This window comes from Mycetocola sp. CAN_C7, from assembly GCF_015752285.1.
GTDB lineage: Bacteria > Actinomycetota > Actinomycetes > Actinomycetales > Microbacteriaceae > Mycetocola_A.
The window spans coordinates 55,386-113,056 of record NZ_JADOUY010000005.1 but is presented as its reverse complement, the minus strand read 5'-3'; the positions used below and the strand labels follow the sequence as shown (position 1 = coordinate 113,056).

The window sequence follows — 57,671 nt, the reverse complement described above, 5'->3', positions numbered from 1 at the left end:
AGCGCAGATGACCCCGCCGACGTCGCGCAGGATGTCGAACATCTCCTCGTTCGTCAGGTCGGCCTTCCAACCGGGGATCGACTCGAGCTTGTCGAGCGTGCCGCCGGTGTGACCGAGCCCGCGACCCGAGAGTTGCGGAACGGCGACACCGAAAGATGCCACGAGAGGCATGAGCGGGAGGGTGATCTTGTCACCGACGCCACCGGTCGAGTGCTTGTCCACCGTGGTCTTGCCGAGCGTGGAGAAGTCCATGGTCTCGCCCGATGCGATCATGGCGAGCGTCATGTCGCGGATCTCGCGCCGGCTCATGCCGTTGAGCAGAATGGCCATGGCCAGCGCCGCCATTTGCTCGTTGCCCACATACTCGCGCGTGTATGCGTCGATGAGCCAGTTGATCTCGTCGGTGCCGAGTTCGCCCCTGTCGCGCTTGGTGCGGATCAGGTCGACCGCGTCGAATGGTTCGAGAGCGGCGTCAGTTGCGATCATCGGTTGGAACTCCTGCGTAGTCGTTGAGGGTGCGAGGGCCGAAGGCGTCCGGGAGAACCTCGTCGATCGTCCGGATGCCGGACACGGTCTCGAGGAGCATCCCCGGCACCGCGTGCTCGAAGAGCAGCTGGCGGCAGCGACCACACGGCATGAGCGTGTTGCCGTCGCCGTCGACGCAGGTGAACGCCACGAGTTGCCCTCCACCGGTCATGTGCAGCGTCGACACCAGCGCGCACTCAGCGCACAACGTGAGGCCGTAGCTGGCGTTCTCGACATTGCACCCGGCGATGATGCGACCGTCGGTGACGATGGCGGCCACACCGACGGGGAACTTCGAGTAGGGAACGTACGCCTTCGCCATGGCATCCGTCGCCGCTTCGCGAAGCGCACCCCAGTCGATCGAATCACTCATGGTCACTGCCCCTAAGACTTGATGTACGGTTTGCCGGATGCCGCAGGCCCGCGCGCGTAGCCGACCAGCCCTGCAACGGCGAAGATGGTCACCACATACGGAAGCATCAGCAGGAACTCGCTCGGCACCCCCGACCCGATCGCCCCGAGGACGTTCTGCAGGTTCGTGGCGAACCCGAAGAGCAACGCGGCGAGAGTGGCACGGATCGGATCCCACCGGCCGAAGATGACAGCGGCCAATGCGATGAAGCCGGCTCCTGCCGTCATTTCCTTGGTGAAGCCACCGACGGAACCGAGCGTGAAGTACGCGCCACCGAATCCGGCGATCGCACCGGCGATGGCCACGTTCCAGAACCGCGTGGCGTTGACCCGGATGCCGACGGTGTCTGCCGCCTGCGGGTGCTCACCGACGGCGCGGAGACGAAGCCCCCACTTGGTGTGGAACAGCGCCCACCACACCACGAAGACCGCCACGTACATGAAGTAGATGATGATCGTCTGCCGGAAGAGCACCGGCCCGAGGATCGGGATCTCGCTGAGGAACGGGATGCTGATCCGCGGGAAGCGGGGCGGCGCGTTGAACAACGGTGTGTTGGTGGTCAGCACGGTGGTGTAGAGGAAGCTCGTCAGCCCGGCGACGAGCACGTTGAGCACGACACCGACGATCACCTGGTCGACGATGTACTTGATCGAGAAGACCGCGAGCAGGAAGCTCACCAGCACACCGGCGACCATGGCAGCGAGGAGACCGACCCAGGGATTGCCCGTCAGCGAAGCGACGAAGGCGGAGAGGAACGCTCCGGCGAGGAGCTGGCCCTCGATCGCGACGTTCACCACACCGACCCGCTCCGAGATCACTCCGCCGAGTGACCCGAAGATCAACGGGGCGCTGAGCGCAACGGTGCCGAGCAGCAGACCTGTGATCGGGATCGTCTCGCCTGCGGCCGCCCAGGTGAGGAATCCCCACATGAAAGCGATGGCGAAGAGGATCGTCAGCCAGAGAGGGATGCGCTTCGCCCTGCTCGCCAGCCAGGTGGCGTATGCGGTGATGGCAAGGAGCAGCGCGACGACGACGACGCAGGTGAGACGGGTGGGGTTGTCGATCGGCGGGAGCTGGACGACGTCCGCGTCGTTGGAGAGTCGGAACCGGCTGATGCCGTCCCGGCCGTTGACGACGAAGAGGATGATGGCGATGGCCGAGAAGATCGCATACGCGATCGGAGCCTTCCAGCTCTTGATCGTCGCCGATTCGAGGCTGGCCGAAATGGACTCGGCTGCGGGAGCGGTGGTGGTCATTTCGCCGCCACCTCCTTCGAAACCGTGGGCAGCAGTCTGCGGGTTCTGCCCTGCTTCGGCAGGAAGAATACGGCGCGGATGAGCGGCGGCGCTGCGATGAAGAGGACGATGAGGGACTGCACGACGGTGACGATGTCGATCGGGATGCCTTCAGCAGCCTGCATGGCGAAGCCACCGGCCTTGAAAGCCCCGAACAGCACGCCTGCGGCGAAGATGCCCCACGGCTTGCTGCGACCGAGCAGCGCAACGGTGATGGCGTCGAACCCGATTCCGGCGTCGATTCCGGCGGAGAAGCCGGTCGTCACTGTTCCGAGAACCTGCATCACTCCGGCGAGTCCGACCAGCCCACCGGAGATGAGCATCGCGTAGACGTAGGTGTTCTTCACGTTGATTCCGGCCACCCGGGCCGCATTGGGGTTCGCCCCGACAGCACGGAACTGGAAGCCGAGACTCGACCGGTTGAGCAGCCACCAGGCGAAGAAGGTGGCGGCGATGACGAGGAGGAACCCGAGGTGGAGGTTGTACCGCGGGCCGAGGATGTCGGGCAGGACGGCGGTCTCCAGCATGGCCGGCGATTTCGGGTTGACCGAGCCGGGCGCCTGCAGGAGGCCGGGTGTCCGAAGCATCCATGAGATGAGGTAGAACGCCACGTAGTTGAGCATGATCGTCAGGATGACCTCGTGCGCGCCTGTGCGCGCCTTGAGCAGCCCGACGAGGCCGCCCCAGAGAGCACCGCCGATGATTCCGGCGACCAGCGCGACGACGAGGTGCACGCCCCATGGCAGTTCGAAGGAGAAGCCGACCCAGCCGGCGCACGCGGCGGCGATGAGCATCTGGCCGCGGCCACCGATGTTGAACAGGCCGACCCGGAATGCGATCCCGATACCGAGGGCCGCCGCGATCAACGGGGTGGCGAAGGTGAGCGTTTCGGTCAGCGGTTTGATCGCGTCGAGGACGTTGTCGCGCCTGAAGTTGTAAACGGAACCCTGGAACAGTGCGCCGTATGCTCCAGACACCGCGTTCCAGATCGCGGCAAGCGTGTCGCCAGGCGCCGCGAAGAAGTATCCGGATGCCTCCTGCACGTCTTCATTCGTAACCGCGATGAGAACGGCGCCGATCAGCAGGGCGAAGATCACCGCGAGGATCGAGATGATGAAGTTGCCGTTGAGGATGTCGGAGATGATCTGGTTGCCGCGGGGCGTCTCCTCCTGCTCGGGCGCCCGCTTCGGCTCGTTGGCAGGAACGGTCGTCGCTGTGGTGTCGCTCACGCGGCGACTCCGCTCGGGGTCTCGCCGGCCATCATGAGGCCGAGCACGTCTCGAGGGGTGTCCCCCGGGACGATTCCGACGATGGATCCTCTGTACATCACTGCAATCCTGTCTGCGAGCGCGACGACTTCATCGAGCTCGGTCGAGACGACGACGACCGGGATACCTGCATCCCGGGTCGCGACCATCCTTTTGTGTACGAATTCGATCGATCCGACGTCGATGCCCCGAGTGGGCTGCGACGCGACGAAGAGCTTGAGCTCGCGGCTCAACTCCCGTGCGAGAACGACCTTCTGCTGGTTACCACCTGAGAGTTGTCCGGCCCGGCTCGAGATCGACTCGGCCCTGATGTCGAACTCGTCCTTCTTCTCCTGTGCGAACTCGGCGAGGAACCCCAGTTGGAGGTTGCCGTTCCGAACGAACGGGGCCTGGTCAGACCGGTCGAGCATGAGGTTCTCGGCAATCGTGAAGTCGCCGACGAGTCCGTCTTCTGTGCGGTCCTCGGGCACGAACCCGACTCCCGCGTGAAGAATCTTGCGCACGCTGAGCCCGGTGAGGTGTTCGCCGTTCAGGGTGATCTCGCCGCTGACACGCGGCTGCAGACCGAGGATCGCCTCGGTGAGCTCGGTCTGCCCGTTGCCCTGCACGCCGGCGATCGCGAGGATCTCACCCGCGCGCACGTCGAAACTGACGTTGTTGACCACTTTGAGGCCGAGCGGGTCGACCACGTCGAGATTCCGAACGACGAGGCTGGGCTCTCCGGGAACGGCGACGTCCTTGTTCACGGTGAGTTCGACGGCTCGGCCGACCATGAGGGCAGCGAGTTCCGAGTTGGATGCCGTCGGCGACGCTTCCCCGACGACCTTGCCGAGTCGGATGACGGTGATCCGGTCGGCGACCTCCCTCACCTCGCGCAGCTTGTGGGTGATGAAGACGATCGACGTGCCCTCGGCCTTGAGCTGGCGCATGATCACCATGAGCTCGTCGGTCTCCTGCGGCGTGAGCACCGCGGTCGGCTCATCGAACACGAGGACACGGGCATCCCGTGAGAGAGCCTTGATGATTTCGACGCGCTGCTGGATGCCGACGGGCAGGTCGCCGACGAGGGCGTCCGGGTCGACATGAAAACCGAACCGAGCCGAGATCTCGCGCACCTTTGCGCGAGCCGCGTCGAGGTCGAGCCGACCGGCGAACGATGTTTCTTCGTGACCGAGCATGACGTTCTCGGCGACGCTGAAGACGGGGATGAGCATGAAGTGCTGGTGCACCATGCCGATGCCGGCGCGCATGGCGTCGCCGGGTCCTGCGAAGCGCTGGACGACGTCGTCGAGCAGAACATCACCCTCCTCGGCCTGGTAGAGACCGTAGAGGACGTTCATCAACGTCGATTTGCCTGCCCCGTTCTCTCCGAGCAGGCAGTGGATCTCGCCGGGCTGAACGGTGAGGTCGATGTGGTCGTTGGCGACCAGAGAACCGAATCGTTTGGTGATGCCGCGGAGTTCGAGCTTCATGGGTGAATCCTACGTTCCAACAGTTCGGGGAGACCAGCCGAAGCTGGTCTCCCCGATCCGTTTACGGGTTGACGTGAGTGATGTTACTCAGCGACGGGTGACGACGGCGAGGTGACCTCGATGGATCCGTCGATGATGCCGGCCTTGATCTCGTCGAGTTCAGCCTGCAGCGTGTCGTTGACCATGTCCTCGAAGTCGTGGAACGGGGCAACCCCGACACCGTCGTTCTCGAGCGTACCCACGTACGGGGTCGCGTCGAACTCGTCGTTGCCTGCAGCCATGACGACGTCGTAGACGCCGGCCTTCATCTGCTTGAGGATCGAGGTCAGGAACAGCTCCTGGCCCGAGTCAGCGGTCTCGTACAGGTCGGCGTCGACACCGATCATTGCGACCTCTTTGCCGGAGTCCGCGATGGCCTCGATGGCGCTGAGGAAGATCGGTCCACCGACCGGGAGGAGCACGTCGGCGTCCTGCCCGATGAGGGTCGTTGCGAGCTGCTTGGCGGTGTCGTTCGCTTCGAAGCCACCGGTGAACGAACCGGTCTGGCCGGCGACATCCCAGCCGACGACCTTGACGTCGGCGTCCTTCTGCTCGTTGTAGTAGGTGACGCCGTCAGCGAAGCCATCCATGAAGATGGTGACCGTCGGGAACTGCATGCCACCGAAGGTGCCGACGACGCCGGTCTTCGAGTAGTCGGCAGCGGCGTAGCCGGCGAGGAATGCGGCCTGAGCGGTGTCATAGATGATCGGCTTGACGTTGTCTGCTTCGATCGAGCTGTCGTCGAGCATGATGAAGTTGACGTCTGGGTTCTCTTCGGCAGCAGCGGCGGTCGCGTCAGCGAGCGCGAAACCGATCGTCGCGATGAGGTCACAGCCCTGGTCGACGAGGCTCGTGATGTTCGGGGCGTAGTCGTCTTCGGTGTCGGACTGGACGTCCTTCATCTCGACGCCGAGCTCGTCGGCAGCTTCGACCATTCCCTCGTAGCTGGACTGGTTGAACGACTTGTCGTCGAACCCACCGGCGTCCGAGACGATGCAGGGAAGGAAGTCGGGTGCTTCTTCGGCCGCGTCGCCATTGCTGGCCGGCGCCTGTCCACAGCCGGCGAGCAGGGCGATGACGCCTGCAGTGGCAAGGCCGGCGAAAGCGACCTTACGGGTATTGATTGTCAATGTGACCTCCAGGATGCTGCCCTGCGGGACTCGCGAGGGCGGGTATGGGCATACGTTACCGAATGTTACGAAGGCCACTACGTTGTGGATGACTCTCGAAACAGAAGCGTTACATAGCTGTTCCACGGCGATCCTAAGCCGGAGTCGCCGGCGCTCACCGGCAGGCGCTCTCATGAGCATCTCTCATCCGGTGGCATGCTCGAATGAGCAGGAAGTACCGCGCATGAGCAGGGTGCGGGTGCGGCCGGCGTGCCATGATCGAGTCATGACTGAGCGACGGATGCTCCTCGACACCGCCTCCCTGTACTTCCGGGCGTTCCACGGCCTGCCTGACACGCTGAAGGCCCCGGACGGCACTCCCGTCAACGCCGTGCGCGGGCTGATGGATTTCATTGCCAGGCTCGTCACCGACTACCAACCGACCGAAATCGTGGCCTGCTGGGACGACGACTGGAGGCCACAGTGGCGGGTCGACCTCATCCCCAGCTACAAGGCGCACCGCGTCGAGCAGGTCGTTGCGAGCGGTCCGGATGTCGAGGAGACCCCTGATCTTCTTCTCCCCCAGATCCCGCTCATCCGTGAGGTGCTCGACGCCTTCCACATTCCAGTCGTCGGCGTCGCGCAGCACGAGGCCGACGACGTCATCGGGAGTCTGGCCTCCCAGTCCGACATCCCCGTCGACGTTGTCACAGGCGACCGCGACCTGTTCCAGCTCATCGACGACGCCCGCGGCATCCGCGTCATCTACACGGCACGGGGCATGAGCAACCTCGAGGTCCTCACCGAGGAGTCCGTGCTCGCGAAGTACGGGGTCACCGCTGGGCAGTACGCCGACTTCGCCGCGCTGCGCGGAGACACATCGGATGGGCTTCCCGGTGTGCCCGGCGTCGGCGAGAAGACGGCATCAGGCCTGCTCGGCACGTTCGGCAACCTCGACGGAATCGTCGCGGCGGCCGACGACCCCGATGCCTCGCTTGGAGCATCCGTGCGCGCGAAGATCCGTGCGGCCTCCGCCTACCTGACGGTTGCCCCGACCGTCGTCGAAGTGGTCAGAACCCTGCCGATCGACCCGGTCGACGCGACCATCCGGCCGCTGTCTGCTGACGATCTCGCCCGGGTGCAGCAGATCGCCGTGAGGCTCGGGCTCGGCGGTGCGGCCGAGCGGGCGCTGAAAGCGCTCGGCAACACGGCCTGACCCGTCAGCGAACCGAACCGACTCAGAGAACGTCGTCGCGTCCGGACAGCTTGAGCGCGTCGACGACACTCTTCACGCGCTGCGCGTTCGCGCTCGTGGTGACGAGGAGCGCATCGGGGGTGTCGACGACGACGATGTCCTTCACCCCGATGAGGCTGATCACCCGGTTGCTCTGGCTGACGACGATGCCGCTCGACGCATCGGAGAGGACGCGCGCGTTCTCTCCGAGGATCGCGAGGTCGGTCTTGCGCCCGCCCGAGTTCAGCTTCGCGAGTGAGGCGAAGTCGCCGACGTCGTCCCAGTCGAAGTGGCCTGGGACGACGGCGAGCCGCCCGGCAGCAGCAGCGGGTTCGGCGACCGAGTAGTCGATCGCGATTTTCGTGAGGGTCGGCCAGATCCGGTCGACGGCGGGACCGCGGGTGGCCGGGTCGTCCCAGACGGATGCCAGTTCGATCAGTCCGGCATGCAGCTCCGGCTGGTTGCGGGCCAGTTCGGCGAGCAGCACGTCTGCGCGGCTGATGAACATGCCAGCGTTCCACAGGTGGGTGCCGCCGGACACGTAACGCTTGGCCGTTGCCAGGTTCGGCTTCTCGACGAACGAGTCGACGAGGAGAGCGGACTCGGCGCCGGGCACGGCGAGGGGGCTCCCGCAGTGGATGTAGCCGAAACCGATCGCCGGCTCGGTCGGCTGGATGCCGATGGCGGTGATGTAGCCGGCGTCGGCGACCGCGACCGCCTGGGTCACAGCGGCGCGGAACAGACGGTCGCCACGGATCACATGGTCGGCGGCGAACGAGCCGATGATGACGTCAGGCTCCCTGTGGACGAGGATGGCCGCCGCGAGGCCGATTGCGGCGGACGAGTCGCGGGGGTCGCTCTCGAGCACGACGTTGTGGTCGGCGAGGTCGGGCAGCTGTGCTTCCACGGCGGCGCGGTGCGCCCGCCCGGTCACGACCATGATCCGCTGCTCACCGGACAGCGGAGCCAGCCGATCCCAGGTCGCACGGAGCAGCGTGCTCCCTGACCCGGTGAGGTCGTGGAGAAATTTGGGGGCATCCGCACGGGACAGCGGCCAGAGCCTCGACCCGATGCCGCCTGCGGGGATCACACTGTAGAAGCGTTCGAGAGCACTGGTCATGCCCCCAGAGTAGCGCGAGCCCGGAAACCACGAGGGGGAGGTCGAGATGTCTCGACGTCAAGACACTAAGGCTGTCCTAACCGGCGTGAGGACGGGGCAGGACCGTAGACTGGTGCAACGCGCCGTTTGTGACGCACGACCGCTCGGACCAGCGGCCGAAACGCTTCAAGCAGGGAGGGCCGTTCGTTGTCAGTGAAGACTGCAAGGACACCACCGTTGGATTCCACGACCTCTCCTCGACCCGCCGGAACGCTGTACCGGGGCCGCGAGGGAATGTGGTCATGGGTATTGCACCGCATCACCGGTGTCGCCATCTTCTTCTTTCTCCTCGTCCATATCCTCGACACCGCGCTCGTGCGCGTGTCTCCCGAGGCATACAACGCGGTCATCGGCACCTACCAGACGCCGATCATGGGCCTCGGCGAGGTCGCCCTCGTCGGCGCCATCGTCTTCCATGCGTTCAACGGACTGCGGATCATCCTCATCGACTTCTGGTCGAAGGGCACGCGGTATCAGAAGGCCATGTTCTACGTCGTTATCGCCCTCTGGGTGATCACAATGCTCGCTTTCGTGCCACGGCACCTCGTCAACGTTTTCAGCCACTAGGAGGGGAAGCACAATGTCTGCAACTCTCGACGCTCCCCGCAGCCCGGTTCGCCCCGCTCCCAAGAAGGGCATCAACTGGGAGAAGTGGGGCTGGATCTACATGCGCGTTTCCGGCGTCGTGCTCGTGGTCCTCATCTTCGGTCACCTGTTCGTGAATCTCGTCGTCGGAGAAGGCGTCAAGGCCATCGACTTCGCCTTCGTCGGCGGAAAATGGTCCGACCCGTTCTGGAAGGTCTGGGACGTCGCCATGCTGTGGCTCGCTCTCATCCACGGCGGCAACGGCATGCGCACCCTCGTCAACGACTACGCCCGCGGCCCGAAGCTGCGGATGGCGTTCAAGGCGGCCATCCTCGCCGCCGTCGTGATCCTCATCGCGCTCGGCACCCTGGTCGTCTTCACCTTCGACCCGTGCCCGGCTGGACAGCCCGCCGATCTCCTCCCCTCGTTCTGCGCCGCGTAACGACCAACTGAATATTTTGGAAGCATCTGTGACTGTAGAAAACGACTCCACGATCATCGACGGAGTTCACTACCACCAGTTCGACATCGTGATCGTCGGGGCAGGCGGTGCCGGAATGCGCGCGGCCATCGAAGCCGGCCCCGGCGCTAAGACCGCTGTCATCTCGAAGCTGTACCCGACGCGCTCGCACACCGGTGCGGCACAGGGCGGCATGGCCGCAGCCCTCGCCAACGTGGAGGAAGACAGCTGGGAGTGGCACACATTCGACACCGTCAAGGGCGGTGACTACCTCGTCGACCAGGACGCCGCCGAGATCCTCGCGAAGGAAGCCATCGACGCGGTCATCGACCTCGAGAACATGGGTCTCCCGTTCAACCGGACCCCGGAGGGCAAGATCGACCAGCGTCGCTTCGGCGGCCACACCTCCGACCACGGCAAGGCCCCCGTTCGCCGGGCCTGCTACGCCGCAGACCGCACCGGCCACATGATCCTGCAGACGCTGTTCCAGAACTGCGTACGTCTCGGCATCAACTTCTTCAACGAGTTCTACGTGCTCGACGTCGTGATGAGCGTCGTCGACGGTGTCGAACAGCCTGCGGGCGTCGTCGCCTACGAACTGTCAACCGGTGAACTGCACGTCTTCCACTCGAAGGCGATCATCTTCGCCACCGGTGGGTTCGGCAAGATCTACAAGACGACATCGAACGCACACACCCTCACCGGTGACGGTGTCGGGATCATCTGGCGCAAGAAGCTCCCGCTCGAGGACATGGAGTTCTTCCAGTTCCACCCGACCGGGCTGGCCGGTCTCGGCATCCTTCTCACCGAGGGCGCCCGCGGTGAGGGCGCGATCCTCCGCAACGCGAGCGGCGAGCGATTCATGGAGCGGTACGCCCCGACCATCAAGGACCTCGCCCCCCGTGACATCGTTGCGCGCTGCATGGTCAAGGAGGTCGCTGAAGGTCGCGGCGCCGGACCGAACAAGGACTACGTCTACCTCGACTGCACGCACCTCGGCGCCGAGGTGCTCGAGACCAAGCTGCCGGACATCACCGAGTTCGCCCGCACCTACCTCGGTGTCGACCCGGTGACCGAGCCGGTTCCCGTCATGCCGACCGCGCACTACGCGATGGGCGGCATCCCCACCAACGTCAACGCCGAGGTCCTCCGCGACAACACGACCGTCGTCCCAGGGCTGTATGCCGCCGGTGAATGCGCCTGTGTCTCTGTTCACGGCTCCAACCGGCTCGGCACGAACTCACTGCTCGACATCAACGTGTTCGGCAAGCGTGCCGGCAACAACGCGGTCGCCTACGTGCAGACGGCGGAGTTCCTCCCGCTGCCCGAGGACCCGGCCAGGGAGGTCCGCGAGGCGATCGAGGGCATCCGTTCGAACGGTGGATCCGAGCGCATCGCCGTCATCCGCCGTGAACTGCAGGAGCAGATGGACCAGAAGGCCCAGGTCTTCCGCACAGACGAGTCGCTGGCCGAGGTCACCGAGACCATCCACCAGCTGCGCGACCGCTACCGCAACATCTCCGTCCAGGACAAGGGCCGCCGGTACAACACCGACCTGCTCGAGGCTGTCGAGCTCGGGTTCCTGCTCGACCTCGCCGAGGTCGTCGTCTACTCGGCACGCAACCGCAAGGAGAGCCGCGGTGGCCACATGCGCGACGACTACCCTGACCGTGACGACGAGAACTATATGAAGCACACGATGGCGTATTTGACCGGCGACCCGCTTTCATCGGATGCCGCCGATCACATCCGCCTGGACTGGAAGCCCGTCGTGATGACGCGGTACCAGCCGATGGAGAGGAAGTACTGAGATGTCGACAGCCGTTCTCGACGAAGCTGCACCTGCGCCCACTCCGGAGGTCATCGAGTCCTTCACCGTGACCGTCATCATCCGACGGTTCAACCCTGAGGTCGACGACCAGCCCAAGTGGGTTGACTATGACGTGGAGATGTTCGCCACCGACCGTATCCTCGACGCGCTGCACAAGATCAAGTGGGAGCAGGACGGGTCGCTGACCTTCCGACGTTCCTGTGCGCACGGAATCTGCGGTTCGGACGCGATGCGGATCAACGGCCGCAACCGGCTCGCGTGCAAGACGCTGATCAAGGACCTCGACATCTCGAAGCCGATCTACGTGGAGGCCATCAAGGGACTTCCGCTGGAGAAGGACCTCATCGTCGACATGGACCCGTTCTTCGAGTCCTTCCGCGAGGTGCAGCCGTTCCTCATCCCGTCGTCGAAGCCAGGAGCAGGCAAGGAGCGCATCCAGTCCGTCGCCGACCGTGCCCGGTTCGATGACACCACGAAGTGCATCCTCTGTGCAGCGTGCACCTCGTCGTGCCCCGTGTTCTGGACCGACGGCCAGTACTTCGGCCCTGCGGCCATCGTGAACGCACACCGCTTCATCTTCGACTCGCGCGACGATGCAGCCAAGGTGCGTCTCGACATCCTCAACGACAAAGAGGGCGTGTGGCGTTGCCGCACCACCTTCAACTGCACGGATGCCTGCCCCCGCGGCATCCAGGTCACGCAGGCGATCGCCGAGGTCAAGCAGGCCATCATGCGCGGCAAGCCGTAGCCACACGCCCAGACGAATCGCCACGAGCTGTCGCGGCGGTTGTCGAGTTGCCATGATTCATCGCCCGCCGGCGCTCTGAGCGACCGATTGCGGCACGTCGAGCCGACGATCGGCTTCTCAGTCGCGCACGGCCGCCCGGGCCTCGGCCGGACTCGACGCGTCCAGCGCCCGCACGGCGAGCGCTCGCGCGTGCTCGAGCGTGTGCTGGCGAAGTTCCGTGCGCACATCCGCAAGCGCAGACGGTGCCATCGACAGGCTCGTGGCGCCGAGACCGACGAGCACAACGGCCAGCAGCGGGTCAGCGGCAGCCTCGCCGCAGACCCCGACCGGTCGACCGGACTGGATACCCGCATCTCCGAGCAGCTTCACGAGCCGAAGAACCGCGGGATGCCACGGATCCTGATATGCCGCGACTGAGCCGAGCAGGCGGTCGGCCGCGAGCGTGTACTGGGTGAGGTCGTTGGTGCCGATCGACACGAAGTCGGCGATCCCGAGCACCTGCCCGGCCATCAGAGCGCACGACGGGACTTCCGCCATCACCCCGGCGGTCTGCACCCCCACTGAGCGGGCGAGGGTCACGAAATATTCGGTCTCGGCGGCATCCGCGACCATCGGCGCCATCACCGATACGTCGGCACCGGTCTCAGCTGTGGCTGCGACGATGGCGGTGAGCTGGTCCCGAAGAATCTGTTCGTTGGCGCGGGTGGCACGCAGGCCGCGCAGACCGAGCGCCGGGTTGTCTTCTTGGCCGGTGGGCAGGAAGACAAGCGGCTTGTCGGAGCCGGCATCGAGAGTGCGCACCACGACCTTGCGGCCGGCGAAGGCGTCGAAGACGGCGCGGTACTGTTCCTGTTGCTCGGCAACCGTCGGAGCCTTCTCGGCGCCGAGGAACATGAACTCGGTACGGAACAGCCCGATGCCCTCCGCTCCCCTCGCGAGCGCGTCTGCGACGTCTGCCGGGCTCCCGATGTTCGCGAGCAACGGCACCTCGGTGCCGTCGGCCAGTTTGCCTGGCCCGATCGGCACAGCAACCCGTCGAGCCGCCAGCCGCTGTTCCGCCGCCTCGACATCGGCGGTCGTCGGCTCGACGATCACGGAGCCGTCAGAGGCGTCGACGAGCACATCCGTCCCGTCGACGAGCGATGCGGCATCCGTCACGCCGACAACGGCGACGATGGCCTGCGACCGGGCCAGAATGGCCGTGTGGGAGGTGGGTCCTCCGCCGAGCGTGATGAGGCCGAGGACCCTGGCCAGGTCGAGTGAGGCGGTGTCTGCCGGTGCGAGGTCGTGCGCGACGAGCACGAACGGATGGTCGACGTCAGGCACGCCGGGCGCTGCCACCCCCCGCAGCCTGGCAATGGTGCGCTGGGACACGTCGCCGAGGTCAGACGCACGCTCGGCCATGTATCCGCCCATCGAGATCAACATCTGCTGGAACCCGTGGAAGGCCTCGAACACGGCCCGCTCGGCGGTGCGCCCGGTGGAGATCCGCGAGCGGATGTCGTCGATGAGCGAGGGGTCCTGCGCCATCATCGACTGGGCATCGAGCACACCCTTGGCCTCGCCTCCGGCACGATCGGCGCGTTCGGCCAGATCCGTTGCGACCTCCTGCAACGCCGCCCCTGCGCGGGCGAATTCGGTGCCGGCATCCGCGTCGCGAATCTCCGTTCCCGGCTCGGGAATCGGATCAGGCATCCGGACGACGGGACCGTGGGCGATTCCACGGCCGACACCGATTCCCTGTAAACGCATGGCGTCTCCCTCCGGATGAATCTCGACCCTACCGCGAGCGGAACGGTCTGCGGGGGAGGTCGCGCCCCGAGGTGCGGAGGGAACGGATCGAACTCGCCGCCCGGAACTTCTGCCTGCGGGTGCGCCCAGTGCCGAGTGACCGCCGCAGGTCGTCAACCGCCGCCCATACCCGGTCGGCGTCTTCGTGGCTCGGCCGCTCGGTGGAGAAAGTCGCCCGGTCGGCGACGGATGCCAGCGCGAGCGCGCGTTTGCCGCCGACGCTCGCGGCCACCTCGCGCCGAGTCGCCGAAGGTGGCGGTTCGATGCCGTAGTCGACGGCCGAGTCAGCGAACTCCAGCCACCCGCCCCTGATGCGATCGGCCGGGTGGGTTCGTTTGCGCCGCAGAGCCCTGCGCCGCACCTTCGCGACGATCACGGTGACGAACGGCGCAGCGATCACCGCGAGTACGAGAAGCGTGAGTCCGGCAATCTGTGCGACGAGAAGGAGAGCGGCCAGAAACGGATTCTCGAGGGTGTCGTCGTTCTCGTCACTTTCCGCCGGAGGTGCCTGCTCCCGCTCGTCGTCATCGTCGTCGAGCGGAGGCTGCACGATCGCCGGCGGTCGTGACACGGTGAGCGGGTCTTCCGGCTCTTCCTCGGGGATCTCGCGGAGTGCCGGAACCGGGTCGACAGTGAGCCAGCGTCCTGATGAGTCCTGGACTTCGACCCAGGCGCTCACATCCGCACCCGTGAAGGTGACCGTCCCGGTCGGAACCGGCGCGAGGAATCCCATGACGACTCTGGCGGGGAAACCGAGCTGGCGGGCCATCAGTGCCGCCGTGACGGCATACTGCTCGGCGTCGCCGATCATCGGTTTGTCTGTGAGAAGCTCCTCGATCCGGTCGAGGCCGTGCCCTGAACGGCTCGGCGGCTCGTCGTCTGCGATCCCGTGGCTGATATAGCCGTCTTCCCGCATTCCGTCGAGCATGGCGACGAGCTGGGCGCCGGGCTCCGTGATGCCCTCCGTCCAGGTGTCGAGGCGGTCGCGGACAACGGCCGGCAGATCGTCGAGCGGCGCCTGCTTGGCCGTTCCCGGCTCGATCTCGACGAGTTCGACGAGGGAGGGGGTCACGGTGACGACGGACGTCATCCTGTAGCCGTCACCAGCGTCGAGTCCCCGGACGACGGCGCCGGATCCCGTGACGTCGTTGTAGAAGAACGTGTCGGAGAGAGCGTTGGAGTTCTCTCCGGCGAACCGGATCTCGGCGAGATGCCCGGCGCCGGGCACCCACAGGCCGCTGTAGCCGTCGATGGCGACGGTGAGCGATGCGCGCTCTCCCCTGGCAGCCTGCTCCAGTCGGTACGGCACCCGCACGAAGGTGCCCGACGCGGTGAGGGCGTCGGAGTCGCCGACGCTGAAGACCACCCCGTCGTAGGTGTCGAGGGTGGCCAGCCTGATCCGACCGTCCTGCGGCAGCCCCGAGACCGTGAACAGGTCGGTGTTCGCGAGATCAGGCTGGAGATAGCGGCGGAACCCCGACAACGGACTCGGGTAGTCGCGCGGGTTGAACGGCTGCTCGATATGCGTGCGGAGAACATTGCGGTCGTTGTCTGCCGGGAGCGCTGTGGCGAGAACCGCTCCGCCTGTGGTGGCGACAGCGAGGATCAGACCGGCGCTCACCGCTCCGACCAATGCTGCCCGACGCCGTTCACGACGCGACGGTGCCACACTCGCCACCGCCGTGGCGTGTTGGCGGAGCTGTTCACGGTGGTGAGCGCCTCGCAGCCAGATCAGCCAGCCGAGGACGAGGACGAGGAGGGTCAGTCCGATCGCGATCGGGTACCAGGACTCATCGCGCCCGAAGGCGATCCCGACGACGAGGAGCACGATCGGCCAGAGTACGGCGAACTCGGGATGTCGAGCCCTGAGCCCCACAGACAGGGTGATCACCGTGGTGCCCAGGATGGCGACGAATGCCGGGACGAGCAACGCCTGGTACGAGCCGACCGGCACGAGGATCGTGACGAGCTCTTTCCAGGACTGGGCCGTCCCTTCCACCAGATCGAGGAACGCCTCTGCGGGGGGCAGGATGCCGGAACCCATGCGATCCGGCATGGTCAGCGGAACGCCTGCGGCCAGGTAGACGACGATTGTGAGCGCGAGAACGAACATCCCGTGCAACCGGAACAGCCAGCCGGCCAGGGCGACGACCGTGCCGAGGAGGACGGCGCCGACGGCGACGGTGAGAAAGCGTGAGGACTGGTAGACGGGCCACCAGACGCTCGACGCGACGGCGATGGCCGCGATCGCGAAGACCACGGTGAGGAGGACTGCTCCGGCGCTCCTGACCGTCATGCCGTCGCCCTGGCCATGGATTGCTGCAGGTCTTCCAGATAGCCGATGGTGAGAACCGTCAACCCCGCTGCGCGTCTGAAGGCCGGAACGGCATCAGGGTCGCAGACGATCGCAACCACTTCGACGCCTGCGGGGAAGTGCTGGGCGGCATGACGCAACGCGGTCACACTCACCGTCGAACCGCAGACGAGGAACGCGAGCGAGATCCCGGCGACCGCATCTGCGGCAACCCGGGCCAGGTCGCCGAGTTCGAGTGCCGTCGCCGAACGATCGATCCGACTGAGATCATCGAGGAGGCGTGAGCCGGTCACCGCGGCGATCTTCTTCACGGCAAGCACCCGCTTCGACGCGAATTCCGGTGTCGACTCGCTGGCGACGACCGAAATGGTCCGGTCATCCCGAATGGCGCGCACCCCGATGGAGCCGATGACGCTGACGGCCATCTCGAAGTCCTCGTCGCCGGAGTAATCGGCGTCGGCGAGGCTGAGCGCCAGCATGAGGTGGCTCCGCCTCGTCTGCTCGAACTGGCGCACCATGTACTGCCCGGTCTTCGCTGTGCTCTTCCAGTGGATGCTCCGGAGTTCGTCGCCGGGCATGTACTCCCTCAGCGCGTGGAACGAGACGTCGCTGGCTGTCAGGTCGCGCGTGGGATTGCCCTCGAGGTCGCGCACGAAACCGGTGCTCATGCTGGGTACCGAGATCGTCCGCGGGTGGACGAACAAGTCGATCTGTTCCTCCCACGCCCGTTCGCGCCGCACCAGCCCGATCGGGTCGGCCCGGACCGCTCGCACGGGGCCGACGGGGATCACACCCCGGTGCAGCGCGGGAACGGTGAAGACGTCTTCGTAGACCTCACCGGGGACGAGCCCTGGGACCTGGAAGTCCGCGAGTCCCTCACCCACCGGAACCTCGATCCTGGTGCCGGTCAGCATGCGTCTGGTGGGGTTGGTCACTGTGAGCGCCCCGACGGCGTTCTCCCCGGCGACCACGCGGTTCACCGGAACGCTGAGCGACGCATCGTGTGACGTCCGGCCGATGAGGAATGCGATCGCGGCGAGGATCACGAGCAGCCCGGCCCAGCCGACAGCGATCAGCTCGAGCCAGCCGAGCCCGTATCCGGCGGCGAACGAGAGGGCGACGGTGACGGCGATTCCCCAGCCGAGCGGCGTCACAACGCTGCTGACGGCAGCCCACCCGCCCGCCGACGCCCGGCGGAATCGTCGCCAGGCGCGGACAAGGGCGACGACAACGTCGGCGAGGATGCCCTCCCGGGATCCGACGAGCCTGGTCCGTGCGTTGTTGAGCTGGGTCTCACCAAGCATCGTCGGAGCGTCCACACCGGTGAGGCGTGTGTTGCTCTTCTTCGTCGCCGACGCCGCGATGTCCCTGCCGACCATTGGGGCCTATGCCACCCGGTTGTCGGTGGGCGGCGGTGTGTCGATGAGGACCTGGGCGATGACGTTGGACGGGTTGACCCCGTCGAACTCGGCCTCCGGATCGAGGATCAGCCGGTGCGCGAGCACCGTGTCTGCGAGCGCCTTCACGTCGTCGGGGATGACGAACGGTCGGCCGGACGCCGCGGCGAGGGCCTTGGAGGTCCGGATGAGGGCCAGGGCGCCGCGCACGCTCGCGCCGAGTCGGATCTCCGTGGCGGTGCGGGTCCCTTCGATGATGCGTGCCACATAGTCGTTGATCGAAGCGTCCACGTGAACCGTGGTCGCGAGGCGTGTCATCTCGGTGATGGTGCTTGCGGACGCGACGGGCGAGAGGGTGCCGTCACCCGCGGCATCCGACCCTTCAAGGATGCGGATGGTCGATTGATGGTCCGGGTACCCGACCGATGTCTTCATGATGAATCTGTCGAGTTGCGCCTCGGGGAGGCGGTAGGTGCCTGCCTGCTCGATCGGATTCTGGGTGGCGATCACCATGAACGGGGAACTGACCGGGTGGGTGATGCCATCGACGGTGACGTGCTGTTCTTCCATCACCTCGAGGAGCGCTGACTGGGTCTTCGGGCTCGCCCGGTTGATCTCGTCCGCGAGCACGATGTTGGCGAAGATCGGGCCGCGGTGGAACGCGAACTCCCCACTGCGCTGGTCGTAAATGCTCACGCCGGTGATGTCGCCTGGGAGCAGGTCGGGGGTGAATTGCACCCGGCTGGCTGTTCCGGCGATACTCTCGGCCATTGCGCGGGCCAACGACGTCTTCCCTGTTCCAGGCACGTCTTCGAGCAGCAGGTGGCCGCGACTCAGCAGCGCGGTGAATGACAGACGGATGACGTGATTCTTGCCGAGCAGCACCCGCTCCACGTTCTCAACGAGCTGGTCGCAGACCCCGGCGAACCAGGTTGCCTGTTCGGGCGTCATCGTCATCTGTCCGGCCTCTCGAGGTCGATTGGGTAGCGGGAATGTCCCGTGACCATCATGGCGCGAAATAACGTTTCACGAGTGCACTGTCTCCGACCCTCACGGTGACGTCGAGAAAGGCCCGGCCGTCGCCGGGCACCGAGACGAGCGCACAGAAGTTGGGGCCGGCGACGCCGACGTTCGCCGGTTCGCTGACGGCGCCGCAGGCGTATTCGGCTCCGAACGAACCGTTCGGGGGGTTGCCGGTCCAGGTCCAGGTCGCCGACGCCGAATCGTAGACGAGCCCTTCTGGGACGAGCGATATCGACGGAGAGGGGGCCGTCTGGGCGAGCGGAGCACCGCACGCCCACGGGCTGCACGCTCTCACCTCGAATGACGTCGCATCCCCGAACGCTCCGCCGAGCAGCTGCCTCGGGAATCCGGATCCGTCGAATGCCTGCCAGGCTCCGTCCGGGCTTCGGATTTCGAAGCTGTAGCCGCCAGGCGAGACGGACGTCACGAGGTAATCCCGAACGGTCTCGGCCGCGTCGGCCCAGACCATACCGCCGTTGATCGCTGAGACGGCCGGTGGGGTGGGACGGAGCGTCACACCGCTGATCTCGGTGGACACGCACCCTGCGCGGTTGTAGCCCCACACGATGAAGTAGTACGACGCATCCGCGCCGACCAGGCCGGTGAATGTCGCGCTCGTGGTTCCGCCGCCGACCAGGCGGGTCTCCAGAACGTTCGCCCCTCCAGGCGGGTTCGGCGATCCGGGCGCCGGCGTGGACACGGTGCAGGGAGACGGCGCTGCGTTCGAGCTCAGCATCTGGACGTAATAGCCGCCGATGGCGTCGCCGTTGGACCCGAATGCGCCCCAGCTCACCGATGCGGCCCCGTTGACCGAATCGCCGCTGACGGAGATGGCGCCGGCGCGCGGCGGTCCATACGGCGTGCCTTCCGCCGAGGAGGAGTTCCAGGTCGAGAGCGCCGGGTAGGCATCGTTCCGCGCTGACACCGAGAACGGGACCGTGGACCCGTTGGTCAGCCCGGAGACGTCGAGCGAGCACCGGGAGCCTGAGCAGACGTTGCTGGCGCTCACCTCCCCGCGCGACGCTCCACCGACGGTGATCGCGTAGCGCCTGACAGCGCTTCCTTCGCCCGCCGAAACGGCATCCCAGCTCAGGCGCAGTCCGCCGTCGAGGGGAGCAGCGGAGAGCCCGGACGGCGCCGGGGGGATCACGTCTGACCAGACGGAGTCCACGAGCCGCTGGGCGTCGGATGCTCCGATCTCATTGGCGGCAGTGACCGAGAATCTCACGGCATTATCGCTCCCGTTGCCCGGTGTGCTGATCTCGCAGGTCGTCGTCGAGCACGGCGTGCTGCCGAGCGATGCCCCCGAGGCAGCGTTGACCATCTGGACGGTGAAACCGGTGATCGGCGAGTTGTTGGCCGCGCCCGGTTCCCAGGCCAGGGTCACCGAACGGTTGCCGAATCCTGTCACCCGCACACCCGTCACCGGGTCGGGGCGGTCCTGCACAGAGATCCGGACAGTGCCCCAGGCGAATCGCGACGGGTCGTTCGTCGCATCCGCCACCTGATACTGGAGGGTGGCATCCGCCGGTGCCGCATCCGCAGACACGGTGACGTTCAACCGGCTGTTGTTCGCGCTCGGCGACACCGTCACTCCTGCCGGCAGACCACCGCCGAGGCCACGGACGGCAACGACCCGAAGGGGCGTCGACGGGAACGGGTTCGTCGCCGCATCGTTCTCGAGTACGTCGATCACTTCCGTCGTTCCGCGTTGAACGACGGCGGTATCCGTTGCCGGGACGGCGAGCGGGCGGGTGGACGGCATCACGCTGAGTGTGATGCGTCCGGCCTCCCCCTCGTTCACGGCGTCGCGGACCCCGATGAGGATGCCGGGGGTGGCGCCGATCGCCACGGTCTCGTCTGCGGTCAGCGTCAGCAGTTGGCCGGAGATGCTCGCAGAGAAGCCGGCGGGGCGCGGGTCGATGATCGAGTACGTCAACTCGTCGAGATCGTCGTCGTAGGGGTAGGTGGTGAGTTTCGGCAGTTCGATGACCTTGCGCTGGCCGGGCTCGAAGTCGATCGTGCCACCGGCGAACACGGGTGGCTGGTTATCGCGCGGTTTCACATCGATGGGCAGCACGATCGTGGCGATGCGTCCCTCCGGGTCGGTGGCGTTCGACCCGTCTGTCACTTCGAACGACACGGACGCCGGGCCGAAGTAGCGTTCGGCGCTCGTGTAGGTGATGGTGTCGCTGTCTGTCGCGAGTTCGTCGCCGTTGGCGTGCGAGGCCCTGACGGTGGCGGCGTCGGTGAGCCTGACCGGCCGGTTGCCGACCGCGACGACGTAGTCGTTGATGTTGATGGTGATCGGTTCACCGCTCACGGCGCTGAGCGGACGGACCCCGGCGCGCAGTTGCGGTAATGCGTCGTCGAGTCCTGGCACCCAGATGAAAGCCATGGCGCTGACCGTGTCATCGTCTGGCCTGCTCACCTTGAACGGAATGATCTGCGATTTCTCGGTGATCGTGACCCGCACGCGTTTGTTCGGGATCACCTCGGCGTTCTCGGTGCGCAGCGGAAGCGAGACGCGCAGGCTCGACGCGGCGCCGTCGGCGAAGAAGACCCGGGAGAGGACGGAGACGTCGATGCTCGAGCGTTCGAGGATGTCATCGAGCGTGAGAACGACGTCGCTCGCAACGGGCCTGGCCAGTGGGGCGTCGTCTCGCGTCACGACGGTGATGAAATTCCTCGACGTGTTGCCCCACTTGTTCTCGATCTCGTAGACGAATCCGAAACGCCCTTCAGCCTCCGGCACAGTCACTCGAACGAGGTCGCCGTCGATTGTCGCCGAGGCACCTTCTGTTGTGGGTTCGACGTCGGTGACGGTGAGTGTTCCTCCGTCGGGGTCGGAGTCGTTGGCAAGGACCTGGACGGCCACGGTGCGGCTCGGCCGGGTGATCACTTCGTCTGCGACGGCGATCGGCGCTCGCGACCCGTCGAGCTTCGAGCTGATCCCGATGCGAACGGTCCCGACCGCCTGGCTGCCGAGGGCGTCGATGACGGTGTACTCGAAGCTGTCTGTGCCGGTCGAGTACGCGCCTGCCTCGTAATCGAACCAGTCGTCGCCTGCTCCGACGACGGCGCCCTTGTCCGGGTTGGATGTCTGGCCGATCAGCATGACGGAGTCGCCGTCTGGGTCGATCCCCGACAGGGGGATGGTCACGCGCACGCGCTCGCCGCTGAGGACTCGGGCGATGACGGTTTTTGGCACCGGTGCGGCGTTGGACGCGGCATCCACCTCGCGCACGTTGAGAGTCACCTGCGCGTCGGCCCACTGGCCGTCAGGGGCGACCGCGCGATAGGTGGCGATGAAGTTGCCCGGTTTGTCGGGGGCCAGGTATCGGAGTACTCGCCCGGAGGTGAACAGGAGGCCGGCATCGGATGGGAGGCTGGTGCTGAGCTTGGGGTCGAGGGTGAGGGTGTCGCCGTCCGGGTGGGTGTCGTTCGACAGCACGGGGATGTCGATGGCGTCTCCGACCCGGACGGAGACCGTGTCGGGGTAGGCGACAGGCGGCTGACGAACGATCGGAGTGGGGATCTCGATCACCGTCACCGTGCCCTGCGACTCGGCCGTGCCGTTCGACACGCTGTAGTTGAACGACACCGGAGCGTCGAGTGGCATGGTGAGGGTGACCCGCAGGATCCTCTGCTCGAGGATTTCGACCCTGACCCCGGAGTCGTCAGGAACATTGGTCACCCCGGTGACGACGAGAACGCCGCCTGCCGGGTCGAAGTCCTGCGACAGCACATCGACGCGCTCCGTGCTCTGCTCGCGGATGAATGCGGTGTGGGGAACGGTGACCGGTGGCTGTCCGGCGTCCGGCGGCGCCACGACGTCGACACGGATGCTGCCGGTCTGGGTGCGGTTGCCGTCGGTGACGGCGTACTCGAGGTAGTGGGTCTTGACCACGGTGCTGACGAACCGGAACGTCCCACCGTCGTAGTCTGCGGTGATGGTCGCGTCTGTCTTGGCGGGCACATTCACGAGCCGCAGCGGACCTGAGCCGCCGCGCACGTGGGCCAGGGGTGAGACGACGACCTCCTGACCGGCGTAGGCGCGCACAGGGAACGGCTCGGTGATGATCGGGACTTCCCCGACCGGATAGACGGTGACGGCGAATCCACCCGTCCCGTCTGCGAGGCCGTCTGAAACGACGAGCCCGATCTCCCTCAGGGTGCCGCCCTGCCCTGAGTCGGTGTAGATCAACGTTCCGTCTGGCGTGTACTGGACCTGATCGGGTGCGGGAACGCTCGCCTGGGTCAGGAAGAACGGGTCGCCGTCCGGGTCGACCCAGTCGCCGAGGGTCTGTGCGGTGAGCCGGCCGCCGGCGTGAACGGATGCTTTCGACGGGCGCACCTGCGCCGGGGGTCCGTTCTCGCCGGCTGCGCGCACGGTGATGGTGACTGTCGCCGTCGATGTACCACCCCTCCCGTCCGAGATCGTGTAGTCGAAACTCAGTTCGCCTCCGGCATCCGGCGCGAGGGTCACCTGCAGTTGCTGAGCGTTGTTGACGAGTTCGAGGCGACCCGACCCGCCGTCGAGTTCGGTGAAGTCCTCGATCATCAGGACATCGCCGTTGGGATCGATGTCGTTGAGCAGGACGGGAAGGGGAGAGGTGCGCGCCGGGCGCGCGCCGAAGGCGTCGTCGACGGCCGTCGGCGGCATCTGCGCCTGCTCGTATTCCGGTGGGGTGTCTTCCTGGGTGTCGTCGATCTCCTGCTCGTCTTCTTCGACGTCGATGAGCTCGTCCCAGTTGTCGATCAGCTGGTTGTCGTCCTGAACAGCCCAGGTGTTGCCGCCCACCGCATCGTTGAGGACGAGGTGGTCGCCGTTCCGTCGGAAGTCGAGTCTCGCCGTTCCCGCGACAGACAACGTCGATGTCCTGGTGTCACCGTCGCAGCGTTCGAACACCGTTCCGTCGGCCCACGCCGCGTACTCACACGCGCCGACGGTGACCGGGCTGACGGGGTCACCGGAGACGTCGCCGACGACCTCTGTCGGCTCCCCACCCGCGAGCGGGACGGAGAGGAGCCCGCCTTGGACACCGACGAGGACAGTCTCGCCGCCCGCAGACGGGAGCGGCAGAACGGGATCAGCCGCTGACACGTCGATACTGTTTCCGCGCACGATCAGCCGCCCGCCGGCCGCGTCGAGGAGTACCGGGTCCGACCCCACCGACGACAGCTGGACGTCGTCGGCGTCCTCGTCGAGCTCGACCGCCGTTGTCTCACCGACCGTATCCTGGCCCGAAGACACCCGGTAGATCTCCGACTCTCGAGGAGAGAAGACGAAGAGGTCCCCTGACGGGTTCATGGACCCGATCGCGCCAGGGCCGAGTGAGAGCGTCGGATCGGATTCGGAGTCGAACGCGGTCAGGTCCTCGACGGGCACGAGCCAGAAATCGCCGTCGGCCGCGATGGTCACCCGGCCTCCAGCCAGGTCGACGTCGGTGACACCGGGCGGGAGGGGCACGCTCTCGGCGACTGTCGCGGTCGCGGGGTCGACGATGTCGATCGAGCTCCGGCCCGAATCAACCAGCAGCACCGATGTGCCCTCCTGAAGCACGTCGATCTGCGCGGAATCGGCGACGAGACCGGCGTTGAGCTCGAAGACCTGGGTGTTCGCGCGTCCGATCGCCTGGCGGGATTCGTTGACGACCCAGACGGCGCCGTCGCCGAGGTTGAGTTGTTGCGCCCGGTATCCGGTGGAAACGATGGCGACAGTGGCGATGAGTGCACAGATGACGGTGCCGCTCGTCAGCGTGGCGAGAAACGACCGGCGCGACCGGAACCATCCTCGGATCATCAGCCCGATCCTTCGGGGATGTCGACGCATTTCTCGGCGCTCGGCGGCCCCAGCTTGCCCTCACGGTTGACGAGTACGGTGAGACAGACCTGGTCACCCGGCTCGGCGTTCACGGTGAACTCATTGGCCCTCTGGATGCTGGCCGTGCCGTCGTTGGACCGGATCTCATACGAGTCGGCGGATTCGAGACCCGGATCAGCCCAGGTGAACTCCACACCTGAGTTCTCGACCTGCGCCGTGATGTCGGACACGGTCGGGATGCTGTTGCCCGGGGCAAGGCGGACGACGACGAATACGGTGGTCACGGCAAGGATCACGATGAGCGCCGAGCAGGCGACGATCGCGAGGATGAACGGACGGCCGAGTGGCTGACCCTGACGGACCGGGCGGCGGTCGCTCAGCGGGGTGGCCTGGTCGACGACGGCGAGGCGGGTCGCTCCCGGCTGCCTGGCGGCATCCTCCGGGCTGCGTCGACGACGGCGGCCCGGTTCGACGGTCCTGATCGGGTTGACCCGTGTGCGGTCGTCGGAGTCGTGGACGGGTGTCGATGCCCAGTCGTCGACAGCGACATCCGGCTGCGTCGACGGCAGGCCCAGGTCGCTCTCGACGGCCTGAAGTTCACGGATCAGCTCCATCGCCGTCTGCTGCCGGGACTCCGGACGACGCGACATCGCACGCGCGAGCACGGCATCGAGCCGTTCGGGCACGTCGTCGCGACCGATCGGGGCCGGCTTGCCTTTGCTCGCACGCGCGATCAGATCGGCGGAGGTGTTGTTCTGCCACGGAATTTCAAACGGCGCTCGCCCGGCCAGGAGCGAGTAGACGGTTGCGGCGAGCGACCATACTTCACTCGGCACCGTACCGTTCGTCTGGCTGTGGATCACTTCGGGGGCCGACCAGGGAATGGACATTCCCACTGTCTCGTCAGGCGATGACTCCCCCACACTGCCCGCGATCCCGAAGTCGCTGAGCACCGGATTCCCGTATGCGGTCATGAGGATGTTCGACGGCTTGATGTCGCGGTGGAGCACCCCGGCGCGATGTGCGGTCTCGGTGGCGCTGGCGATCTTGATTCCGATGCGCAGCGCTTCGGAGACCGACAGTGGCTCCTCCCGGTACCGTTGCCCGATCGACGACGAGCACAGTTCCATCACGAGGTACGGCCGGCCGTCTGCCGCGACACCCGACTGGTAGACGGTCAGGATCGCCGGATGCGAACTCAGTTGCGCCATCAGGTCGGCTTCCGCCTGGAACATCCGCCTGACGTCGGCGTTCACGTACTCGCTGAGCATGACCTTGACGGCGACCTGCCGCCGCGGATTGTCCTGCTCGAACAGGAAGACGTCGGCGAATCCGCCTGAGCCGAGAATGCGCACGAAGGAGAAGCCGGGCAACTGCGGCGGCTGCGATGGCAGACGGCGGGCCACTGGACTCTCCCTTCACTTCGATCGACCGAGGGAAGGCTCGAGCGCAGAGTAATCTCCCGATCCCCTACCTTCCCATTGTAAGCAATGCCGGTCCGACCTATACCCCCGGCCAGGGGGGCAAAATCTCGATGACGTTTCCGTCGCCGATATCGATGAAGGTTCCGGGTGTGACGACGACGGATTCACCCTGACGCAGTCGCCGCCAGTGGCCCTGCGGGGGGATCACCGAGGTGCCGTTCGTCGATTTCAGGTCGGTGGCGACGATGGAATCGCCGATTTGTTTGATTTCGAGGTGCGTGGCCGACACCGACTTGGAGCCGGACACGACAGGAACCAGGCGCGACGGGTCGGGCAGCGGGATCCGCGGTTGGCGGGGATTGCGACCGAAATAGTGGACGGCATCCAGCGGGTAGGCCTGACCGCCGTTGATCCGGAACCCGTACAGCAGGGTCTTCGGGTCGTTCGGCACGAGAGGAGCCTCGCGCAGCACGGTCTCGTCCTGGATCGGCGGTGCGATGTCTCTCCGCAGGACCGTCTCGCCGTCGTGACGCATCGCCGGGTCGTCCTCAGGGGTCACCCGCTGCACCGGAGGACGGATGATGGTGTTGGTCTCTGCGGGCGACGGCCGGAAGTGGCTCGGGGTGTGCGTCATCGCCGGAGCAGGCTGCGGCGCCACCGGAGGGGCGAACGGTGTGGTCGGTGTCGTCGGCGTCACATCAGGCACGGATGGGGCAGCGAGGACGACCTCCGTCGCGGCGACCCAGTCGATCCTGTTCGCGACGATGACACCGGAACCGAGCGGGAACGAGACTCCGGCCACCGCAGCACCCGGCTCGCCGGTGAGCCCCCCGGCGGCGACGGCTTCGACGCCGCTGAGCTCGTCACGGCGCCACGGCTGGTTCCCGCTCGTGATGCGGGTCCAGGAGCCATCGGTGTGCGCGTCGACGACCGCCTCGCCGTGGACGAGCAGCTTGAGGGTGGCCTGGCTGGCACCGTCGCGTTCGAGAGCGACGAAGGATGCCGGCTGGCCGCCTGACGAGTTCGGGATCGCGGCGAGGGTCTCATCGAACGTGGTCGCCGGCGACTGGATCATCGACCAGAGTCGCTCGACGATGGCGGGCTCGGACGGAGTCCTCAACGCGACCAGGAGTTTCTCCCCGACGATGTAGATCCAGGGAGTCCCTGAATTCGTCATCGCGTAGCGATAGGTGGACGGCTGGTCGCGTTCTGCAGTGTTCACGGTGCCCCTCGAAAATGCGGTGCAGGCGACCATCCGGAGGACCGGCTGGCGCACCTGTCGTCCTATTCTGCCCTCTGACCCGGTTTGAGGCGACCTTCCGGCGACAACAGGGGCGTCGGTGCGCTGATCTAAGCTGGTTTCATGTCGTCCTCAGCACCCCTCCGCATTGCTTCCGTCAACACGAACGGGGTGCGAGCGGCCTTCCGTAAGGGCATGGGCGACTGGCTTGCTGCGTCGAACATCGACATCCTGGCGTTGCAGGAGGTCCGGGCGGCGACGACGGACCTCGAGAACCTGTTCGGGCCGGAATGGGACATCCTGCACGACCCGGCGACGGCCAAGGGACGAGCGGGTGTCGCCCTGCTCAGCCGCAACGCGGCATCCATCCACCGGGTGGAACTCGGCCCGGACGACTTCGACAGCGCCGGTCGCTGGCTCGAAGCGGACTACGAAGTGAACGGATCGATCGTCACCGTCGTCTCGACCTATGTGCACTCGGGTGCGGCAGACACACCCAAACAGGTGGAGAAGTACACGTTCCTCGACGCCATGACCTCGCGTCTTCCCGAACTCGCCAGCCACTCCGACTACGCCGTCGTGCTCGGTGATCTGAATGTCGGGCACCGCGAACTCGACATCAAGAACTGGAAGGGCAACGTCAAGAACGCCGGTTTCCTCCCGCAGGAGCGGGCATACTTCGACCGCTTCTTCGGGCCACACGGTGAACCCGTCACCGGCGTCGACGGCTCCGTCGCGCCCGGGCTGGGCTGGGTCGACATCGGACGCACCTGGGCGGGCGAGGTCGACGGGCCGTACACCTGGTGGTCCCAGCGCGGCCGGGCGTTCGACACCGGCACCGGCTGGCGTCTCGACTATCACGTCGCCACGCCCCAGCTCGCCGCAACCGTCTCCGCCTACCGCGTCGACCGGGCAGCCAGCCACGAGGAACGATGGTCGGATCACGCTCCCGTCGTCGTCGACTACGCTCTCTGACCTGCTCCCGCCTTCCGTCCCATTCGCCGAACGTCACTGGGTCGCCCGCCACGGCGACTCGAAAAGGATTCCCCCATGACCACACCCGTCCTGTTCTCAGGAATGCAGCCATCCAACGATTCGCTCCACCTGGGCAATTACGTCGGAGCGCTCCAGCAATGGGTCGCCCTGCAGGATGAATACGAGGCCTACTACTGCGTCGTCGACCTGCACGCACTGACCAGTTCGCCGAACCCGGACGAACTGCGCGCCCGGACTCGGTCGACGGCTGCGCAATACATCGCAGCGGGTATCGACCCGGCGAAGAGTGCCTTGTTCGTGCAATCCCACGTTCCGGCGCACGCCCAGTTGTCGTGGGTCCTCAACAACATCACCGGGTTCGGCGAAGCCGGTCGGATGACACAGTTCAAGGACAAGTCGGCTCGTTTCGGTGCCGACTCGACGACCGTGGGACTCTTCACCTACCCGGTTCTCATGGCCGCAGACATCCTGCTGTACCAGACGAATGCCGTGCCGGTCGGTGAAGATCAGCGCCAGCACCTCGAGCTCACCCGCGACCTCGTCGGCCGGTTCAACAGCCGCTTCGGCGACACTTTTGTGCTGCCGGAGCCGGTCATCCTCAAGGGAACGGCGAAGATCTACGACCTGCAGCACCCGACGGTGAAGATGTCCAAATCGGCCGAGAGCGAAGCCGGTCTCATCAAGCTGCTCGACGACCCCAAGGTCAACGCGAAGAAGATCATGCGCGCGGTGACCGACGACGATGCGAGCATCCGGTTCGATCGGGAAGAGAAGCCGGGGGTGTCGAACCTCCTCACCATCTTCTCGGCGATGTCTGGGTGGACCATCGATGCGATCGTGGACGAGTACGCAGGGCGCGGCTACGGCGACCTGAAGAAGGGCGTCGTCGACGCCGTCAACGCCGTATTCGAACCGGTGCGCGCTCGGACCCTCGAACTGCTCGACGACCCGGCCGAGCTCGACCGGATCCTCGCTGTGAACGCCGCGAAGGCCAACGAAGCCGCCGAGAAGACACTCGCCATCGTCTACGACCGGATCGGCCTGCTGCGGGCGTAGGCGTGGTGCTCACAGCAGGTGGGCGGCTTCGACTCTTCAGGAGGTCTCGGAGGTCCCGGAGGACGTCTCGTCGGTGGGCAGAAGGGTGGGCAGGATCGTCGCGTGACGGAGCAGGAACGAGCGCTCATCGAGCTTCTTGCGTCGGAGCCACCCCGTGACTTCGCTGTTGTGTTTGCTCGCGTTGCAGGACGGGCAGGCAGGAACCACGTTCTCGAGGGTGTAACGGCCGCCCCGAGAGACAGGCATGATGCAGTCACGCTGGAGCGCCGTGCTCTTCGCCTGACAGTACGCGCACCCGCCCCAGGCGGCGAGAAGCTCGGCCCACTGTGAGGCGGTGAGGTCATTGTCGACGCGGGCGAGGCGTTGTGTGCGTCGCTTCGCGTACCGCGCGCGTGCTGCCGGTGACGGCGTTGCGGTGGGGAACTTGCGACGAGGGTGCACGACTCAACGGTACGTCGACCGCGCACCGTCGCGAGTACCGCGAGCCGACGTTCTGCGGGGATCAGCGACAGCACCACGTCTGGCAGTGCCTGAGAAAGCCGACGGTAGTCTGGGGGCATGGATGTTGTGCCTCTTGAAACCGACCGACTGATCCTCGACGCGCCGACCGACAGCGACATCCCCTACATCTACGCGTACTGCCAGGACGAACTGATCCAGCACTACACCACGGTGCCTCAGCCGTACCGACTGGCCGACGCCGAAGGGTTTCTGACGAAGGTCGTGAGACCGGGCTGGGAGTCGGGCACGGAACTCACCTGGGCGCTTCGTCGTCAGAACGAGCCGACCATCCTTGGCGTCCTTTCGCTGCGCGACTGGAACGAGACGCAGGCGATGGTCGGGTTCTGGCTCGGCGCACCCTGGCGCGGCAACGGCTATATGCCCGAAGCGGTCGCCGCAGTCACCGACTGGTTCTTCACCGGGCAGTGGACGGTGAACGACGGCATTCCCAACCGGACGATCCTGTGGGAGGCCATGGTCGGCAACTCGGGGTCGGCGCTCGTGGCTCAACGCGTCGGTTTCCGCTACACCGGGACCGGCCGGAGCGAGATCGGCCGGTTCGGCGAGTTCCCGGAGAGCCATCGCGCCGAGCTGTCGGCATCCGACCGGCCCGGGCCGGCGACCGGCTGGCCGTCCGAAGCGCTGACGGTGTCGGCACGGTGACGGGGCTCGCTCTCTTCGACCTCGACGACACCCTGCTCGACCACCGGGGTGCCGTCTCGCGTGGCATCCTCGACCACGTCGACGGGCTCCCTGAACTGCGCGTCGCCGACCGCGAGGCTTCGGTCGCCCTCTGGCACGAGCTCGAGGACCGTCACTACCACCGCTATCTCTCCGGCGAGGTGAGCTTCGCCGTGCAGCGCCGCCGGCGCGCGCAGGATTTCGCGGCAGCCCATGGGCTCACCCTCGCCGACATCGAAGCCGACGCCTGGTTCGACAGTTACTTCGAGAGCTACCGCGACTCGTGGCAGCTGTTCGATGACGCCCTCCCCTGCCTGGATCGCCTCGCCGCCGCTGGCTGGCGACTCGGGATCATCACCAATGGCGAGCAGGACTACCAGCGTGTGAAGCTCGAGCGTACCGGCCTCCTCGACCGTTTCGAGCACGTGGTCGCCTCTGGTGCCGTTGGAGTCGCCAAGCCAGACCCCCGCATCTTCGCCCACGCCTGCGAGCTCTTCGACGTCGCCCCCGGCGACGCCTTCTACGTGGGTGACCGGCTGCTGACGGACGCCGTCGGTGCGGTATCCGCCGGCCTCGAGGGGGTCTGGCTCAACCGGTTCGGCGACGACGTCGTGGTCGGGGCGGTCGGGCACGGGGCATCGGATGCCGACCCGATCGCCCTCGCGCGCGACGCCGGAGTTCGGACGATCGCGACCCTCGCCGAGCTGTAGCCGGGTGGTGTCGGCATCCGCCGCAGCCCTGCTGCATCTTCGTGCCCATGCCGCACTTTCAGGAGCACGCTCCCGCCCGGTGCTGCACCTTTGTGTCGATGCTGCAGTTGCAACTGCAGCATCGACACACTAGTGCAGCACGGATGCGGCAGGCACAGCGGGGCGGCGCACAACGACCGCGACGCGAACCCACACGACAACGGGCCCGCCCTCCGAAGAGAACAGGCCCGTCGCCAGGGTGAGACTACTGAACGTCTTCGTCGACCCAGTCGAACGACTTAGTGACGGCTTTCTTCCACAACCGCATCTGGCGGTCGCGGTCTTCGTCGCTCATCGACGGCTCCCAGCGCTTGTCTTCCTGCCAGTTGCCGCGCAGGTCGTCGAGGTTGGCCCAGAAGCCGACAGCGAGTCCGGCAGCGTATGCCGCGCCGAGCGCCGTGGTCTCCGCAACGACCGGTCGCACGACCGGCACGTTGAGGATGTCGGCCTGGAACTGCATGAGGGCGTCGTTGGCCACCATGCCGCCGTCGACCTTGAGCTCGGTCAGGTCGACACCGGAGTCAGCATTGACAGCGTCGATCACCTCGCGGGTCTGGAACGCCGTCGCTTCGAGAGCGGCACGGGCGATGTGCCCCTTGTTCACGAACCGGGTGAGCCCGACCATGACGCCGCGGGCCTCGGGGCGCCAGTACGGAGCGAAGAGTCCCGAGAACGCCGGGACGATGTAGACCCCGCCGTTGTCGTCGACCGTGGTCGCGAGCTTCTCGACCTCCGGGGCCGAATTGATGATGCCGAGGTTGTCACGCAGCCACTGGATGAGCGAGCCGGTCACGGCGATCGATCCCTCGAGCGCGTAGTGCGGCTTCGCGTCGCCCAGCTTGTAGCCGAGGGTCGTGAGCAGTCCGTTCTTGGAGTGAACGATCTCTTCACCGGTGTTGAAGATGAGGAAGTTGCCGGTTCCGTAGGTGTTCTTCGACTCACCGGTGTCGAACGCCGCCTGGCCGAACGTGGCGGCCTGCTGGTCACCGAGGATGCCGGCGATCGGGGTTTCACGCAGGAGGCTCGAGGTGTGCGCGTGGCCGTAGACCTCGCTGGAGGACTTGATCTCAGGAAGCATCGACTTCGGAACGTCGAATGCGGCGAGGATGTCGTCGTCCCACTGCAGGGTCTCGAGATCCATGAACAACGTGCGGCTGGCGTTGGTCACGTCGGTGACGTGCACGCCTCCGTCCGTTCCACCGGTGAGGTTCCACAGCACCCAGCTGTCTGTGGTTCCGAACAGCAGGTCGCCCGCTTCGGCCTTCTCGCGTGCACCATCGACGTTCTCGAGGATCCAGACGATCTTGGTTCCCGAGAAGTAGGTGGCGAGGGGGAGGCCGACCTTCGGCTTGAAGCGTTCGACGCCGCCGTCGGCCGCGAGCCGGTCGACGATCGACTGAGTGCGGGTGTCCTGCCAGACGATGGCGTTGTAGACGGCCTTGCCCGTTGTCTTGTCCCACACGACAGCGGTTTCACGCTGGTTGGTGATCCCGATCGCGGCGATGTCGTGCCTGGTCAGGTTGGCCTTGGAGAGCGCCTGCCCGATGACCTCACGCGTGTTGTTCCAGATCTCTGCCGGATCGTGTTCGACCCAGCCCGCCTTGGGGAAGATCTGTTCGTGTTCCAGCTGGCCGGTCGAGATGATCGATCCGGACTTGTCGAAGATGATGGCCCGGGAACTGGTCGTTCCCTGGTCGATTGCGAGGACGTAATCCGCCATGATGTGTAACTCCTTTGTTGGTCGGAACGGAAGGTCTGGGACGGGTCAGCCGGCGATCGGCAGCAGGACGCCGGCGAGGAGACCGGCGAGAGCACCACCGATGAGCGGGCCGACGACGGGAACCCAGGAGTAGCTCCAGTCGCTCGAGCCTTTGCCCTTGATCGGGAGCAGTGCGTGAGCGATGCGGGGGCCGAGGTCACGTGCCGGGTTGATGGCGTATCCGGTCGGCCCACCGAGTGAGGCACCGATCGCCACAACGAGGAAGGCGACCGGAAGTGCACCGAGGGCCGCGAGACCGGCTGGCGAGTTCGTGTCTGCGTCGCCGACACGGCCGAACCCGAGCACCACGAAGACGAGCACGAAGGTGCCGATGATCTCGGTGATGAGGTTCCAGCCGTAGCTGCGGATCGCTGGGCCGGTTGAGAAGACGGCGAGCTTGGCGCCGGCGTCATCGGAGGCGTCGAAGTGCTGCTTGTATGCGAGGAACACGAAGATCGCGCCGATGATCGCACCGAGCATCTGAGCCACGATGTAGAGGAGCGCCGAGAGGAAACCGACGGCGACCCCTGGGACGAAGTTCTCCGCGCCGCTGGTGATGATGCCGAGAGTCACCGCCGGGTTGAGGTGCGCGCCTGACGAGTATGAAACCGTCACACCGGCGAAGACCGCGAGGCCCCATCCGAAGTTGATCAGCAGCCAGCCGCCATTGAAACCCTTCGTCTTCGCCAACACCACGTTGGCGACGACACCGCCACCGAGAAGGAACAGCATTGCGGTGCCGACCGTCTCCGAGAGAAAAATCGTTGCTAAGTCCATGTCTTCTTTGACCTTCCTAATTATTCTTCACGGCGGAAACGACTGGCCCCGCCGGGTTTCGTTCGGCCCCCACCTGAAACGTATCGACCTTTCTCAGAGGTAAACAAGAGGGTCCGGTGAGAATGCGTGCAGTTATTGCCCAGTTCACTCCCTGTTTCGGCCCGCAGCACCCATGGCGGGCTGTTCGAGCTGCACGCCGTGCACGGTGGAGAGAATGTGGGCGGTCGTCGCCACCTCGTCCGCGGCGCGTTCGGCCGACCAGCCGAGTGCATCGGAGAGGATGCCGGCGAGCTCGTCGAGGAGTGCGCTCGACGCTCCCCCGGTGAACGCGATGCTCGTCCGGCGCTGGAGCAGGTCGAGCAGGTGCACGACGTTCTCGGTGCGCACGATCCGCACGATCTCCTGCGCACTGTAGTCCGGCGCGTTCCGGAGCCGGGTATCGCCGGCCTCCGCGAGCTCCTCGATGATCCCCGTCGCACGCGTTCCGTAACGCTCGAGCAGCTGCAGCGCCCTGGCCATGCCCACCTCACGGGAGTTGTCGGTCAGCCACACCTGGAGTGCGGCATCCGTCGACGGGTACCCGGCGCCTCCACCGATCGGAAGTCCGACGGTGGGCACCGTGCGCGGGAGGCCCAGGAGTTCGAGTGCTTCGGTCGAGAGGTGCTCGGCGAGCGCCCTGAACGTCGTCCATTTGCCGCCGACCAGGCTGAGCATGGTGCCTGACCCGAGCGGGGTGGGCACGATGCGGTAGTCACGCGACACGAAACCGGGTTCCAGGTCGCCGTGCCCCGGCAGGGGGCGGATGCCGCTGAAGCGGTAGACGATGTCGGCGCGGTCGACCTGCACGGTGGGGAACACGTGCTTGACCAGGTCGAAGAAGTAGTCGACCTCGTCTTCGGTGCAGATCGCCGGCTCGGCCGGGTCGGCGTCGATGTCTGTTGTGCCGACCATGACCTTGCCCTTGAGCGGGTAGATCAGCACGATCCGGCCGTCCTCGTGCTCGAAGAAGATCTCGCGGCCGCCGGTCGCGGCGAGGAGGTCGGCGTTGTCGAGAACGATGTGCGATCCCTTGGTCCCACCCATGAGTGCGCTCGACTGCCCGAGCGCGCTGTTGGTGAGGTCGGTCCACGGCCCTGACGCATTGATCACCACGTCGGCAGCGAAGGCGAACTCCTCACCGGTCTCACGGTCGTGCAGCCGGACGCCGCCGTCGTCGAAGCCGACCGCCTCGACGTAGTTCGCCGCACGGGCGTGCGGGCCGGCGTCGAGTCCGTCACGGAGCACGTCGAGGGCGAGCCGCTCAGGGTCGTGGACGGAGGCGTCGAAGTAGGTGGCCGTGTACTTGAGGTCGCTGTTGAGCTGCGGCAGGGCGGCGAGCGCCTTCTTGCGACCGAAGAAGCGGTGACGGGGAACCGAACCGCCGTCTCGCGAGAAGGAGTCGTAGAGCACGAGTCCGACCTTGATGAGAAGGGCGCCGCGCTCCTGCGGCTTGCCGGACTTGTGGGTCAGGAAACGGAGCGGGGCAGACACAATGCCTGAGAAGGTGGAGAAGATCGGAACGGTGGTCTCGAGCGGCTTCACGTAGTGCGGCGCGATCTTGAGCAGGCCGTTGCGCTCGGTGACGGACTCCTTGACCAGCCGGAACTCACCGTTCTCGAGATAGCGGATGCCGCCGTGGATCATGTGGCTCGAAGCAGCCGAAGCACCCGAGCAGTAGTCGCCGCGCTCCACGAGTGCCACGTCGACACCCTGCAACGCCAGGTCGCGGAAGACGGCGAGCCCGTTGATGCCGCCGCCGATGACGAGGACTCGGGCGCTGGGATTGCTCGTGAGGTTCTCGACGGCTGCCCGACGGTTTCCTGACTGCGGTGCGTTCTGCTGCATTGCCCGTGCTCCTGACTGGCGACGCCTGCTGCGGGACCTGGTCCCGGCATCCGTTCGCCTGATGTTCTCGTGTTCTTCGATCCTTGGGGTATATTCACCAACGTGCAAACCCGATGCACAAACGTGCAAGGAGTCGCGATGAACCCGTCCAAAGCCGCACAGATCAGCCCGAAGACCCGGGACGCCCTCACGGCAGCCCAGCTCTACTACCTGCAGGATCTGACGATGGATGCCATCGCGCACGAACTGCACACATCGCGTTCCTCGGTCTCGCGGCTCCTCGGCCACGCCCGCGAAACCGGTCTGGTGGAGATCCAGGTGCGCTCCCCACTCGACATGCCACGCCAGCTCGAGGGCGACATCCGCGCCGCGTTCGGAGTGACCGCTCATGTGGTTCCTGTGCCGGACCACACGAGCGATGTCGAGAGACTCGACCGGGTCGCCCTGTCTGCTGCACGAATTCTCGGAGGGTTCTTCGACTCGAACATGTCGATGGGCGTCGCGTGGGGCTCGACGATGAGCGCACTCTCCCGCCACCTCCTGTCGAAGGCCACCCACAACTCGACCATCGTGCAGCTCAACGGCGCAGCAAACCCGCGCACAACGGGCATCCTCTATGCGAGCGAGATCCTGCAGCGATTCGGCTCCGCGTTCAGCGCTACGGTGCAGCAGTTTCCGGTACCTGCGGTCTTCGACGACCCAGCGACGAAAGCGGCGCTGTGGCGAGAGCGCAGCATCAGTCGTGTGGTCGAGATGCAGAAGACCCTCGACGTCATCGTGTTCGGGCTGGGGTCGCCGTTCGCCGGCGTGCCGAGCCACGTGTACATCGGCGGTTACCTCGACGACGATGACTTCGCGCAGCTGCGCTCGACCGGAGCCGTCGGCGACATCGCCACCGTGTTCTATCGCGAAGACGGATCGACCGATGAGATCCCTCTCAACGAGCGGTCGAGCGGTCCTGGCCTCGACGTCCTGCGCGGGATCGCCCGCCGGGCGTGCGTCGTGTCCGGTGAGAGCAAGCTGCAAAGTCTTCGCGGGGCACTCGCCGCCGGGCTGGTCACCGACCTCATCGTCGATTCGGGTACGGCCCGCAAGATCCTCGCCGCATCCTGACGCACCACCTGGCCTGCACGTCACAAATCGCCGGAATACTGCACGCCTCGACGCGTTGAGCCTACGATAGAGATCACGAAACGTGCTCCGGGGTCGGTGAGAGTCCGAACCGGCGGTAACAGTCCGCGAGTCGTGTGCAGCAATGCCCACGATTGAACCGGTGTAATTCCGGTACCGACGGTTATGGGTTGCATGGCGAAAAGCCAGGCAGCTCGAGTCCGGATGGGAGGCAGCACGCGTGTGACAGCATTCTCGGATGCCTGTCGCGCGGTCGTCGACGGTGCACGCGCCGCCGCGATACCCCGGAGCTCGTTCCACGACGAGAAGAGATCCGATGGGTGCGAGCGAGACGAACGAGGCACGGGCAGTCGCCCTGCATGCCGACGTGATCGTCGACGCCATGCGCCGCGGTCTCGAGCTGGCCCGCCGGGGCCCAGCCAGAGGCGTCAACCCGCAGGTCGGTTGCGTGATCCTCGCAGCAGACGGCACCGTGCTCGCCGAGGGCTGGCACCGTGGAGCCGGAACCGCGCACGCCGAGACCGATGCCCTGTCGCAGCTCGGGCCAGGCGCTGCGGCCGGGTCGACGGCGGTCGTCACGCTGGAACCGTGCAACCACACCGGCAGGACCGGGCCGTGCGCCCAGGCACTTCTCGACGCTGGTGTCTCGCGGGTGGTCTACTCCGTCGACGATCCCGGCCAGCGTTCCCGAGGAGGTGCCGACCGGCTTCGCTCCGCCGGGGTAGACGTTTCCTCCGGCGTGCTCCGCTCCGAGGGTGAGGCGCTCCTCGGCGACTGGCTCACAACCGCCAGACTCGGCCGCCCGATCGTGACGGCGAAGTGGGCGCAGAGCCTCGACGGCCGGGCGGCCGCAGCCGACGGAACCAGCCAGTGGGTGACCGGCCCTGACGCCCGGGCCGACGTCCACGCCAGGCGGGCTGCTGCGGATGCCATCGGGGTCGGAACCGGAACGCTCCTGAGCGACGACCCCTCGCTCACCGCCCGCACGTCATCCGGAGAGCTGTACCCGACCCAACCGGTTCCGGTCGTGTTCGGCCACCGTGAGATTCCAGATTCCGCTGCTGTCCGGCACCACCCGCATGCCCTCGTGCACCTCCCTGGCGACGACCTGGCGGCCGACCTTGTCGGCCTCCACGCCCTGGGCATCCGCTCGCTGTTCCTCGAGGGCGGGCCGGCCCTGATCAGCTCGTTCCTCACCGCCGGTCTCGTGGACGAATACCTCGTCTACATCGCGCCCGTGCTGCTCGGCGGCCCGCACACCGCTCTCACCGACATCGGCGTCGGCTCGATCTCCGACGCGCGGCGGCTCACCGTCGACGACGTCCACACCCTGGGTGACGATCTGCTGATCGTCGCCCACCCGAAAGGACACGCCTGACATGTTCACAGGAATCATCGAAGAGATCGGCGAGATCACGCGCGTCGACCGCGCAGCGGACGCCGCCAGGATCACCGTTCGCGGACCTCTCGCCGTCACCGGGGCCCGTCATGGCGATTCGATCTCGGTCTCGGGCGTGTGCCTCACGGTGGTGGATCAGACCGCCGACTCCTTCACGGTCGACGTCATGGCGCAGACCCTGGCGATGTCGACGCTCGACGACGTCGCCCCCGGTCGTCGGGTGAATCTCGAACGCGCAGCCGAGGTCGGCGACCGCCTCGGCGGACACATCGTCCAGGGCCACATCGACGGGACCGCCGAGATCCTCGCTCTCTCCGACGGCAGCGCCTGGCGGGTCGTGCGTTTCAGCCTCGCACCCGCCCTCGCCGCCCTCGTGACAGACAAGGGCTCGATCGCAGTCGACGGGATCTCACTCACGGTCAGCGCCGTCTCGCCAGCAGACGAGCCACAACAGTGGTTCGACGTGTCCCTCATCCCCGAAACCCTCGCGGCGACGACCCTCGGCCAGAAGACCGTCGGCGACCGCGTCAACATCGAAACCGACATCCTGGCCAGGCACGTCGAACGGATGTTCGCGGTACGGTCAGCGCAGGACCGGACGCCGGCGGCATCCGGTGCAGGAAGGAGCGACTCATGAGCCTCGCCACGATTCCCGAGGCGCTCGATGCGCTGCGACAGGGTAAACCGGTGCTCGTCGCCGACGATGAAGGTCGCGAAAACGAAGGCGACGTCATCCTGTCGGCCGAACTCGCCACACGCGACTGGATCGCCTGGACCGTGCGCAACACCAGCGGGTACATCTGCGCGCCGATGACGAACGAAATCGCCGACCGGCTCGAACTGCCCATCATGGTGAGCGACAGCCAGGATCTGCGTCACACCGCCTATACGATCACCGTCGACGCCGCCGATCGCATCACGACCGGTATCAGTGCGGCCGATCGCGCGCACACCCTGCGGACGCTCGGAGCGGCAGGGGCCGTGCCGTCCCAGCTCATCCGCCCGGGCCACATCGTTCCCCTCCGCGCGGTCGACGGGGGCGTCCGGCAGCGCCCCGGTCACACCGAAGCAGCCGTCGACCTCATGAAACTGGCCGGGCTGAACCCGGTCGGGGCGATCTGCGAGGTCGTGGACGACAGCGGTGACATGATGCGGTTGCCGGGGCTTATCTCCCTGGGTGAGCGCGACGGCCTCCCCGTGATCACCATCGCGGCGCTCATCGCGTACATCAACGAACACCCCGAAGCGTCGAAGGCCTGTTCAGGGAAGCGCGGGACCGTCGACGACATCGCGCAGTCCTCCCCCGTCGTATTCGAAGTGGAGACGAACATTCCCACGACGCACGGCACGTTCACCGTGCGCGCGTACCGCGACCGCAACACCGGTGCTGACCACGTCGCCATCATCGCCGGAGACATCCACGGGTCGGATGCCGTCGTCCGCGTCCACTCGGAATGCCTCACCGGTGAGGCATTCGGCTCGCTCAAGTGCGAATGCGGGCCGCAACTCAACGCCGCGCTCGTCGCCGTGCAACGCCACGGCGGCGTCGTGATCTACCTCCGCGGACACGAGGGACGGGGCATCGGCCTGATCAACAAGCTCCGGGCGTACCGGTTGCAGGACGAGGGCCTCGACACCCTCGACGCCAACCTGGCGCTCGGCCTCCCCGCCGACGCACGCAACTACCTCGCGGCGACCGGTATCCTGCAGGATCTCGGGCTCACCAGCATCCGCCTGCTCACGAACAACCTGGAAAAGGTCCGCCAGCTCGAGGAGTACGGCGTGAGCGTGCGCGAACGCGTGCCCCTCGTCGTCGGCGTCGGGGCGTTCAACGAGTCGTACCTCGAAACCAAACGTGACCGGATGGGTCACGAGTTCACCGCAACAGCAATTACGGCCGCAGGCCAGGAAAGCAGGGCTACATCATGAGCGGTCAGGGTTCACCGAACATTCGCGTCGACGGCACCGGCCTCGACATCGTCGTCATCGCCGGAACCTGGCATGACGAGATCACGAACGGGCTGATCGCCGGGGCCACCAGCGCACTGAACGAATCGGGGGCATCCCACCGGCTCGTGCGCGTGCCAGGCAGCTTCGAGCTCCCGGTTGCGGCGAAGGCGGCCCTCGAAGCCGGCGCAGACGCCGTCGTCGCACTCGGCGTCATCATCCGCGGTGGCACGCCCCACTTCGAGTACGTGTCGGATGCCGCGACCTCCGGCCTCACGCACGTCACGATCCAAACCGGCAAACCGGTGGGTTTCGGGGTACTGACACTCGACGACGAACAGCAGGGACTCGACCGTGCAGGGCTCCCCGGATCAAAGGAAGACAAGGGACGCGAAGCCGCTGAAGCAGCCGTGGCGACCGCTGTGGTGCTGAGGGACCTGCGCGGCTGATCCGCGCCGTTTTTCGCTGAGCTGTGAATCCGGCGTAAGGTGTGTTGGTCCGTCACAAGCGGGCACACACATTTTTCTCGCCTTCGGGGTGGCAGACGCGACCGGCCAGCGGCCTCCGACGGTGTTCTCGGTTTGTTCATCCAGAAAGCGCCATGTCACTCTCAGCCACCACCACCCCCACGGTCCCGGCCAACCCGAAGTCACGGGTCATTCTCGCCTCCCTCATCGGGACGACCATCGAGTTCTATGACTTCTACGTCTACGCGACGGCGGCCGTGCTGGTCTTCCCCTACCTCTTCTTCCCCACCGGGGACCCGACAACGGCGCTGCTGTCGTCGTTCGCCATCTTCGGCGCGGCCATGGTTGCCCGCCCGCTCGGCGCCGTCTTCTTCGGCCACCTCGGCGACAAGGTGGGTCGCAAGACGACCCTCGTCGCCGCGCTGCTCACGATGGGTATCGCCACATTCCTCATCGGCCTGCTCCCCACCTATCTCGTCATCGGCTGGTTCGCGCCGCTGCTGCTCGTGATCCTCCGCCTCGCGCAGGGCTTTGCGCTCGGCGGCGAGTGGAGCGGTGCCGCTCTAGTCGCCACCGAGAACGCACCAGAGGGCAAGCGCGCCTGGTACGGAACCTTCCCCCAGCTCGGTGCCCCCATCGGCTTCATCATCGCCAACGGCCTGTTCCTTCTCATCGCGTTCCTGCTGCCGTCCGACGACCCGTCGCGTCCCTCCGACGCGTTCCTCGACTGGGGCTGGCGCATCCCGTTCCTGTTCTCGGCCGTAATGGTCATCGTCGGCCTCTGGGTGCGCCTCAGGCTTGTCGAGAGTGAGACGTTCACCAACACGGTGAAGGCCGGCAAGGTCGTCAAGCTCCCGCTCAAGCTCGTGTTCAAGAGCAACTGGCGCGAACTCATCCTCGGCACCTTCTTCATGCTCGCCACCTACGTGCTGTTCTACCTGATGACGACCTTCTCTCTGAGCTATGGTCGCGCGCCGATCGAGCCCGAAGACGGCGCCCAGCCGGGACTCGGCTACAGCTACAGCACCTTCGTGCTGATGCTCATCGCCGGTGTCGTGTTCTTCGGAATCTTCACGCTGCTCTCGGGCCCGTGGGCTGACAAGTTCGGTCGTCGCAAGACACTCATCATCGTCACCTCGGGCATCATCGTGTTCGGTCTGCTCTGGGTGCCACTGCTCGGCGCAGGCTTCATCGGTGTGATGGCCTGGCTCATCATCGGATTCAGCCTCATGGGCATGACGTTCGGCCCGATGGGTGCGCTGCTGCCTGAGCTGTTCCCGACCAACGTGCGCTACACCGGTTCGGGTATCTCGTACAACGTGTCGTCGATCCTCGGTGCCGCAGTCGCCCCGTTCATCGCGGTCTGGCTCTGGGCGATGGCTGACGGAAGCCCCGTCCTCGTCGGTGTCTACCTCGCGTCGATGGGCCTCATCACGCTCATCGCGCTGATCATCGGTAAAGAAACCAAGGATGTCGACATCAACCGCTAGGTTCTGTCGCTCCCACTGAACGGATGCCGTCCTGCTTTCGCGCGGGACGGCATCCGTTTTCTGCGGGCGCCGTCATCCGTTTTCTGCGCGGCGCCGTCATCCGTTTTCTGCGCGGCGCCGTCATCCGTTTTCTGCGCGGGCCGTCCCGGCGCGCTCCGCGTCGATCCCTGCTTGCCTCCTGCCTCCTTCCTCCTTCCTCCTTCCTCCTTCCGACGACTCCAAATTCAGGAGGAGACTCCAAATTCAGGAGAAGATTCCAAATTCAGGAGAAGACTCCAAATTCAGGAGATTCTCGCGACACGCCGCAGCCCGGGCGGGCCGGGACGGCGTGTCGCGGCAGATCTCCTGAATGTGGAGGTCTTGTCGCCTCCCTCCACAGGAACGGTATCCGCCACCTGCTCTCCCCCGTTCGCGCCTCGGGACCCGAGGAAGAGCGGGCAGCGCCATCGTGTGTGGATGGTCGATCCACAAGAAGCGGTCCGCAGGCTGGGCGGCGTCGCACAGAAGCAGAGAGTCCTGGCGTTCGGCGTACCGGCATCCGCCCTCTCCACGGCCGTCGGGCGCGGAACGCTGTTCCGTCCGATGCAGGGTTGGTATGCGCTGCCCACCGTAGACCCGGACGTGATCCGGGCGGTGAGGCTGGGCGGATGCCTCGGCTGCGTCAGCGCGGCCGGTCACCACGGGCTGGCGACGCCACCCGGCGACCCCCTGCACGTCTGGGTGCCCCCGGGTGCCTCGCGACTGAGGACACCGGCAGACAAGCATCGCCGGTTCGCGCCCGCGGTCGACCGCACGGCCACCTTGCACTGGAACCGTCTCGACGGCGTTTCCCGACACACGCTCGTGTTGAGCCTCCACCTCGCGCTGCGCCAGATCGCCGGCTGCATGCCCCTCGACTATGCGGTCGCCATCTTCGATTCCGCGCTGTACCGCAAGAAGATCACCACCGCGACGCTGGCCGCGCTCATCGCGACCTGGCCGGAACGCTTCCACCCGCTGGCCGATCTTGTCGATGCGCGTGCCGAGAGCTTCCCGGAAAGCATCTTCCGGGTGCGATTGCGGCTGGCCGGGTTGGCGTGCCGAATCCAGGTCGGGGCGCTGAGCGCATTCCGGTTGGATGTCGTCATCGGCGACCGCCTGCCCGTCGAGATCAATGGCATCCAGTTTCACGGCGACGACCGTTTCGAGGCTGATCACGCTCGTGGCGCCACTCTGAGTGGCGTCGGGTTCATCATCCTGCGATTCAGCTACCGCCAGATCCTGTTCGACTGGCCGACCGTCGCCGCGACGATCTTTGCTGCCGTCGAGCGTGGCGACCACCTGTCGCACAGCCGATAGCGACAGCGCATCCGACCCGCTCGCTCGCGTGCGTTGTCGTCACCGCTCCAAATTCAGGAGAAACTCGCGACACGCCGACCTGCGAGCGCTCTCATGCGGCGTGTCGGCAGAATCTCCTGAATTTGTAGCCACTTGCTGACTGTGACGCCCTGCCCATGCTCGGTTCAGCCTCATCAGCAGCCTCAAAGTCAGCAGCCGCAGAGCCAGGAGCCGCAGAGCCAGGAGCCTCGGGTCAGGACCCTCAGAACCGGCCTGAAGGGACGCCGACGAGCCTCCGCACGTGTCAGGCCAACGCCACCCGCAGCGTCACGATCTGGAACGGCCGCAGCCGCAGCTCAGCCGTCGCCCCGTCGACCGCCGCCAGCGCCGGCGGGTCGGCGAGTTCACGCTCGAGCAGATCGGTTTCGACAATCCGGTCGACCCCGGCATCCACGATGACCCGCCCCGAAGCCCGCGCCCCGCGCGCCTCGTACAGGCGCACGACGAGATCCCCTGAACGGTCCTCGGCGAGCTTGACCGATTCGATCACGATCGACGGCGTCGAGCTGACGACGAGCGGCTCGACAGCGGCCGCACCCTCGACGATGCGCAGAGGCAGGTTGAGACGGTAACCCTCGTCGGCGGCGTCAAGAATGTCCTCCCCGATCTTCACCGACGTGCGCAGAACGTGCCTGCCCTGATCCGCCGTGGGATCGGGAAACACGGGCGCCCGCAGCAGCGACTGCCTGACCAGGGTGAATGTTCCGCCGTTCGGGTCGGCCTTGCGGGTGATGTCGTGACCGTAGGTGGAATCGTTCGCGACCGTCACCCCGAAGCCGGGCTCCCCGACGTGTACCCAGCGGTGGGCGCAGGTCTCGAAGCGCGCGGCATCCCACGACGTGTTCGAATGCGTCGGGCGGTGGATGTGGCCGAACTGGATTTCGGATGCCGCCCGGTCGGCGTGCACGTCCAGCGGGAACGCAAGCTTGAGCAGCTTCTGCCGTTCGTGCCAGTCGACGGTTGACACGATGTCGACCGCTGACGCGTTCCCCTGCAATGACAGGACCTGCTCGATCGTCGATGTACCGAACCGCCGAACGACCCGCACGGCCGCCCGGTCGCCCGCCGATTCGACAAGCTCCACGGACTCGACGTCGACGAGGTCGGTCCCCGAGCGCTGGTAGTGGTCGTCGAGATCCCAGGCATCCCACTGTGTCGGGGTGTCGCGGAACAGTTGCAGCAGGTTGCCTGGCTGCCCGGCCGGAACCGCCTCACGGCCGGTCACCTCGGACAGCAGCGAGGTGATGAGACCCCGAGCATCGATCGTGACACTGATCACGCCGTTCCGCAGCACGAAGCCGCCGTCCGTGGCATCCGCGGTGACGGAACCACCCGACACGACCGGCCCGGCCGCGAGCGGCGGCACTCCGGAGACGGCGAACGGCGACGCGTTGAAGCCGACCGGCTCCCCCGCATCGGACGGATCGTTCAGAGCTCCGATGGCGTCCGCGATGAGCGCCTCGAGTTCCCCGGCCAGGGCGGCATAGCTGGCCTCCGCCTGCTGGTGGACCCAGGCGATCGAGCTGCCGGGCAGGATGTCGTGGAACTGCAGCAACAGCACGGTCTGCCACGCCTCCGCCAGGCGCTCGTGCGGGTATCCCGCGCCGGCACGCACCGCAGCCGTCGCCGCCCACAGTTCAGCCTCTCGGAGCAGGTGCTCGCTCCTGCGGTTCCCCGCCTTCGTCTTGGCCTGCGACGTGTAGGTGCCACGATGGAACTCCAGGTAGAGCTCCCCCGACCACACCGGCGGATTCGGATAATCGCTTTCGGCCTCCTCGAAGAAGGCGAGCGGCGACGCGAGCTCGACCGTCGGCGAGCCTTCGAGTGATTGCAGTCGACCCGCGGCTGCCAGCATCTCGCGGGTCGGGCCGCCTCCGCCGTTTCCGTAGCCGAACGGCACCAGAGACAAGTTGGATGATCCTTTTTCAGAGTACTGACGCTCGGCCCTCGCGAGTTCAGCACCCGAGAGCACCGAGTTGTAGGTGTCGACGGGTGGGAAGTGGGTGAACACCCGCGACCCGTCGATGCCCTCCCACGAGAACGTGTGGTGCGGCATGAGGTTCGTCTCGTTCCAGCTGGTCTTCTGGGTGAGGAAATACCGCGACCCGGCCGCCGTCACGATCTGCGGAAGCGCTCCGGTGTAGCCGAATGAGTCGGGCAGCCACACCTCGAGTGGCTCGATCCCGAATTCCCGCATGAAGAAGGTCTTGCCGGCGAGCAGCTGCCGCGCGAGCGCCTCACCGCCTGGCATGTTGGTGTCGGATTCGACCCACATGCCGCCGACCGGAACGAACCGTCCTTCGAGCGCTCGGACGCGGATCCGTTCGAACACGTCGGGGTAGTGCTCCTTCATCCAGGCATACTGCTGCGCTGACGAGCAGGCGAAGACGAAGTCGGGATCCTGGTCCATCAGATCGAGCACGTTGGAGAAGGTGCGCGCACACTTGCGGATGGTCTCTCGGAGCGGCCACAGCCAGGCCGAGTCGATGTGCGCGTGGCCGACGGCGATCACCCGGTGGGCGCTCGCATACGCCGGCTGCGCGAGAACGGTTGCGAGGAGCGCGCGGCCCTGCGCCGCTGTCGCGCTGATGTGGTCGGGGTCCATGCCGTCGACGACGTTCTCCAGCGCCCGCAGGATTTCGGCGTGTCGCGGAAGGGCGGGGCTCAGCTCGTCGACGAGGCCAGTGAGCGTCCACAGGTCACGGTCGAGTTCCCACACGGCCCGGTCGAGCAGACCGACGTCGATGCGGCGGAGCCGATAGATCGGCTCCGTGCCCGCCGTCGCCTGGTCACCGACCGGCGTCGGACGGTAGTTCCAGTCGCTCCCGACATCCGGGTTGGATGCCGCCTCGATGAAGAGATCGATCGTCTCGCCCGGCCCAGCAGTGAGCGGCACATAGTGGTTGAACGGCTCGATGGCCTTGAGAATCCGACCGTCGGGGTTGAAGACGAGTCCTTCGGCCTGGAATCCGGGCTGACCGGAGAGAAAACCGAGGTCGACCACCAGTTCGACCCGGCCGTCGAAGCCGTCGTCAATCAGGTCGGCCCAGGCAGCGGGGACCGTGCCGGTGACGTGGAACCATGTCGTTCCCCACGGTTTTCCCCAGGTCTGCCCGGTCGAGAACGCCTCGAAGTCCTGACCGACAGCATCCGTGAACGGTACCGGTTCGTCGGGGACCTCCCACGCCCGCACCTCGAGCGCGACGGTGTCGCGGTAGAGGGCGGGGCGCACGCGCTCCTCGATGAATCGTTCGATCCGGGCACGGACCAGGGTGGAATTGTGGTGCATGGGTGCTCCTAGGTTGCAGCGGTTGCGGAAAATCAGCCTTTGACGGCGCCGGCGAGGGCCGACGAACCGCCGAGGAGGCGCGAGACGAGCACATACAGGCCGATCACCGGCACGGAGTAGAGCAGAGAGAAAGCGGCAAGCTGCCCGTATGCGACCGTGCCGTACTGCCCGAAGAACGAGAAGATGCTCACAGCAGCCGGCTGCTTGTCTGGCGACAGCAGCAGAACGAACGGCACGAAGAAGTTCCCCCATGCCCCGATGAACACGAAGATGAACACCACGGCGATGCCAGGCCGCATCAGCGGTACGACGATCCGGGTGAGCGTCGACATCATCGACGCACCGTCCATCCAGGCTGCCTCCTCGAGGCTGATCGGAACGCCGTCCATGAAGTTCTTCGTCATGTAGATCGCCATCGGCAGGCTCGTCGCGGCGAGGAACAGGATGGTTCCCGCTGTCGAATCGATGAGGTTGAATGCCACGAACAGGCTGTAAACGGGCACCATCATCGCGGTGATCGGCAGGCAGGTGCCGAACAGCACGCCGTAGAGGAACGGTTTGTTGATCCGCATTCGATATCGCGACAACGGGTATGCGGCGAGAACGGCGACGACCACGGTGATGATCGCGCATCCGGCAGACAGCACCAGTGAGTTCAGCAGCGGAATGAACGCAGTCTCCGGCGTCATCACGTCGACGAAGTTCTGTAGCGAGAACCGGTCGGGCAGGGCGATGGAGAGGGTGGCCGTTGTGTCGACGGATGCCAGCACCAGCCAGACCAGCGGAAGGGCGAATGCGATCGTGATGAGCACGAGCACGCCGTTCGAGACGACACGCAGGCTGCGCCTGCTCGGTGAGGTCAGTCCCATGATCAGTCCACCTCCGGTTTGAGGGCCCGGATATAGGCGAGCGAGAACGCCGCGCCGACGAGCAGCAGGATCGTGGCGATCGCCGTGCCGAAGCCGAGCTCACCGAACTTGAAGGCTTCCTGGTAGGCGAGGATCGGGAGGGTGGAACTGTCGGTGCCTGGCCCTCCACCGGTCATCACGAAGATGAGGGTGAACACCGACAGCGTTTGCAGCGTCGTGAGCATGAGGTTCGTCGAAATGCTCCTCCGAATCATCGGCAGCGTGATGAAGGCAAGCCTTTGCCAGCCGCGGGCTCCGTCGACCTCGGCCGATTCGGTGATCTCCGTCGGCACGTCCTGCAGCGCCGCCGAGTAGACGAGCATGGAGAAGGCTGTTCCGCGCCAGATGTTCGCGAGGATGACCGAGATCATCGGAAAGCTGTAGAGCCAGTTCGGCCCGTCGATCCCGATGCCGCCGAGCATGCTGTTGAGCGTTCCGGTGTCGTTGAAGAACGCGTACGCGGCGAAGGACGCGACGATTTCGGGCAGCACCCACGCGGTGACCACGAAGGTTCCGACCATGCCACGCACCAGTCGGTTCGACGAGCGCATCAGGATGGCGAGGCCCAGGCCGAGGATGTTCTGCCCGATGATCGCCGATGCGATCAGGAAGACGAGGGTCAGGATGACCGATTTGGGGAAGTCGGGGTCGGCGAACAACTCGAGGTAGTTGTCGAAGCCGACGAACGTGGGGTTCTGCGCTGCGGCGCCGGAGAGGGAGGCGTCGGTCAGGGATCCGTAGAACGAGCTGATCACCGGACCGAGCAGAAAGATCGTGAGGAGGACGATGGCTGGCAGCAGGGGGATGCTCCGGATCACCGAACGACGCGCGGTTCTCCTGGGCCGGCCCGGACGGGGATCGCTGCCCCGCCCGGGTCGTTCCGTCTGCCGCGCCGGAATGAGCGTGGCCACGGTACTACTCGGAACTCGTCGTGTCGTCTTCGCCCACGATCCCGACGACCGCCTTGTCATAGGTCGCGGCGGCATCCGCCGGGCTCTGCTGGCCGGTCATCACCGCTTCCATTGCCACGGTGATCTCGTTGGAGATCTTGCCGTAGTCACTCGTGGCCGGGCGGAAGTTCGTCACCTCGACGATCTCGGAGAAGAACCCGAATGTCGGGTTGGCTTCCTGGTACTCCGGATCTTCTGAGACATCGCTGCGCACGGCGATCTGGCTGGCAGCCACATCGTACGCCTGCGAGTTGTCCTTGTTGAGTGCCATGGCGATGAAGTCCCATGCGGCGTCCTTGTTGGTGGATCCGGATCCCATCGCGAGAGTCCACCCGCCCGACATGCTCGTCGCGCCCGGCTCCTGACCGTTCTGTGTGGGCATCGGAGCCTGTCCGAGTACGTCGTTCCATTCGGGCCAGGGTGACGTTCCGCTTTCGAGCCAGGTGCCGCTCTGCCAGGAACCGTCGAGGCTGATGGCGAGCTTGCCCTGGGGGAACCACTCGTTCGAGACGATCGTGCCGACGTTCTTGTCGAGAGCCTGCTCCGGTGTTGGGCCGAGACCGCCCTGGTACAGATCCTCGATGAAGGTGAGTGCGTCCTCGAAGCCTTGCGAGCCCGTCACCCACTTCTTTTCCTCGGTGTCGTAGAGGGTGTCATCGGTGCCGTACAGCAGCATCTCGAAGCCCTGCATGGCTGCGGCTTCACCCTGCGCCTTGCCCGAATAGACGTTGAGCGGAATCACATCCGGCAGTTCCGACTTGATCGTCTCGGCGGCGTCGAGCACCTCGGCCCAGGTCTTCGGCTCCCACGGCACGGGGAGCCCGGCCTGCCCGAACAGATCCTTGTTGTACCACAGGGCACGAGTGTCCGTTCCCATCGGGATGCCATACGTCTTGCCGTCGCTTCCCACCCCGGCCTCTTTCGCATTGTCATAGAACATGTCCCAGTCCGACCACTCGGCCGTATATTCGTCGAGGGGCGCGAGGAATCCCGCATCCGCGTCCGATTGCACCATGAACGTGTCCTCGTACATGACATCCGGTGCGGTCGCCGCCGACTGGTTCATCAGCGCGAGCTTGGTGAAGTAGTCGTTCTGCTGGGCCTCGATCGGCACGAGTTCGACGGTGAGTCCGTCGTTCTCTGCTTCGAATGCCTCCTTGACGTCCTTCATGTGGTCGTCGAGCTGGGTGAAGTTCCCGAACTTCTGGTACGCCACCTTGATGGTCGTGCTCTCGCCAGCGGCGTCACCCGCCGAGCAACCGGTGAGAGCGAGAGCAGCGACTGTGCTGACCGCGGCGATCGTGAACAATGATTTCTTCATCGGTTCTCCTGTGATGGGCCGCCGCACCGGCGTCGATGCCGGTGAACGGGGTCGTGCCGAATGGATAAGGATCAGTAGAGGTGGCGGTACTGGCTCGGGGCCCAGCCGAGCACGGCGTAGATCTGGACCATCGCGGCCTGATCGAGCAGCTGTGTCGTCTCACCGTCGAACGAGAACAGGCCGGTCCCCGCGTCCCGCTGCGTGGTCCACACGTGGTCGCCGTACTCCTTCATCGCCTGGCGGGCGCTTGACCCGCCGGTCACGGACTCGAGCAGCAGCAGGTTCTTGAAGTAGATCGAGTTGAAGAACGCGGGTTGCGCCTCCAGCCGACCGTCGAACGCGTAGAACACGGATGCCGCGTCGGCGATCCGGGTCGCCTCGTCAAGGTAGCGCTGGTCGCCTGTCACCTCGTAAAGGAGCGTGTTCACGCCGATCGGCACACCCTGGTTGTATGACCAGACCGTCGTTTCGAGTGTTCCGTCGAGGCCCATGTGGTCCCAGTACAGACCGTCGGGGCGCTGCAGGTGGTCGTTGGTCCACTCGTACATCCGGAGAGCCCAGTCCAGATACTCCTGCTCACCGGTGATCTGGTGCAGACGCAGCCCGAGTTGAGCGGCCGGCATGGTCGACACCGTGTTGCGGTCGGTGCTCCACGGCGCCTGAGTCCAGAACACTCCGCCGGGGTTCGTGTGGCTTTCATCCGTGTCCCAGCCGGAGACGGTGAGATCCCAGATCTGTTCGGCGCGGTCGAGAGCCGCATCGTCGCCGTCAGTGAGGTACCGCTGAACGTCGAGCAGGCCGACCCAGAGATTATCGTCGTAGAAGTAGTCACCGCCCTCGCCGTACTCGCCTACCGGGTATGACGCGTACCCGGGGAGGCCGGTCGTTCCACCGTCGGCATCCCAGTAGTGCTCCTGTGCTGCCGCAGCGACGGCCAGGTCGTCATCGTAGGAGCGGCCGATGGCACCGGGGAGGTTGGCGAGGTCGGCGATGGCGATGTGCGCCTGCGAGAACGGCCACTCGTACGAGTACGGGTTGTCCCCCGCTTCCTGAGGGAACTGCTCGTGGTAGAGACCAGAGCCGTCGTCGGTGGCGAGGTACGTCTCCATCGCCGTGAGGGAGGCGGCGGCGCGGTGTGCGGTGTTCTGCTCCCCGTGTCCGGCGTGACCGCCGGACTTCGCTGTCGCCGGAGCGAGCGGGCTGACGATGATGAGCACGGTGGCGGCGACAGCGACCGTTGCTGGGCGCGAGATTTTCACGGATTCTCCTTTGATTCCGAACGCGCCCCGACCCGACGTCGATGTCGGCGGTCGCGTGCACGTATAAATAAATCGCATGGATTTATTAATGTCAAGCATTTTCCGGATCCCCCCGGATGGGGTGGGATGGTCAGCCGGAGATCAGGAGCGCCGACGGCCGTGGCGACAGGACATTGTCGAGCACAAGACATGCCGCGCCGACTGCAGCGACGTCGTCGCCTGCGGTCGATTCGGCGATAGCCACCGGATGCGTGGTGACGAGGGCGGGCGAGGAGTTGATGAGATCGGGCAGCCGGGCCATGACCAGTCGCGAGACGGGCGCCCAGTACGGCCCACCGAACACGACCCGGTCGAGGTCGAGCAGGTTCGCGATGGTCACGACGGCTACAGCGACACACTCGGCGAGGTTCTGGAAGATGCGGGCAGCGCCCTCGTCCCCCGCGGCTGCGCGCTCGGCAAGCTCGACCAGGGCGCCGTCAACATCAGGGGCCTCCCTCTCGGTCGGGGCGAGCACCCCGCGTTCGAGAGCGAGTTCGACCAGACGCTTCGGCATGATCGCGTCGCCGAGACAGCCGCGCCGGCCGCATGAACAGACCGCGCCGCCAGGGTCCACGATGATGTGGCCGGCGTCGCCCGAGTTCTTGGTCGCGCCCCGGACCACCTCGTGGCCGAGCGCGAGGCCGACACCGACTCCGGTGCCGTAGTAGAAGAACATGAAGTCGTCGCGTTCGTGGGCCTTGCTCGTCCAGAGTTCCGCCACGGCGGCCGCCGTCACATCTTTCTCGAGCAGAACGAGCAGTCCCGTCGCCTCGGCGAGCGCGTTGCGCAGCGCGACCACGTGCCAGCCCTCGAGCAGCGGAGGGTCGAGTACCACTCCGCGGTCGAGGTCGACCGGGCCGGGGGCGGCGATCCCGACGCCGAGGATGCGCTCCCGCTCGACCGCTGAGCTGACGATGAGATTTTCGACGGATTCGCTCATCTCGTCGATCACCCGCTCCGGTCGCACGTCGGAGGGTGTCCTGGTCGACGAGCGGGCAACGACGCGCCCATCGAGGTCGAGCATGACGTATGTGATGACCGCCGGATCGATGTGAACACCGATGGCGAAGCATCCGGTCGGATCCAGTTGGAGGATGGTGCGCGGCTTGCCGACGCCCTTGATCTGCTGGCCGCCCTCGACGATGATGCCGGAGTCGAGCAGCCGGCGGGAGACGTTCGAGACCGTCTGGGCGCTGAGGCCGGTCTGTTGCGCGATTTCGACCCGACTGAGCCCGTCGCGGGTACGTCGAATGGTGTCGAGGACCACCGTCTGATTGAACCCGCCGAGGGCGTGGACGTTCGTGCCCCGTCTCATCCGGCCTCCTCATCGACCCGGGGCCGCATGCGCGACCGCTCCGTGACCAGTATGCCGCCGGGAGCAGCGGCATCCGTTCGTCTGCGTCATCTGCTGCGCTGACCGCGGGTCAGCGCAAGCCCCACCTCAGCGTGAGGACGAACCCGTTGATCGAGAACTCGGCGCGCAGACCGACCGCACGAACATGCACCACCATGCAGTAAATCTGAGCGAACGCCACTCCAAATTCAGGAGAAACTCGCGACACGCCGACCTGCGAGCGCTCTCATGCCGCGTGTCGGCAGAATCTCCTGAATTTGGAGTCAGGCGCACAGCGGCGCAGGCGCACAGCGGCGCAGGCGCACAGCGGCGCAGGCGCACAGCGGCGCAGGCGCACAGCGGCGCAGGCGCACAGCGGCGCAGGCGCAGAGCAGCGCGGGCGCTAGTACGCGCTGATGCCTCCGCCGATGAGGGCCGTGCCGAGCACGAGGTACAGAACGGTGTGGATGGTGGCACTGTTCCGGCCGAGCCAGTCACGCAGTTCGGTGAGCGGGCGCCCGATGCCTTCGATCGCCGCCATGCCGCCGACGACGACCACGAGCATCGACGACGCCGCGATGAGCACGAAGATGAGCAGGACAAGGATGCCCTCGCGCAGTCCGAAATCGGCGCCACCGATCGTGATTCCGGCGGCGACGCCCAGCGCCAGGTTCTTCGGAGATGCGGCAGCGAGCCCGGACCCGAGAGCGAGGCCCTGGGGAACCGTCATCGAGTCGAGGGCAGCCACCCAGCGCGGAAGAACGGGCGCCTTGCCTGGCTGCGGCCGCGCTCGCCATTCACCGACGACGAGGTACAGCAGAAGGACGCCGAGCAGCAGCAGGATCGTCCCGGCCACCGGGCGGGAGTTGCCCGGCTCGCTCTCCGGAAGCAGTCCGGTCAGGAGGGTGATGACGAGCACGGGAACGATGACGCCGAGCAGCCAGCCGCCGAGGAAACCGAGCCCGGCCGCGTTGCCCTTCGGCGACAGCACGAGCGTGATGACCGCAAGCACCGGGATCGGACTGAGAGCGATACCGAGCGCACTGGTGAGGATGTCACCGATGATCGAACCCATGGAGCGCTCCTTTGAAACGGATAGGCCACCAGCATAATCGGGTACGCCGACGCCGAGAGTCGTCAACCTGGGTTGACGACCCTGCTGACGTCAACTAAGGTTGACGTCATGAGCGCAGGAACGATAGGAACTCTCGCAGCCGAGGCCGGATCCGACGATCCGTACACGGCCCTGCGGGCGATCGCTAAACTTCATTCAGAGCTCGATCGCGTCGAAGCGGTCGCTGTGCGACGGGCACGCAACCAGAATGCCTCCTGGCAATTGATCGCCCTCGCCCTGGGCGTGAGCCGCCAGGCCGTCCACAAGCGTTACGGCCGCTCGTAACACCTCTCCTCACCGCAAGGACCGCATGTCTGCCACTTCGTCTGCCCGCCCGACGCGTCGTTCACCGTTCGCGAGGCCCCGCCCCGACGACGGACCACGTGCGCGGTTCAGCCAGCTCGTGCCATACCTCTTCGAGCACAAGCGCGTGCTCTGGTTCGTGATCGCGCTCAGCATCGTCGGATCGGCGGCATCCCTCGCCCAGCCCCTCCTTGTGAGCCAAGTCATCGGTGTCGTCGAGCAGGGCCAATCGCTCGGCGGCCTGGTCTGGGGGCTGATCGGCCTCGTCGTCGTGTCTGGGATCATCTCCGGCTACCAGCACTACCTGCTGCAGCGCACCGGTGAAGGCGTCGTGCTCTCCAGCAGACGCCGCCTCGTCTCCCGCCTGCTCCACCTTCCGATCTCAGAATTCGACACCCGTCGCACCGGTGACCTCGTCTCCCGCGTCGGCAGCGACACCACCCTCCTCCGTGCAGTCCTCACCCAGGGCCTCGTCGAGGCGGTCGGCGGCACCATCACGTTTACCGGTGCCATCATCGCGATGCTGATCATCGACCCCGTTCTCCTGGGTCTCACCGCCCTCGTCATCGCCGTCTCCGTCGTCGTCGTCACGCTGCTCTCGAGCCGCATCCGTATCGCCAGCCAACGCGCGCAGGCCAAGGTGGGCGACCTTGCGGCGAGTGTCGAGCGCGCCATCAGCGCCGTGCGCACTGTGCGCGCCTCCAACGCCGTCGACCGTGAGATCGCGACCATCGACGCGGATGCCACCGGCGCGTGGCGGATGGGAATCGACGTCGCCCGCATCTCGGCCCTCGTCGTCCCTGTCGCCGGGATCGCCCTGCAGGTCTCGTTCCTCGTCGTGCTCGGCGTCGGCGGCTTCCGCGTCGCGAGCGGAGCGATCACCGTCGCGAACCTCGTGGCCTTCATCCTCTTCCTCTTCATGATGGTCATGCCGCTCGGCCAGGCCTTCGGCGCCATCTCCGCCACGAACCAGGCGCTCGGAGCTCTCGGCCGCATCCAGGAGATCATCGACCTCCCCCTCGAGGACTCAGCGGATGCCGAAATCGCGGCGTCTGTCAGCACGCCGGGCACCGCGTCAGCGGACGCTCCCGCCGTCGAGTTCGATGACGTCGTGTTCACGTATCCGACCGGTGCGGTTCCACCGGCACCTGCGGAGCCGAACGAGCTCGACCCAGCCACAAGCGCAGCTTCTGATGTTCAGAAGAACACCGCACCGACTCGCGGTCCGGTCCTGCGTGGCGTCAGCTTCACCGCCGAGCGCGGCAAACGCACTGCCCTCGTCGGTCCGTCCGGAGCAGGCAAGTCGACCATCCTCGGCCTGATCGAGCGGTTCTACGACCCGGAAGCCGGCGCGATCCGGTTCGGTGGAGTGGACATCCGCACACTGCCTCGCACTGACCTGCGCGCCCAGATCGGCTATGTCGAACAGGATGCCCCTGTGCTCGCCGGTTCGCTCCGTGACAACCTGCTGCTCTCGTCTCCTGATGCAAGCGACGAGGACTGCATCCGGGTGCTGCACGCCGTCAACCTCACCGAGGTTCTCGATCGGAACCCGCAGGGTCTCGACGCCGCCGTCGGTGAAGATGGGATCATGCTCTCCGGTGGCGAGCGCCAGCGCCTCGCCATCGCCCGTGCGCTTCTCGCCGCGCCGCCGATCCTCCTGCTCGACGAGTCGACGTCGTCGCTCGACGGCGTCAACGAGCAGAAAATGCGGCTGGCGATCGACGCGGTCGCCGAGGACAGGACGCTCATCGTCATCGCTCACCGCCTGTCGACCGTCGTCGACAGCGACACCATCGTCGTGCTCGACCACGGCCGGGTGATCGGGACGGGCACGCATTCCGAGCTCGTCGCATCCGTCCCGCTCTACCGAGATCTGGCGAAGCACCAGCTGCTGGTCTGACGGCCACCGCGAGGTGCCGGGAAGTGTTCCGAGACGTCCCGCCAAGGTGTCTCAGAGCACTTCCGGGCACCTCGCGGTGCGCTCGAATCTTCGTTGCGTCCGTCAGGACGTCCGGAGCCGGTACCTCAGTGAGGCGAGCTCGGCTCGGAGAGCAGCCGGCACCTTCGTTCCGAAGCTGTCGAAGAACTCCTCGGTCAGGTCGGCCTCCGCCTGCCAGGATTCCGCGTCGATCGCGAAGAGCTTGCCGAGCGTCTCCTCAGCCAGACCCAGACCGTCGACGTTGAGGTCGCCGGGCACCGGGACCCGGCCGATCGGCGTCTCCGTCGCCGGAACGTCGCCGTCGAGGCGGCGGATGATCCACTCGATCACGCGGGAGTTGTCACCGAAGCCTGGCCAGAGGAAGCTGCCGTCATCGTCTTTGCGGAACCAGTTCACCTGGAACATCCGCGGCGACCGGTCGAAACGCAGCTCCTGACCGATACGCAGCCAGTGCGCCCAGTAGTCCGCCATGTTGTATCCGCAGAACGGGAGCATAGCGAACGGGTCACGGCGCAGCTCTCCGACGGTACCTTCGGCCGCAGCCGTCTTCTCGCTCGAGATCGTCGCTCCCATGAACACGCCGTGGGTCCAGTCGGTGGCTTCGACGACGAGGGGGACATTCGTCGCACGGCGCCCGCCGAAGAGGATGGCGTCGAGCGGCACCGCATCCTCCCAGTCGGATGCGATCGCAGGGCATTGTGCAGCACCAACGGTGAACCGGGAGTTCGGGTGGGCGGCCGGGCGGCCGGAGTCGGGCGTCCAGTCATTGCCCTCCCAGTCGGTGAGGTGTGCCGGTGGCGTGTCTGTGAGCCCTTCCCACCAGACGTCACCGTCGTCGCGCAGGGCGACGTTGGTGAAGATCGTGTTGCCCCAGAGGGTTTCCACAGCGGTGACATTCGTGGATTCGCCGGTGCCTGGCGCTACGCCGAAGAACCCGGCCTCAGGGTTGATGGCCCACATCCGGCCGTCCTCCCCCGGCCGGAGCCACACGATGTCGTCACCGAGGGTCTCGACCCGCCAGCCGGGGATCGTCGGGCGCAGCATGGCGAGGTTCGTCTTGCCGCACGCCGAGGGGAACGCCGCAGCCACGTGGTACGACCTGCCTTCTGGCGAGATGACGCGGATGAGCAGCATGTGCTCGGCAAGCCAGCCTTCGTCACGCCCCATCACACTGGCGATGCGCAGTGCGATGCACTTCTTCGCCAGCAGCGCATTTCCGCCGTAACCAGAGCCGTATGACCAGACCTCGCGGGACTCGGGGAACTGGACGATGTACTTCGTCTCGTTGCAGGGCCAGGCCACGTCATCCTCGCCGGGGGCGAGCGGTGCACCGACCGAGTGGACGGCACGCACCCACGGGGTTCCATCGGCGATGAGGTCGAGCACCGCGTCAGAGGTCCTTGTCATGATCCCCATCGACAACACCGCGTAGGCGGAGTCGGTGACCTGAACGCCGAGCTGCGAGAGTGGTCCGCCGATCGGCCCCATCGAGAACGGCACGACATACATGGTGCGCCCGCGCATGCTGCCCGAGAAGACGCCGGCGAGTTCGTCGCGCATGGACGCCGGGTCCTGCCAGTTGTTGGTCGGCCCGGCATCGTCCTCGCGCTCGGAGCAGATGAAGGTGCGGCCTTCGACACGGGCGACGTCGCTCGGTGCGCTCCTGGCGAGGTAACTGTTGGGGCGCCACTCCGGGTTGAGCTTGATGAGCTTGCCCTCGGCGACCATCTGCTTCGTCAGGAGATCGCTTTCACGCTGTGAGCCGTTGCACCAGAGCACCTGGTCGGGCTGGGCGAGCGCGGCGATCGCGTCTACCCAGTCACGAAGCGCCTGCAGTCCAGCCGCC

The 57,671-nt window shown here is 66.1% G+C and carries 44 protein-coding genes and 1 riboswitch (2 of these 45 cut by a window edge); of the genes, 18 read left to right on the top strand and 26 right to left on the bottom strand.

What is annotated here, in order from left to right; translation table 11 throughout:
- The 6 genes from IWX78_RS12365 to IWX78_RS12340 all read right to left on the bottom strand — a co-directional run.
- A protein-coding gene (locus tag IWX78_RS12365; RefSeq protein ID WP_196833846.1) for a thymidine phosphorylase crosses the window boundary here: on the bottom strand, positions 1 to 486 show its start. The gene continues 822 nt to the left of window position 1, outside the view; 486 of the gene's 1,308 nt are visible here — the first part of the coding sequence; the start codon lies at positions 484 to 486; its stop codon lies off the left edge, out of view.
- On the bottom strand, positions 473 to 898 hold the full coding sequence (locus IWX78_RS12360; protein ID WP_196833845.1) for a cytidine deaminase: 426 nt from the start codon (positions 896 to 898) through the stop codon (positions 473 to 475). The genes IWX78_RS12365 and IWX78_RS12360 overlap by 14 nt, the downstream gene beginning before the upstream one ends.
- Positions 899 to 909: 11 nt before the next feature.
- Entirely contained in the window at positions 910 to 2,193 is a 1,284-nt protein-coding gene (locus IWX78_RS12355) for an ABC transporter permease (RefSeq protein WP_196833844.1), read from the bottom strand.
- Positions 2,190 to 3,461, bottom strand: coding sequence for an ABC transporter permease (locus IWX78_RS12350; protein ID WP_196833843.1), 1,272 nt, complete (start codon positions 3,459 to 3,461; stop codon positions 2,190 to 2,192). The genes IWX78_RS12355 and IWX78_RS12350 overlap by 4 nt, the downstream gene beginning before the upstream one ends.
- Positions 3,458 to 4,972 (bottom strand): ABC transporter ATP-binding protein, encoded by a 1,515-nt coding sequence (locus IWX78_RS12345; RefSeq protein WP_196833842.1) that lies wholly within the window; start codon positions 4,970 to 4,972, stop codon positions 3,458 to 3,460. Before IWX78_RS12345 ends, IWX78_RS12350 begins: the two co-directional genes overlap by 4 nt.
- 83 nt (positions 4,973 to 5,055) lie before the next feature.
- Complete coding sequence (locus IWX78_RS12340) at positions 5,056 to 6,141, bottom strand: BMP family lipoprotein (protein ID WP_334684719.1); 1,086 nt, start codon at positions 6,139 to 6,141, stop codon at positions 5,056 to 5,058.
- Positions 6,142 to 6,406: 265 nt separating this feature from the next.
- Here IWX78_RS12340 and IWX78_RS12335 point away from each other — a divergent pair, with 265 nt between their 5' ends.
- Positions 6,407 to 7,336, top strand: coding sequence for a 5'-3' exonuclease (locus tag IWX78_RS12335; protein WP_196833840.1), 930 nt, complete (start codon positions 6,407 to 6,409; stop codon positions 7,334 to 7,336).
- A gap of 22 nt (positions 7,337 to 7,358) precedes the next feature.
- On the opposite strand, the gene IWX78_RS12330 is transcribed toward IWX78_RS12335, so the two are convergent.
- On the bottom strand, positions 7,359 to 8,474 hold the full coding sequence (locus IWX78_RS12330) for a mannose-1-phosphate guanylyltransferase (protein WP_196833839.1): 1,116 nt from the start codon (positions 8,472 to 8,474) through the stop codon (positions 7,359 to 7,361).
- Positions 8,475 to 8,660: 186 nt separating this feature from the next.
- On the opposite strand from IWX78_RS12330, the gene sdhC reads away from it, so the two are divergent.
- Genes sdhC through IWX78_RS12310 form a run of 4 tightly spaced genes read left to right on the top strand, consistent with a single transcriptional unit; the run spans position 8,661 to position 12,137 of the window.
- Entirely contained in the window at positions 8,661 to 9,080 is a 420-nt protein-coding gene (gene sdhC, locus IWX78_RS12325; RefSeq protein WP_196833838.1) for a succinate dehydrogenase, cytochrome b556 subunit, read from the top strand.
- A gap of 13 nt (positions 9,081 to 9,093) precedes the next feature.
- Entirely contained in the window at positions 9,094 to 9,540 is a 447-nt protein-coding gene (locus tag IWX78_RS12320; protein WP_196833837.1) for a succinate dehydrogenase hydrophobic membrane anchor subunit, read from the top strand.
- A 28-nt stretch (positions 9,541 to 9,568) separates the two neighbouring features.
- Positions 9,569 to 11,368 (top strand): succinate dehydrogenase flavoprotein subunit, encoded by a 1,800-nt coding sequence (gene sdhA / locus IWX78_RS12315; protein ID WP_196833836.1) that lies wholly within the window; start codon positions 9,569 to 9,571, stop codon positions 11,366 to 11,368.
- A 1-nt stretch (position 11,369) separates the two neighbouring features.
- Positions 11,370 to 12,137: a succinate dehydrogenase iron-sulfur subunit gene (locus IWX78_RS12310; protein WP_196833835.1), complete on the top strand. Its 768-nt coding sequence runs from the start codon at positions 11,370 to 11,372 to the stop codon at positions 12,135 to 12,137.
- Between the two features lie 117 nt (positions 12,138 to 12,254).
- Here the strand turns inward: IWX78_RS12310 and ptsP are convergent, their stop codons facing one another.
- From ptsP to IWX78_RS12275, 7 genes are all read right to left on the bottom strand, one after another.
- Complete coding sequence (ptsP, locus tag IWX78_RS12305; protein ID WP_196833834.1) at positions 12,255 to 13,889, bottom strand: phosphoenolpyruvate--protein phosphotransferase; 1,635 nt, start codon at positions 13,887 to 13,889, stop codon at positions 12,255 to 12,257.
- A 28-nt stretch (positions 13,890 to 13,917) separates the two neighbouring features.
- Positions 13,918 to 16,224, bottom strand: coding sequence for a transglutaminase-like domain-containing protein (locus IWX78_RS12300; protein WP_196833833.1), 2,307 nt, complete (start codon positions 16,222 to 16,224; stop codon positions 13,918 to 13,920).
- The gene (locus IWX78_RS12295; RefSeq protein WP_334684717.1) at positions 16,221 to 17,621 is read right to left on the bottom strand and encodes a DUF58 domain-containing protein; all 1,401 of its coding nucleotides are present in this window, start codon (positions 17,619 to 17,621) and stop codon (positions 16,221 to 16,223) included. Before IWX78_RS12295 ends, IWX78_RS12300 begins: the two co-directional genes overlap by 4 nt.
- A 6-nt stretch (positions 17,622 to 17,627) precedes the next feature.
- Positions 17,628 to 18,596, bottom strand: a complete 969-nt coding sequence (locus tag IWX78_RS12290) for an AAA family ATPase (protein WP_196833832.1) — start codon at positions 18,594 to 18,596, stop codon at positions 17,628 to 17,630.
- Positions 18,597 to 18,645: 49 nt separating this feature from the next.
- Positions 18,646 to 24,468, bottom strand: a complete 5,823-nt coding sequence (locus tag IWX78_RS12285; protein WP_196833831.1) for an Ig-like domain-containing protein — start codon at positions 24,466 to 24,468, stop codon at positions 18,646 to 18,648.
- Positions 24,468 to 25,895, bottom strand: a complete 1,428-nt coding sequence (locus tag IWX78_RS12280; RefSeq protein ID WP_196833830.1) for a serine/threonine-protein kinase — start codon at positions 25,893 to 25,895, stop codon at positions 24,468 to 24,470. The genes IWX78_RS12285 and IWX78_RS12280 overlap by 1 nt, the downstream gene beginning before the upstream one ends.
- A gap of 97 nt (positions 25,896 to 25,992) precedes the next feature.
- A complete protein-coding gene (locus IWX78_RS12275; protein ID WP_196833829.1) occupies positions 25,993 to 27,135 on the bottom strand; it encodes an FHA domain-containing protein in 1,143 nt (380 codons plus the stop codon).
- Between the two features lie 141 nt (positions 27,136 to 27,276).
- On the opposite strand from IWX78_RS12275, the gene IWX78_RS12270 reads away from it, so the two are divergent.
- Positions 27,277 to 28,128 (top strand): exodeoxyribonuclease III, encoded by an 852-nt coding sequence (locus IWX78_RS12270; RefSeq protein ID WP_196833828.1) that lies wholly within the window; start codon positions 27,277 to 27,279, stop codon positions 28,126 to 28,128.
- 75 nt (positions 28,129 to 28,203) lie between these two features.
- On the top strand, positions 28,204 to 29,205 hold the full coding sequence (gene trpS / locus IWX78_RS12265) for a tryptophan--tRNA ligase (RefSeq protein ID WP_196833827.1): 1,002 nt from the start codon (positions 28,204 to 28,206) through the stop codon (positions 29,203 to 29,205).
- A 36-nt stretch (positions 29,206 to 29,241) separates the two neighbouring features.
- Here trpS and IWX78_RS12260 read toward each other — a convergent pair whose 3' ends face one another.
- Positions 29,242 to 29,646: an HNH endonuclease gene (locus IWX78_RS12260; RefSeq protein ID WP_196833826.1), complete on the bottom strand. Its 405-nt coding sequence runs from the start codon at positions 29,644 to 29,646 to the stop codon at positions 29,242 to 29,244.
- A gap of 117 nt (positions 29,647 to 29,763) precedes the next feature.
- Between IWX78_RS12260 and IWX78_RS12255 the strand changes: the two genes are divergently transcribed.
- Together IWX78_RS12255 and IWX78_RS12250 are read left to right on the top strand one after the other, a co-directional pair.
- Complete coding sequence (locus tag IWX78_RS12255) at positions 29,764 to 30,369, top strand: GNAT family N-acetyltransferase (protein ID WP_196833825.1); 606 nt, start codon at positions 29,764 to 29,766, stop codon at positions 30,367 to 30,369.
- A complete protein-coding gene (locus tag IWX78_RS12250; protein ID WP_196833824.1) occupies positions 30,366 to 31,097 on the top strand; it encodes an HAD family hydrolase in 732 nt (243 codons plus the stop codon). Before IWX78_RS12255 ends, IWX78_RS12250 begins: the two co-directional genes overlap by 4 nt.
- A 244-nt stretch (positions 31,098 to 31,341) precedes the next feature.
- Here the strand turns inward: IWX78_RS12250 and glpK are convergent, their stop codons facing one another.
- The 3 genes from glpK to IWX78_RS12235 form a co-directional block, all read right to left on the bottom strand.
- Entirely contained in the window at positions 31,342 to 32,856 is a 1,515-nt protein-coding gene (gene glpK / locus IWX78_RS12245; RefSeq protein ID WP_196833823.1) for a glycerol kinase GlpK, read from the bottom strand.
- A 45-nt stretch (positions 32,857 to 32,901) separates the two neighbouring features.
- Positions 32,902 to 33,672 (bottom strand): MIP/aquaporin family protein, encoded by a 771-nt coding sequence (locus IWX78_RS12240; protein WP_196833822.1) that lies wholly within the window; start codon positions 33,670 to 33,672, stop codon positions 32,902 to 32,904.
- Between the two features lie 144 nt (positions 33,673 to 33,816).
- Positions 33,817 to 35,556 (bottom strand): glycerol-3-phosphate dehydrogenase/oxidase, encoded by a 1,740-nt coding sequence (locus IWX78_RS12235; protein WP_196833821.1) that lies wholly within the window; start codon positions 35,554 to 35,556, stop codon positions 33,817 to 33,819.
- A gap of 138 nt (positions 35,557 to 35,694) precedes the next feature.
- On the opposite strand from IWX78_RS12235, the gene IWX78_RS12230 reads away from it, so the two are divergent.
- The 7 genes from IWX78_RS12230 to IWX78_RS12200 all read left to right on the top strand — a co-directional run bounded on the left by IWX78_RS12230 (position 35,695) and on the right by IWX78_RS12200 (position 43,328).
- Entirely contained in the window at positions 35,695 to 36,669 is a 975-nt protein-coding gene (locus tag IWX78_RS12230; protein WP_196833820.1) for a sugar-binding transcriptional regulator, read from the top strand.
- 78 nt (positions 36,670 to 36,747) lie between these two features.
- A riboswitch (FMN riboswitch) is annotated at positions 36,748 to 36,909 on the top strand.
- 94 nt (positions 36,910 to 37,003) lie between these two features.
- The gene (gene ribD / locus IWX78_RS12225) at positions 37,004 to 38,065 is read left to right on the top strand and encodes a bifunctional diaminohydroxyphosphoribosylaminopyrimidine deaminase/5-amino-6-(5-phosphoribosylamino)uracil reductase RibD (protein WP_442929251.1); all 1,062 of its coding nucleotides are present in this window, start codon (positions 37,004 to 37,006) and stop codon (positions 38,063 to 38,065) included.
- A 1-nt stretch (position 38,066) separates the two neighbouring features.
- Positions 38,067 to 38,723 (top strand): riboflavin synthase, encoded by a 657-nt coding sequence (locus IWX78_RS12220; RefSeq protein ID WP_196833819.1) that lies wholly within the window; start codon positions 38,067 to 38,069, stop codon positions 38,721 to 38,723.
- The gene (ribA, locus tag IWX78_RS12215) at positions 38,720 to 40,015 is read left to right on the top strand and encodes a GTP cyclohydrolase II (protein WP_196833818.1); all 1,296 of its coding nucleotides are present in this window, start codon (positions 38,720 to 38,722) and stop codon (positions 40,013 to 40,015) included. The genes IWX78_RS12220 and ribA overlap by 4 nt, the downstream gene beginning before the upstream one ends.
- Positions 40,012 to 40,482 (top strand): 6,7-dimethyl-8-ribityllumazine synthase, encoded by a 471-nt coding sequence (gene ribH / locus IWX78_RS12210; protein ID WP_196833817.1) that lies wholly within the window; start codon positions 40,012 to 40,014, stop codon positions 40,480 to 40,482. Before ribA ends, ribH begins: the two co-directional genes overlap by 4 nt.
- 152 nt (positions 40,483 to 40,634) lie before the next feature.
- A complete protein-coding gene (locus tag IWX78_RS12205; RefSeq protein ID WP_196833816.1) occupies positions 40,635 to 41,990 on the top strand; it encodes an MFS transporter in 1,356 nt (451 codons plus the stop codon).
- A gap of 456 nt (positions 41,991 to 42,446) precedes the next feature.
- Positions 42,447 to 43,328 carry a DUF559 domain-containing protein gene (locus IWX78_RS12200; RefSeq protein WP_196833815.1) on the top strand — a complete coding sequence of 294 codons (882 nt, stop codon included), beginning with the start codon at positions 42,447 to 42,449 and terminating at the stop codon, positions 43,326 to 43,328.
- 283 nt (positions 43,329 to 43,611) lie between these two features.
- Here the strand turns inward: IWX78_RS12200 and IWX78_RS12195 are convergent, their stop codons facing one another.
- The 7 genes from IWX78_RS12195 to IWX78_RS12165 form a co-directional block, all read right to left on the bottom strand.
- A complete protein-coding gene (locus tag IWX78_RS12195; RefSeq protein WP_196833814.1) occupies positions 43,612 to 46,656 on the bottom strand; it encodes an alpha-mannosidase in 3,045 nt (1,014 codons plus the stop codon).
- Between the two features lie 32 nt (positions 46,657 to 46,688).
- Positions 46,689 to 47,525, bottom strand: a complete 837-nt coding sequence (locus IWX78_RS12190) for a carbohydrate ABC transporter permease (RefSeq protein WP_196833813.1) — start codon at positions 47,523 to 47,525, stop codon at positions 46,689 to 46,691.
- 2 nt (positions 47,526 to 47,527) lie between these two features.
- Complete coding sequence (locus IWX78_RS12185) at positions 47,528 to 48,463, bottom strand: carbohydrate ABC transporter permease (protein ID WP_442929254.1); 936 nt, start codon at positions 48,461 to 48,463, stop codon at positions 47,528 to 47,530.
- A gap of 16 nt (positions 48,464 to 48,479) precedes the next feature.
- The gene (locus IWX78_RS12180; RefSeq protein WP_196833811.1) at positions 48,480 to 49,835 is read right to left on the bottom strand and encodes an extracellular solute-binding protein; all 1,356 of its coding nucleotides are present in this window, start codon (positions 49,833 to 49,835) and stop codon (positions 48,480 to 48,482) included.
- Positions 49,836 to 49,906: 71 nt separating this feature from the next.
- The gene (locus IWX78_RS12175) at positions 49,907 to 51,094 is read right to left on the bottom strand and encodes a glycoside hydrolase family 76 protein (protein WP_334684715.1); all 1,188 of its coding nucleotides are present in this window, start codon (positions 51,092 to 51,094) and stop codon (positions 49,907 to 49,909) included.
- Between the two features lie 130 nt (positions 51,095 to 51,224).
- On the bottom strand, positions 51,225 to 52,448 hold the full coding sequence (locus tag IWX78_RS12170; protein WP_196833809.1) for an ROK family protein: 1,224 nt from the start codon (positions 52,446 to 52,448) through the stop codon (positions 51,225 to 51,227).
- Positions 52,449 to 52,869: 421 nt separating this feature from the next.
- Complete coding sequence (locus IWX78_RS12165) at positions 52,870 to 53,541, bottom strand: GAP family protein (protein WP_196833808.1); 672 nt, start codon at positions 53,539 to 53,541, stop codon at positions 52,870 to 52,872.
- 108 nt (positions 53,542 to 53,649) lie between these two features.
- Here IWX78_RS12165 and IWX78_RS12160 point away from each other — a divergent pair, with 108 nt between their 5' ends.
- Positions 53,650 to 53,865 carry a hypothetical protein gene (locus IWX78_RS12160; protein WP_196833807.1) on the top strand — a complete coding sequence of 72 codons (216 nt, stop codon included), beginning with the start codon at positions 53,650 to 53,652 and terminating at the stop codon, positions 53,863 to 53,865.
- 25 nt (positions 53,866 to 53,890) lie between these two features.
- Positions 53,891 to 55,786: an ABC transporter ATP-binding protein gene (locus IWX78_RS12155; protein WP_196833806.1), complete on the top strand. Its 1,896-nt coding sequence runs from the start codon at positions 53,891 to 53,893 to the stop codon at positions 55,784 to 55,786.
- Positions 55,787 to 55,888: 102 nt separating this feature from the next.
- On the opposite strand, the gene IWX78_RS12150 is transcribed toward IWX78_RS12155, so the two are convergent.
- Positions 55,889 to 57,671, bottom strand: partial view of a phosphoenolpyruvate carboxykinase (GTP) gene (locus tag IWX78_RS12150; protein WP_196833805.1) — the 3' portion only. 74 nt of this gene lie beyond the right edge of the window; the window shows 1,783 of its 1,857 coding nt (coding positions 75-1,857); its start codon lies beyond the right edge, outside the window; its stop codon occupies positions 55,889 to 55,891.

Bases quoted from the DNA above. Each gene is read 5' to 3' on its own strand.
- IWX78_RS12190 (WP_196833813.1), bottom strand. From the start codon at position 47,525: ATGGGACTGACCTCACCGAGCAGGCGCAGCCTGCGTGTCGTCTCGAAC.
- IWX78_RS12330 (WP_196833839.1), bottom strand. From the start codon at position 8,474: ATGACCAGTGCTCTCGAACGCTTCTACAGTGTGATCCCCGCAGGCGGC.
- IWX78_RS12355 (WP_196833844.1), bottom strand. From the start codon at position 2,193: ATGACCACCACCGCTCCCGCAGCCGAGTCCATTTCGGCCAGCCTCGAA.
- IWX78_RS12295 (WP_334684717.1), bottom strand. From the start codon at position 17,621: ATGGTCGGCAGGGACATCGCGGCGTCGGCGACGAAGAAGAGCAACACA.
- IWX78_RS12235 (WP_196833821.1), bottom strand. From the start codon at position 35,556: ATGCAGCAGAACGCACCGCAGTCAGGAAACCGTCGGGCAGCCGTCGAG.
- IWX78_RS12165 (WP_196833808.1), bottom strand. From the start codon at position 53,541: ATGGGTTCGATCATCGGTGACATCCTCACCAGTGCGCTCGGTATCGCT.
- IWX78_RS12170 (WP_196833809.1), bottom strand. From the start codon at position 52,448: ATGAGACGGGGCACGAACGTCCACGCCCTCGGCGGGTTCAATCAGACG.
- IWX78_RS12320 (WP_196833837.1), top strand. From the start codon at position 9,094: ATGTCTGCAACTCTCGACGCTCCCCGCAGCCCGGTTCGCCCCGCTCCC.
- trpS (WP_196833827.1), top strand. From the start codon at position 28,204: ATGACCACACCCGTCCTGTTCTCAGGAATGCAGCCATCCAACGATTCG.
- IWX78_RS12240 (WP_196833822.1), bottom strand. From the start codon at position 33,672: ATGGACTTAGCAACGATTTTTCTCTCGGAGACGGTCGGCACCGCAATG.
- IWX78_RS12200 (WP_196833815.1), top strand. From the start codon at position 42,447: ATGGTCGATCCACAAGAAGCGGTCCGCAGGCTGGGCGGCGTCGCACAG.
- IWX78_RS12195 (WP_196833814.1), bottom strand. From the start codon at position 46,656: ATGCACCACAATTCCACCCTGGTCCGTGCCCGGATCGAACGATTCATC.
- IWX78_RS12230 (WP_196833820.1), top strand. From the start codon at position 35,695: ATGAACCCGTCCAAAGCCGCACAGATCAGCCCGAAGACCCGGGACGCC.
- ribD (WP_442929251.1), top strand. From the start codon at position 37,004: ATGGGTGCGAGCGAGACGAACGAGGCACGGGCAGTCGCCCTGCATGCC.
- IWX78_RS12205 (WP_196833816.1), top strand. From the start codon at position 40,635: ATGTCACTCTCAGCCACCACCACCCCCACGGTCCCGGCCAACCCGAAG.
- IWX78_RS12155 (WP_196833806.1), top strand. From the start codon at position 53,891: ATGTCTGCCACTTCGTCTGCCCGCCCGACGCGTCGTTCACCGTTCGCG.
- IWX78_RS12160 (WP_196833807.1), top strand. From the start codon at position 53,650: ATGAGCGCAGGAACGATAGGAACTCTCGCAGCCGAGGCCGGATCCGAC.
- IWX78_RS12310 (WP_196833835.1), top strand. From the start codon at position 11,370: ATGTCGACAGCCGTTCTCGACGAAGCTGCACCTGCGCCCACTCCGGAG.
- IWX78_RS12335 (WP_196833840.1), top strand. From the start codon at position 6,407: ATGACTGAGCGACGGATGCTCCTCGACACCGCCTCCCTGTACTTCCGG.
- IWX78_RS12285 (WP_196833831.1), bottom strand. From the start codon at position 24,468: ATGATCCGAGGATGGTTCCGGTCGCGCCGGTCGTTTCTCGCCACGCTG.
- IWX78_RS12345 (WP_196833842.1), bottom strand. From the start codon at position 4,972: ATGAAGCTCGAACTCCGCGGCATCACCAAACGATTCGGTTCTCTGGTC.
- glpK (WP_196833823.1), bottom strand. From the start codon at position 32,856: ATGGCGGATTACGTCCTCGCAATCGACCAGGGAACGACCAGTTCCCGG.
- IWX78_RS12270 (WP_196833828.1), top strand. From the start codon at position 27,277: ATGTCGTCCTCAGCACCCCTCCGCATTGCTTCCGTCAACACGAACGGG.
- ptsP (WP_196833834.1), bottom strand. From the start codon at position 13,889: ATGCGTTTACAGGGAATCGGTGTCGGCCGTGGAATCGCCCACGGTCCC.
- ribH (WP_196833817.1), top strand. From the start codon at position 40,012: ATGAGCGGTCAGGGTTCACCGAACATTCGCGTCGACGGCACCGGCCTC.
- IWX78_RS12290 (WP_196833832.1), bottom strand. From the start codon at position 18,596: ATGACGATGACGCCCGAACAGGCAACCTGGTTCGCCGGGGTCTGCGAC.
- IWX78_RS12220 (WP_196833819.1), top strand. From the start codon at position 38,067: ATGTTCACAGGAATCATCGAAGAGATCGGCGAGATCACGCGCGTCGAC.
- ribA (WP_196833818.1), top strand. From the start codon at position 38,720: ATGAGCCTCGCCACGATTCCCGAGGCGCTCGATGCGCTGCGACAGGGT.
- IWX78_RS12180 (WP_196833811.1), bottom strand. From the start codon at position 49,835: ATGAAGAAATCATTGTTCACGATCGCCGCGGTCAGCACAGTCGCTGCT.
- IWX78_RS12255 (WP_196833825.1), top strand. From the start codon at position 29,764: ATGGATGTTGTGCCTCTTGAAACCGACCGACTGATCCTCGACGCGCCG.
- IWX78_RS12300 (WP_196833833.1), bottom strand. From the start codon at position 16,224: ATGACGGTCAGGAGCGCCGGAGCAGTCCTCCTCACCGTGGTCTTCGCG.
- IWX78_RS12360 (WP_196833845.1), bottom strand. From the start codon at position 898: ATGAGTGATTCGATCGACTGGGGTGCGCTTCGCGAAGCGGCGACGGAT.